Source organism: Paenibacillus sp. GCM10027630 (genome assembly GCF_042676305.1).
Taxonomy (GTDB): Bacteria; Bacillota; Bacilli; order Paenibacillales; family NBRC-103111; genus Paenibacillus_S.
The window spans coordinates 230687-288357 of sequence record NZ_JBHTGY010000060.1 but is presented as its reverse complement, the minus strand read 5'-3'; the positions used below and the strand labels follow the sequence as shown (position 1 = coordinate 288357).

The window sequence follows — 57671 nt, the reverse complement described above, 5'->3', positions numbered from 1 at the left end:
GTATTTGGCCAATAACAGCTCCACATTTTCAGGAAGAATGGGCTTTTGAATGAAATCGTCAGCCCCCGCTTTAATCGCTTTTCTTAAATTGCCTTCCGTACCAACCGAAGAAGCCATAATAACAATGATGGACGGATTCATTTGTTTGATCTCGATGAGCGCTTCAATTCCATCTTGCTCAGGCATGACTATGTCCAGAAACACAACGGACGGGCCCTTGTCTCTGCAAACTAGGACAGCCTCTCTACCGTTAACAGCTTCCAGAACCTCAATCCCGTCCATCCCCTCCAAAAGCTGTCTTAGCTTTTTACGAATCAGCATGGAATCATCACATACAAGTACTTGATAGCTTGTTTTATTCATGCGCGTCTCACCCCTGTTCGAATTATTCGTTGCATCTTCATTATACTTATTGAAATAATTACCTTTTTTAAGGGGATGATAAGATTTCATGAAAATTTTGTCGAATATTGTAAATTGATTTTGAAAAAGCTAAATCCGAGAGGATATAAGGTGGATTCATCGTCAATAGCTAGGGCGCATCCATAAAAGCGGTTGAGACTACTAGTGAAATTATTTGTTGATAACCGCAGCTCTCCGCAATCAAACGCTCGCGATTCCCAGGTGCGCGTTGCGGCATTGCATGGCGGTCGGTCGAATCCCGCACGATTCCTGCCTCCCGTCAACTTTTGCTACTCCGCCGACCACCACAAAGGGCTGTAACGTTCTCTCGGTCCCGCAAGCTGTAGAAGTAACTGGAAAAACTCCCTCTAATTTAATCGTTTTTTTCCGTTGGTCGCATATAACTGGAATTTCTGGAGCTAAATCAGAACATTTCTCTAAATATAGGATATTTCAGGGATATTAGAGGTATAATTTCCAGCTAAATGCTCTATTTCAGTACTGAAGGCAAAATTAGCGGGATTTTTTCCAGTTAGTGCTCGGCCATGCCGTAGAGGACAGGCGATCAGGTGACCTCGTAAATAGCAGGGCGGCATTCAAGAAACCGAAGCGGAGACCAAAAGAGGAAGTGTTTGTTACTCTATTTACTCGGAAAGCATAATAAACAGAGAGTTAAAGGAACAGCTTACTTGTTCCTTTAACTCTCTGTTTATGTGCTTCGTTTTCATATTCGCCCAACATAACGGCATTTCAAATTCCGATATCATTTTAAATTGTAGGCTGCAGATGGGGAATAGAGAAGCCTTCCTTCCCTCCAACTCTTTCAATTCAACGTGCGCGAATCCCGAGCGGCGTTGCGACATGCATGGCGATCGGTCGAACCCCACTTGGCCGGAAATCCCCCTCCAGCTAACCGTGATGAATGCTCCCGACTTCACCTTGTTTCCAACGGGAATTATCGGACACAGGAGCCTGACCGGGTCTTGGCTGCAGGGTGCTCCATTGCGATTCGGATCTTATCATCTCCTGCCAAATTCCCTCCGTTTGCTCAAAAGAGAGCATCTGGTTTTCATTGACTGAAGGCAAATGCTCTGTAAGTCCAGTAATAATTGGGCCCAATTTATGCAAACATACCTCAATAATTCGCTGGCCAAACTCTTCCGAAGCATCCAACGCGTCATGCCCGAGCGCAAGCCTGCCCCCGCTGCCGGGGACTGTTTCCAATTTCTTTTTACTGACATCAATCAGCTCAGGCCGAAGATGCATTAACACGGAAATTTCGTACTTTCCCGCATGATCACCTTGATAATGGGATGCTGCTAAATCGAAGTCCGTCCCCATCCAGATACGCATTCCTGTATAACCGGTAAAATAGTTAATGACCCGGCGCAAATCCTCCGGATGGGCTCCTCCATGTCCGGAGAGCACAACCGCCGCTTGAAATCCTGCGTTATACAAGGCACGGAGCTGATACAAGAAAAAATGAAGAAAAATATAAGACGGTACCGATGTCATATGCGGATTGTTTTCTCCGACATGTTCCTCTAGAAATTTGGCCGAAGGTCCGATTTCGTGGATGTGATAGTTCATGGTCGGAGCCACAATGCCGCCCCAGCGTCTGGCAGCCTCATGGGTAAGATGTTCCGCCTTAAACGTATCCAGCCCGAAGGCGCTGATCTGCCCATGCGGCTCGCATAGCCCCAATGGAAGATACACCAAAGGGAGATTCCTTTGGCGTGTTTTGAATTCATCCGGAAACAGCTCCAACCAAGCCACTTTTTCTGTTGTCATAGGTCCAGATGCCTTCTCTCATGATAGAAATGGCGGAACCAACGATTGCGGACCTTCATGCTGTCAAAAAGGGGCTCCGGCAGCGCCCCCCTGCGGGCTGCGTCGATATTGGCTTCCGCATATTCCCGGACTTGCATCGAGGTCAACGCTATCGTCACTCCCGGATCACTTAGCACAAATCTCACAGCCAACTCCGCCAAGCTATCGGAATAGTCCGGAATGTATTCTTGCAGTCGATTTACTTTATTCATATATAACGAACGCGGAACACAATCGAAATATTGGTACCTGTAGTCTGACGGAGGAATCTCTGTGTTCTCCTTAAGCCATCCTGTAAGTCCCCCTTCGTCCATAATGACACGGGCAATGACAGCGACTCCATGATCCCGGCATACTGGGACAAGACCGTCAAACGCAGTGGAATCAAATATATTGATGATGGTCTGAATGGCATCAATATGACCGGACCTGGCCAGTCCGATGCCCAGATCGCTGCGATGGTCCGGAAGCGACACTCCAATGAAGCGGAGCTTCCCTTGTTCTCTCAAGCGGATCAGTTCCTCCATCCAATAATCGGAGTCATCCCACTGCGGCCAATACTGGTGCATCTGCACCAAATCGATGCAATCCATATCAAGCTGACGGAGCGACTCCTCTACACTTTCCGTTACGCTGCCTCGGGGGTATGCCGCCTCCACCGGAATAGCATAGTGAAATCCCGCTCCGGGCAAATATCCGGCCGGCGCCGGCCTTGCCTCCACTTTCGTAGCAACAAACGGCCGCGGACCGCCCCATCGCTTCAGCGCCTTTCCCACCAATTCCTCAGATCGACCGTATGCCCGAGCCGTATCGATGAAATTAACCCCCTGCTCTAAGCTGTATAGCAAGGATTCAATCATTGTTTCATCGTCCTGTACGCCGAAGCGACCATCTAATCCCATAGCTCCAAAGCCAAGACGAAATAAGGAATTCTCCTGACCCCTAAGTGATAAATTATGCACAGCAGCAGTCTGCCCCTCTCGCATCAATAGGTACCGTATTCCAGCGTGCTCGTATGGAAGCCGCAAAATGCCGGGAAATTTTGAGCCAGCTTGTCGATTTCATCCGGTTGGACAGTCTGAAGCTCCTCAAGCCGACGCTTCCTTGCCCTCTCCGCCATGATTTTAGGCGTCACCATATCTCCAACCTGCTTATACAGCTCGGGTCCCCATTGGGTGCCGAAATCGACATGAAGCCTTTCATCAACGATATCGAATTCGGTTTGGATAGCTGACATGCTATCTCCAAATTTCCAGAATGCTTCTACAGCCTTCCGCTTTTTCGCGAATGAACATGCCTCTGCGACCATGGTCAGCCATGCATACATATCCGCATAACGCGCATCATTCTCCTCACTAAGCGTCGAAGTCCGAAGCCATTTGAAATCGGTTGTCTTGAAGCCAAACTGCTGCAAGCGCCGCATCCCCATTTCGCTATGGCGAAACTCATCCCACATATGGCGCGCGAAGTCATAATAGAAGGTCAACGGCATGTTCTGCACCGAATAGTACAAGTAGGTCATTGTTTCCGCAGGCGAAATTTCCGTAGCGTTAATGTAGACCATTTGGCGTACCGAATTAAACAAAGGGGACATCCCATCGTCAGAATATGCTTGCGCTGTGCCGCCATGACTTTCAAGTGGAGGGAACCGTTCTTCATCCATTGCCGGCACTTCAGGAATCGGGCCAACAGGCTCATAGTTCGGAGCCGCCGGGTACAACGGACTCACACCGGACTGCGAGCTTTTCAGTGTGTTCCATAGCTTAGCCGCATAGTCAGTCCACTCCTCAACCATCTGCCCAGCTGTTTCATCCAACCCTACGAACCGAAGCTGTTCGTCCAACCAAGTCAGAATATCTTGACGGTCTAATAAAACGATTCGAATCTGGTCGATGCTCGGTGCATCCAGAACCGGATCGGTTTTAGTTAAAAACTCATCGTACTCCGCGAGCAGGTTGCGGTAAAACAAACGATAACCGGCCAAATATGCCTCTGAGGAAGGTGCCGAAGCCAGCCTTTCGTATACTTCGCGAATCCGTTGAGGAGATTTCTCCTCTCCCAAACCTCCGGGAAGCTCGATAATACGCTTCTGCAGACTTTCTGCATGGCGAATGTGCAGGTAAGTCAGACGTCCCAGCTTCAGCTTCACTTCATACGCTTTACTTACCGTCACCCACCCTGCTGCCGCACGAGAAAGCTCGAATTCATGCCATAAGAGCGGTTTCAAAAACTTCGCTGTATCCGTAGGACGTAAATAACGCGAGCTCTTCACTTCCCGGCCGGCTTTGTCCCGTTCCATATCTACAATACCTTTTACATGATGGTCGCTCATAAACATTTCCTCCTTGATTGTGGTACCTTCAATTTATCAGAAATTTCGATTCATATGTCACACCTCCTTGCTTGAAAATAACACAATATTGCGATTTCTATTCCAAGTGGTACAATAATTTATGAAGAAAGAATGGACTGGGGTGAAGCGAACAATGAAGCATATCGAGTTGTTTGATTTGAATAAATTCCCGTTATACTCCGTCGTACGGAGAACCTCTACTCAGCATGATTCATTTAAAGAAACGTTTCATGCCCATCAAGGTATGGAGCTTCAATACATTCATGAAGGAAAAGGCCAGCTGCTGATCGATCAGCAATCCTTGGACATCGGGTCCGGTACATTGTGCTTGTTTCAACCCTATCAACTTCACCGACTGCAGCCGGTCATTGATGAAAACAATCATTATGTTCGCAGCTTCGTGTTATTTGAGCCCTCTGTCTTTGAACCTTATCTTCGGAGCCTTCCACTGCTCCATTCGTTCTTTCAGCAGCTGTGTCAAGGCTCTCTGCAAAGTCCGGTCATTTATCCGCTCAGGGAAGAGCATGACCTTGTAAAGGTGCTCACCGGTTATGGAGAAAGCCAGGTTGATGCGAATTCAGAGCCGCACCGGGAAGATGCAGCATCCTTCCTTATTTCGCTGCTGCGTTACTTGCGTCCCCTGCTGTCCGATCCAGGGAGCATACCTGTGCTTAATCAGAGACCGGTACACCGTGCCGAACAAATGATGCAATGGATCGAGCGGCATTACACCGAAGTGTTCCGTCTGGAATCATTAGCTGCCGAGCTGCATATGTCGCCGTATTATGTTTCCCATCTGTTCCAGGAAACGACCGGAACTAGCCTGTCTGAATATTTAAAAGCCCGCCGAATTCGGCAGGCTTGTGTACTTTTAACAATTAGCGATAAATCCGTAACCGAGATCGGCGAATCCGTCGGACTTGGTAACACCTCTTACTTTTGTCGGACCTTCAAGGAAAGCAAGGGGCAAACTCCACACCAATACCGCCTTCAGTGGAAAAAGAAGTCCTAGGAGTCTTCTAACGAATACATATTCACGAAGATCAACTCGTCGGACAGACTCCTATCCTTTTTATGTGGACTTGTAGAAATCCTTAAATTCACTCGGTGTCATTCCCGTATGTTTTTTAAACAGCTCGCGAAAATATTTTTGATCATCATAGCCAAGCTTCTCCGAGACATTCTGAACGGTGACACCGGAAACCAACAGTTGTTGAGCTTCTTTGATGCGTTCAATGTTTACGAATTGAACGAAGGTCATACCGGTCATTTTTTTGAACAGGCTTGTAAAATGAGATGGGCTTAGATGGACATGCCTGGCGCAGTCCTGAATGGTCAGATTTTCATTCAACCGCTCCCTGACAAAGTCTGAAGCCATCTGGATGATGTCCTGGGCATCGCTTGTTTTCCTTGACTTAAAGCATGCAGCGATCTCACTTCCTAAATCCAATAACGACTGCTGCCAATCCTTTTGGGTATGAAGCGGATTAAATAAGGCTTGCAGCCGGCTTTCAATAGGCGCAAACGCAGCTTCGGTTAGTCTCGGCTTAACAGCATGAGCCATTTTTCTCGCCAGCTCCCAGTAAGTGTTGACCATATAATCCGGTGTCGGCCTAACTTCTTCATCATGAATTTGATGAAATACATCCATAAGCACGGAATGGACTTTCTCTATATTGCCCGACACCAGAGACAGAATGACCTTTTGCTCCAGATCAGAAGCGAAAACAGGTATATAAGGGCTGATTTTAAAATCGCCAAAACGAATGACACTGTTGCCCGTCGTATAGAAATGACAGGCGAGCGCTGTCAAAGCTTGTCTGTAAGACTGCGGCAATCCCGCAATAGACTTCGTCTCCAAGCCAAGACCAACGGAAATCGTCTGATTGGTATACAAGACTACATTGTGGCAGCATGCTTCTGCAATTTCAATGGGATCTTGACCGCCGCTTGCCCGGAAAAGGCAAACAAATCTGCCGATATTGTCGCGGAAGATGATATGAGAGGCTCTCCTGGAAACCGTTTCATCCAACACATTTTGAACAGCAAATAATATTAATTCTGCTTCGCCCGTCGGAAGCGGCTCCACCTTTTTGGCAAAATCATCAATCTCAATAACCATTAAAGTCAGCTCGGAGGGTTCCATCGCAATTTCCAAAAAAGACCATCTTTTGCGCGCCAAACCTTCATCAGCTTTATAACGGATTAATAGCTTCAAATACTCTTGCCGGAGCAAGGGCAAGCTCTCCTGCATCTTCCCTTCCAGCTCATGCAGCCGATCTGTTTGTTCAAGCTCCTTCTCCCTCTGAAGCTTCGCCCTCAGCACAACTTCCACCAGTTCGTTCGGACGGAACGGTTTGGTTAAATACTCAAACACTCCAAGCCGGACTGCTTGACGGGCGTATTCAAAATCGCTGTACCCGCTCAACAAAATGACCTTCGTTTGCCCGCGCCCCGAATCCAACTGCTCAAGCATGTTCAAGCCGTCCATAATAGGCATCCTGACATCGGTTATAATCAGATTAGGACGCTGCTCCAGAATGAGCTTCAACCCATCTTCCCCATTAGTAGCCGTTCCAACGATTCGAATTCCGTAACTCTCCCACGGTATATGTTTGGCAATGCCGTCAACAATCGTTTTGATGTCATCAATAACGCATAGCGTCATTTTACTATTCATTGATATCCTCCCATTCCAGTTCCTTGTGATTCGATGGAATTATGAGTGTTACTCTCGTACAGGAACCAGGATCGCTTGCGATTCTAAAATCGGCGGTCTCGCCGTAATAAAGCTTTAGTCTGCCGTAAATGTTGCGAAGCGCATAAGAAGAGGCATTCTCGGCCGGTATTTTCACCTTCTTCTCCACCTGAAGGGCATCCATCCCGCTTCCGTTATCCTCTACAGTGAAGTGAATTTCTTTGGAGAACGAATATACGGAAATAACGATGCGTCCGCCTCCTTTTCGGGCTTGAAAGCCATGAAGAATTGTGTTCTCTGCAAGCGGCTGGAGCAGCAGCTTGGGTATCCTGATGGCCCCCAGGCCATCCTCCACATGAATCTCGTATTCGAACCAATCATCATAGCATCTTTTTAAAATTTTCAAATATTCCGTAACATGAGTCATTTCTTTCTCCACGGTTGTCATATCCTGTCCGCTATTCAAGCCCAGCTGGAACAATTGAGACAAGGAGTAGGTCATCTCCTTCACATCCTCGTATTGAGCAAGCTCTGCTTTCCAATAGATGGTGTAGAGCGTATTGTATAAAAAGTGGGGATCTATTTGTGCTTGCAGCGCCTTCAATTCAGCAAGTCTTTTGCTTCGGTCCGCTTCCTTCATATCATAAATCAGCTGTCCGATCTGCTCGAGCATCCTGTTGAAGCGGTTGCCTACGAAAGCTAGCTCGTCCTGCCTCACGGATGTAAACCGGACAGCCAGATCGTTGGACTCCACCTTCTTCATTAGCTGGACCAGCTGAGATAAAGGCCGCAGTAGATACGAAGTTAACATTCCGGAGAACAGTAACGCCAAGAGAGCGCAGCCACCGATAACCGCCATAGTCGTCCATTTAATAGCCGCTACTTGCCCATATAAATCGCGAGTCGCCCTGACTCCGACCAGCATCCATTCATCCGTGAGCTGAATCCTCTGCACATCGACAAGATAGTCATCCTGATTATCGTTATAAGTAAAGTGCGGTTCGGCTTCAGAAACAAGCCTGTTTATAAATTCCGGCTTACTCAAGAACGGTTTAACGAGAGGCAGGGAAGTGAATACGTTCGTACCGCTTACCGTCAATAAATTTAAATTACTGGCAGGTTCTCCCCATTCATTAGCTAATGCTTCAATCAAAGTGTTTACATTCACATTAACAATGATATAAACACCTTCCATTCGCGTATGATCATCGATAAGCGGCTCCATGATTAAGGAGATGACGCTTCTTTTGCCGCTAAAAAAAACATCCGTATGCTCCGGAATCCAAACGTTATGGTTCTTCTCCTTAATAGCGCGATACATATCGCTTTGTTCAAATAAATTCCCGCGCTGCCTATATTCCGTTGTTGGATAAAAATCACCGATAGGCGTCGTAATTAGCACCGAGTCAATAGCAGGCTCATTAACCTTCATTTGCAGAAACCATCCTTGTAAATCCGCAAAATGACCATAATAAGAAGCCGTGTTGTTCAAGCGGATATCTTTCATCGTTCCTGTGAACGAATCATTAAGCATGCCCGACATGGCCGTTACAGTAATTTTTTTCAACCGTTCGTCCAGCAAAAGCGCAGATTTGCGAATAGCGCTCCGGTTTAAATCCTTAACGTTTTTTTCCAGAGCATGAGCTGCTATCATATGGGATAAAGCTCCAGAGGAAGAAACGGCAATCAGGAGTAAAATTAAATAGGATAACCAAATACGGTTTTTGAAAGACATCTGAGGGAATAACAATCGATGCACTGGAGGCCTCCTCTTGGCTTTCAGGAATTTGCTTATATTGTAGCTCTAATCCCGTCATAGGGTAAAGCGTTTTCACGAATACCGTTGTATTGTCCCCGGTATATCAGCGAATCCCCCCTCGTCAAGTCATCCAGCAAGGATATACAATGATTTCGTGGCCACAATAGGAAAAGTGATAACAATCAGGAGGATTCCCATGTCAAATAAACGTATCACCGCCTTGTCCTTAGGAATTATGCTAGCTTTCTTATCTTCCGCCTGTAGCAATAATACGCCTGAACCTAATCAAGCTGGTTCTAATGCCACCCCTACCGCATCCAATCAAAAGGTAAAACTGAAATATTGGACCCCGGATCGTGGTTTCTCCGAGCAAATTCGCGAAGAAGTGGATCGTTTCAATAAAACAAACAAAGACAATATAGAAGTCGAGTTATCCATTATGGCGGAAAACTACCCCCAATCGGTTGATATCGCCTTCTCCAGCAATCAAGCTCCGGACATCATACGTGTAAACAATGTTACCTTCATGCCGTTTCTAAAAAAAGGCTATCTGGACCCGCTTGATACTTACCTGCCGGCGGAGATGAAAAAGAAGTTTGAAGCCGTACTATCCGAAGAGATCAATATGAAGGATGGCAAAATTTATTCCCTTCCGAACTACGGCTATACTCACCGTCTCGTTTATAATAAGGAATTATTTGAAAAAGCGGGAATCAAGTCGCCTCCCCAAACGTTAGACGAGCTGGTTGCGAGTGCAAAGAAAATTACAGAATCCGGCAACGGAACCGCATTCGGCTTCTCCGCCAATCTAAAAAGCTCGCTTAATGCCATCGAGCGTTCCCCTCGTGCCATTGCCGAACTAAGCGGGTATCCCGGCTATGGTTATGATTTTAAAACGGGCAAATACGATTTCAGCGGGTTCAAGCCTATCATGGAAGCGTTCCGGCAAATGAAGAAAGACGGAAGCTTCTTCCCGGGCTCGGAATCTCTGGATATCGACCCGCTCCGCGCCCAGTTTGCGGAAGGGAAAATCGGCATGTACATCTCCATTTCTGCAGAGCCGAATGTATACAAGCAGCAGTTTCCCGCGAAAATCAAATGGGGAGCGGCCCTCCCACCATCTATTGACGGAAATATTCGCGGAGCTATCGGATTAACCCAAGCGGGTGCCTGGTTATCGATCAGCAGCAAATCGGCTCATAAAGCGGAGGCATGGAAGTTCCTGCAATTCCTTTATGGAGATGAAGTGCTTAATTCCTATTATGAAAAAGGCTTGGGAACCTCACTTGTTCCTTTCGTTCTAGCCAATGCTAAGAAACCTCAGCTTGAGGGAGTTGAAGGCTTTCTTCCAACCAAATACGATACGCTGCAGCCGGCTCCTCCAACCATTACTGTAGATGGTATGAACTATGGGGACGCCTTCCTTCGGTATATTCTCGATGGCGGAGACCTTAATGGCATCATCGCTGATTTGAATAAGAGATACAATCAAGCCTTAGACAAAGCACGCCAGTCGGGAGACGTTAAGCTGTCAGCCAATCCTGACTTTGATCCAGTGAAGCTTCAAGGCAAGCTTGTTAAATAGCGTTTGGGGAGGAAGCCTACCGGATGAAGAATGTGCGATATTACGCCGAAACCTATTCGTTTTTATTACCAAGCTTGGTTATTACGCTCATCTTTGCCGTATACCCCATTTTGTGGGCGATGCGATACATGGTTTACGACTATCCAGGTTATGGAAATGAATTGTTTGTAGGTCTCGGCAATTTTGAGAAGCTTCTAAACGACAAGCTGTACTGGCAGTCCGTCGTCAATACTTTCATTTACACCTTGGGCAAGCTTAGCGTGACTATCCCCACCGCATTAATACTAGCGGTCATATTGAATCAAAAGCTGCGGGGGAGGCAGTTTTTGAGAGCCGTATACTTCATGCCTACCGTCATAAGCACAGCGGTCATTTCCATTGTATTTTTCCTTATTTTCAATTCCTATAACGGTATTCTGAATCAGATGCTTCTTCGTCTCGGGATCATCAAAACCAATATCGATTGGCTTGGCAGTGACTATGGCATGATTACATTGATCATCGTCGCCATATGGGGAGCGGTCGGCAACTACATGCTGTTATTTATTGCCGGATTGCAAAGCATACCCCAGGATGTATACGAGAGCGCATCCATTGATGGAGCAAATCCGGCGCAGAAGCTATGGTACATCACCATTCCTATGCTTGGACAGGTACTGCAAATGATCGTTATGCTGGCCATTCTCGTTTCACTAAAGGGCTACGAAAGCATAATGTTAATTACAGAGGGTGGCCCTGCAGGTCGAACTGAGGTCATGTATTTATACGTTTACAAATTGTTTTTTCCCGTTTCCACAGGTTCAGCCGTCAACCAACAAATCGGCTACGGCAGCGCGGTCGGTTTCACATCCGCACTTATTGTCGGTATTGTCACGATGCTGTACTTTCAACTTTCACGTCGTCTGAACCAAACTTAAGGAAGGAAGGCGAGCTGCTTGCAAACCGTTCATAAACCGGTCGCTGAAACGGATAACAGAACCCATGCCGGTGCTTACCGTTTGTCTCGATTACCATCCCAGGTCTTCATCTGGCTGTTCCTCTTGGCCGTGCTCATTTTTACGTTGTTTCCAGTCCTTATTACCCTACTTGGCTCGTTGAAAACCAATGTCGAAGTAACCGCCGGGGGGACATTTTTCCCACAGCAATGGAAGTTTTCCAACTATATGGAAGCATGGAAGCAGGCGGATTTCGCCCGCTTCTCGTGGAATAGTCTTTTTATCAGCACCATGACGACAGTCATTGCACTGCTTATATCTTCCATGGCGGGATACGTCGTAAACCGCAGGGTGTTTCCGGGCAAACAGCTCTACAGCATGCTCCAAGCGTCCACCATGTTTATCTCGATTGGCGCTGTCGTTCTGCGTCCACAATTCGAATTGATTGTCGCGATGAATTTGAATTCCAGCTTGTGGGGGATTATTCTCATTCTGCTTGGCTCTCATGCCGCCGTCTTTTTCATGATTATCGGATTTTTCAACTCTATTCCGCGGGAGCTCGACGAAGCCGCAACCATGGACGGCTGCAGTTTCTACGGAGTTTTCTTCCGTATTATCCTTCCTTTGCTTCGCCCCGGATTAGCTGTCGGCGCCTTGTTCCAATTCCGAAATGCATGGAACGAGTACATCATACCGCTCGTTTTTACAATGACGAATCCCAAGCTTCAAACCTTGACAGTAGGTCTTGCTAATCTACGGTATGGCTATAATGCAGCTACTCAAACCCATCTGATGATGGCTGGAGCCTGTATTTCCTTAATGCCGATCTTAATTGTATATATTTTTGCAAACCGTTCCTTTATGCAGGTCACCGCCGGTTCTGTAAAAGGATAATACTAGAATACAAAGCTATAAGATAAGTCACCCCTGATATAAGAACAGGCTGTCCCAAAATTCATTTTGGGACAGCCCGTCCACCATTTGATCCTGAATAAGGCTGCAAAAGGACCCTCAATTCCATTTTGGTATTATAGGTTCTTTTGCACATTTTATGTGATGCCATTCACTCACTAGAGTTTACCCTTTGGAGATAGCCCTTCTTAGGTATTCTCAGCGTATAGCAGAGATGAGGTCGCTTTCCAATGCGTGCTAATCGCGGGGTTCCGGGTTCGTTTACAGCATGGCATGGCGGGGTTCCGCCCCACGCAATTAGCAGGAAAATGTCACGTTATTTTCTCCCAAAATAACGTTTAAAACCCTATAACTGGAATTTCTCATGCTAATTCTAAGGATTTGGGCTGATTTCAGCCCTATCACCTCTATTAGCAGGAGTTTTTCCAGTTAGATTGCTTTCAAACGAAATCGAGGCTGAATTACCGGGAGGATTTCCATCTATCGTCTTTTGTCGGCAGCCATAAGAGTATCCTGTGTCTCCTTTAACATAAGAAAAGGCATTTCAACTTTATCGCTGTAAAGCGCTTAAACACTCTTTTGTGTAAAAGAAAAACTTCGGATCGATGCCCATTCGATGAAGATGCATTCGTGTCTTAGTTGTTGCTTTTCTTACAGCCGCTGTTGAAATCGTGATCCTTTAAATGGAAGGATTACAGTGGGGGAACACAAGCTTTTTCAAAGGCAGGTTGCATACCGAGCATTCACCAGAGGTGACGATTAGGGCGGACGCTCACGCTCATCGATCCCACATCCCTGCCCTCTTTTGTTCTACTCTCTGCGGCGCCACTTCCTTATCCCCCCAAGCTGGTCTTCGAGCCGATATTCATAACAATGAATACTTTTGCTTTGTTCCATGTACACTTAGCCCCATCTCCTTTTAGAGGAGAAATCACCTACCCGCCAGTACTGCATCCATGAGAGTGAAGGGCAATAGAGGAAGCAATTGTTCCTCAATCACCTGAAAAGTCCAAAAAACAGAGTGATAAGGGAACATCTCCTTCTGTTATCACTCCGTTTTTGTGCATTAATGCTCCAATTGGGCCAACATTACGGAATTTCGACTTCAGATATCGCCTTAGATTAGTGGTGGCTGATGAAATAAAGGAACTTTCCGTTCCGCACAAAATCCTCCAGAGCTCATCGTTGCACAGCTTCGCCGCTTACCCTTTAAAAATCTCCCTTGATCATGGAGTACTTTAAATACCTTAAGCTCTAATGCAACTTTATTCTAAGTTAAGATAGGGTAAGCAGCTAAGCTCCTTCTTCAATCCCCAGAAAGCGCGGGGAGGCAGCTGGAGCTGACCTTGTCAGGTAGCTACTGAAGTCGTTTAAGACGAATTCGAAATTATTATATAAAGGATTATCGTGGATAATGTCGAAATAAACCGAAAAGACATACCAACTATAACTATCTTAAAGGATAGGGGATGATTATTATGAAATACACCGGTAGGGTCGGGCTACCTATACTGGCATTCTTTAGCTGGATGTTCCTAATCTTCTATTCTAAACTGTTTTATGGGAATTTGGACTATATCTACATTCTTTGTGCAATCATGTACATCGTATATGGTTGGTTTCTGGGCAAGAACTACGATACTGCGAAGTTTTATTCAGAGAAAGACTATCTCACCCAGACATATAATCGGAGATATGCTTTTAATGCATTGCCTAAACTCTTAACAAAGATGAGTCAGAGGAAAAAGGAATTAAGTTTGTTTGTAGTCTACGTGGATAAATTCATGCGGTGGAAATGGCGGAATTAATAAGTTTGGCAGACAAAAACATGTATACTGCTAAATCGGAAAAATCGCATGGATCAAACCCCAATAGGGTGAACACTGCTCATGTCCTATAAAGATCTTGTACACTTATACTAGTGCAAAAAAGTTAATTGTCAGAAAGTTCAGAATATATTGACTTTTAAAGTGTAACCGCTTACAATATAAAAACATCATACAAAAAGGAGTGATTTAAATACAGAAAATAGAGTGTGTAGCGATGCTGCTGGCGGGTGGTGAAGGCAAAAGATTACGCCATTTGACCACTAAGCTGGCAAAACCCGCCGTCCCCTTTGGCGGCAAATACCGAATCATTGATTTTACTTTGAGCAATTGCTGCAATTCAGGTTTTCACACAGTAGGAGTTCTGACCCAATATCAACCGCTGGTATTAAATTCCTACATTGGAATTGGGAGCTCGTGGGATTTGGATCGAAAAAACGGAGGTGTTACTGTCCTCCCCCCTTATGTCGAACAAAATGGAGGCAGGTGGTATAAAGGAACGGCGAATGCCATTTACCAAAACATAAGCTATTTGGAACAGTATGATCCATCTTATGTACTTGTCATTTCCGGTGATCACATTTATAAAATGAATTACGCTTCCATGCTTCAAAAACATAAAGAAGCTGACGCGGACGCCACGATTGCGGTTATTGAAGTTCCGATCGAAGAGGCCAGTCGCTTTGGCATCATGAATGTTGACAATGAGGACCGGATTATTGACTTTGAGGAAAAACCAACAATACCAAAGCATAACCTGGCCTCCATGGGGGTTTATATCTTTAACTGGAAATCGTTAAAAAAACATTTAATTACCGATGAACAAAATCCCGATTCAAGCAACGACTTCGGCAAAGATATCATTCCTGCCATGCTTGAAAGCAGCGAACATCTGCTAGCCTACCGATTCAACGACTACTGGAAAGATGTCGGAACCATTGACAGCCTCTGGGAAGCGCATATGGATTTGCTTTCAGACGATCCACCCTTTACTCTGCACGATTCCAAATGGCGGATTTATACAAAGAATCCTCATCAGCCCCCACAATATATCGCAAAAACCGCAAAAACTTCCCAATCACTAATAAATGAAGGCTGTCAGGTGTTCGGGGAAGTCGATCATTCCGTTCTATTTTACGGTGTTCATGTCGGTGAAAGAAGTCTGATAAAAGACTCCATTATTATGCCGCATGTCCAAATCGGAAGAAATGTGACCATCTACAGAGCCATAATTAGTCCGGGTACGATTATTGATGACGGAGTGCAGATCGGCAATCCGGATGAATCATCCGAAATCACATTAGTCGGGGAAAACCAGATTATTTCCTCAAATATTGAAGGAGCACTTGTATGAACAACGTATTAGGGATAATTAATCTGAGTATTAACCAGCCGCTCTTGCATGAACTTACATATTCCCGGGCAACCGCTACTGTCCCATTCGGAGGCAGGTACCGACTAATTGATTTTGTGCTTTCCAACATGGTGAATTCAGGGATCAATAACGTAGGTGTCCTTACTCATAATAACTATCGTTCTATCATCGACCATTTGGGTTCCGGCAAAGAGTGGGATTTGGATCATAAACAAAGAGGACTGTTCATTTTGCCTCCCCCCAATATGAACTCTTCCGGATTTAACGGCGATTTGCAAAACTTTTATGGACATCTCGAATATTTCGAACGTAGTACAGAGGAAATCGCGATAGTTTCCAGCAGCCACATGATCTGCAACATCAACTACACCGAAGCGGTCGAGTTTCACAAAAAGAGAAATGCGGACATCACGGTTATTTACAAGGAGTTGGATACTGCCCAGGAAAACTTATCCAACCTCATCATGCTGGAATTGAACGAAAACGGCCGTGTCGTCAGTATGACAGAAAACCACCTGAAGCCTGATAGCAATAAAGTGTATATGCGTATGATTATTCTAAGAAAAGAACTGCTGGTTGATCTGGTCAAAAAAAGCGTGGCGCAAAATTACTACGACCTGGTGCGTCATGTAATCATGCGAAACCTGGATCAATTAAACGTGTATGCCTACGAGTACAAAGGATATCTGGCTATTATCAATTCCATTCATAATTATTACAAATGCAGCATGGATTTATTAAAACCGGAAGTATGGAAAGCTCTCTTTATCCAGCGGGGTTTGATTTACACCAAAATTAAGGACGCACCACCAGCACTATATGCGAAAGATGCTCCTGTAACAAACTCGCTGGTAGCCAATGGCTGCATCATTGAGGGGACCGTAGAAAATAGCATTTTGTTCCGGGGAGTTAAAATCAAAAAAGGCGCGGTTATTAAAAACAGCATTCTGATGCAAAATTGCGTGGTAGAAGGTGACTCCGTTTTGGATCGCGTTATTTTGGATAAAGAAGTTTTTGTAACACCCGGAAACCAACTTATTGGAGAGCAAGCTACCCCTACCGTCTTTACTAAGAAAAGCAGCATTTAAACAATAGTACATAAGCATTATCCGTTTGTGGGGGAGCTCAGCCATGCCGAAGGAATTTGGCGATAAAGAAGACGGACCACTCGACGGCAGCTCAATCACCCAGGAATCGGTTTATAGTACCGTCTCCTCCCGCCTGTTCCTTCAGCTGGGTCTGATAACCGGGAGCCTTGTTTGGTATCCAGCCGTTACATTTCTCCGATGCATCCACATTAGGCTACCTTCTTGCATCCTCCTGTTCAATCTGCCCGATAACAACCCTACGCACCGTCTCGTGAAGAAGTTCCCTCATTTCAAACGAAATGCCATCATCAGTAACTAGGGTATGAATGCGCTGAAGCTCCATCCCATATAAAAAGCCAGTGCGGTTCGCTTTAGAGGAGTCTGCCATCAGAATGATTTGACTGCTTTGTTCTACCAGCATCTGAGCTATCTGAAGCGGATCCGGCTTGGAATAATACAAGCCTGTTGGCCCGAAGCCCATGCAGGAAAACAAAGCTTTATCAAAGCGGTACTGGCGCAGCTCGCATGATAGCCTGTATCCGAACGTTTTACCCTCTTCGTCCAATTCACCCCCAACCAAATACACCTTGAGTTTGCCTTTTTTTTGAATTAAATTCAATGCTACCATCGCCGAATTCGTTACAATCGTCAGGAATTTATCGGCAGGAACATACCTGGAGAGGGCAAGCCCTGAAGTATTCCCGTCAATGAATACACTATCCCCTTCCTCCAGCAGCAAAACGGCCTCACGCGCGATTGCAGTCTTGCGCTCCTGATTCAAATTCATTCGTTCATAAAAAGGCAGATCCCACGTGGTTTGCTCCTTCTTCACCGCACCCCCGTAGGTTCGGCGAAGATACCCTCTTTCGTCCAAAATACGAAGGTCCCGGCGGATAGTTTCCACCGAGACGTTGTAAGCTGCCACTAATTCCTCCACCGAGACGCTGCCTGTACGGCGAACTGCTTGAATAATCTCATTTCTGCGATGTACGGAACTCAAACTCAATTCCCTCCCGGGATGTTTATTTATATTCTTTTAACGCTTTTGCCGCATCATCCTGTGCTTTCTTCATAGCATCCGCAGGAGTCATCTTACCTGCCATCATGCCTTGGAGCGCTTCCCCTACAGATGTGTCCATCTTGCTTCGAGCCGCCGTTGATACGTCAATTCGAGCGTAAGGGAATACTTCTTCAAATGCCTGCTTTTTCTGTGGATTGTCTAAATAGTTTTTCTTAAGCAGATCTGTATTTTGAGCGGATTTGGTTGCTGGGAAGTATCCCGTTTTGGCCGCATAAATGGACTGTGCTTTGGAAGCGGCAAAATATTTAAGGAAAATCCATCCTGCCAACTGCTTTTCCGGTGTCGTTTTAAATAGCACCTGGTTGCCACCATAGAGCTCTGTAACTTTTTCCTTGGAGCCGCCTTGCGGAATCAATGTAATGCCCCACTTGAACTTATCCTTAACCAATTCGAGCTTAGAGCTGGTTCTTGCCGTCGTTCCTATCTCCATCGCAGCCCGGCCGTTTGTGAATTCCTGCTCGGTGTCTTGAGCCAGGACAATAGCCTTTTTGTCCGACAGGTTTTTGATCATAGAGGCCAGCTCGATGGCTTGCGGATTATTATAGTTCACTCCGCTTTGATCAAGCGCGATAGGGTCGATTCCGTAAGTCCGGAGCCATGAACGGAAAGATCCGCCGTTGTTGCCGTTGCTCATGACGAGAGCGGGAACGTTAGCTTTTTGGGTGATTTCCAGCGCCATCGTTTCGAATTCCTTCCAAGTGGCCGGCGGTTTATCGAAGCCTGCTTTCTTAAGCAGATCCATATTGTAGTAAACGCCCATCGAGCTGTTGCCATGCGGCCAACTCATCGTTTTGCCGCTATACTCAGGTATACGCTGACGCGCAAGCACACCAGGCATGATATCGTCCAGATCCTGCTTGCTTACACCGTAGGTCGGATCGTTAATGTACTCGTCAAGCGGCACAATGCGGCCAGCTTTCATATACTCAAGCGTATCGCTCTCATACGCCATAGATACAGCCGGAAGTCCCCCGCCCTGCAAAGCCGCCCGAACCTTTTTGTTCAAGTCGTCATAGCTTCCCTGAAACACTTCTTTAACGATGATTTTATCTTCATACTCCTTGTTGAATTCGCTAACCATCTCTTTAATAGCATCTCCGTAAATGGAAGCCTGAATGTGCCAAAAGTCGATGGTAATCGGACCGTTGCTGCCAAGCTTTATGCCTTGAGACGGTTGACTTTCTGTTTTACCGGTCTGAGGAGTTGACGTACCTCCCGAAGCCGGGCTGGCACCCTGCCCGACCGTACCGCAACCGACAACAGTCAACAATAGGGTTGCTGCCATAGCTGCTTTCCAACGATAACCTGCTTGGTTTTTATTCACTTGTAACACTCCCTTTTTTTTAAATGTCAGAATGTATAAGTTTTCAGCGGAGCTGAACCATTCTGATATTGCAAGAAAAGCTACCGCTAAGACACGAATGTATCTTCATCGAATGGCTTCGAATAGAAGCTTTACTTTTAATGTTTGCTTCAAACAGATGTGACCTGTCCAACAAGCTGATCCAACGTGATGCTCTCACCTGGGGTTGGATAATAGCGTTTCACGCCCCGGCTATCCAACAATGTCGGATGTACGCTGTGCAGCGGAATCAAGATGCGGGGATCAATCGCTTCCGCCATATCAGCGATTTCCTGAGGAGCCGCGTGGCCGCCTGTCGCACAGTAGCGGTAATCTACACCAAATTCCTTAAGCCAGCGGTGCAGTGTTTCGTCTGTCGGTGTTAGCGGATTGCCGTCTGCATGCACGTAAATCGGTGCTGTACAGCCCTGCTCGCCCATAGATTCAAGCTCAGCTAGCAGAGGAGTATGAGGATATATCAAGTAAACGGCATATTGACGGCGGTTTGTCGTAATTTCGGAAATAGTAATTGTCTTATAAGGCAGTTCTACGGACTCCTTGGGCTGAGGCCCTTTTGACCATTCAGGATTTTTCAGCACGCGGATGATATCACGGTCAATCTCAAGGGCAGGGTGGTTTCTCAATACCTCCACATTCGGTCCCGCCTCATGCCATAGAACTGCAGTGCTCTCATCCATTACAAGCGTCCGGCCCGCTTCCCGGGTCCGAACAATCAAATCCGCCACTCGTTCCACATTTCTGGCAAGGATGTTCACATACACAAGACCGTTGGTATCTTCCATTGCACGCCTGCACTCCACAGCTATATTTTGCTCGAATCGGTCCTTTGGTTTCCTGAACAGCGTATCCGGGCGAAGTCTCGTTCCCTCCGTGATAAGCACATCCACCTTTGCCGAACGACAGCGCTCTATAAAGCCATCGATTCGGTACGGATGGCGACCATGACGTCTCCAATCGGCCGTAAAAGCAATTTTGTACTTGGGGCCATGAATAATGAATCCGGTCACACCCGGTGTATCGTGGTCTACTTCTATAAACTCGACCGAAAATGCACCGAAATTCACGATCTCCCGATCTTGTACCGTATGGATGTCAGCCTGCGTATCACCATATTCTCCTGCGGCAATGACTGCGCGATACACGGCTTGTGCATCCCGATGCATCCATACAGGAATACCGGGACGAAGTGCAGGCAGAAGCGCCATATGATCTTGATGGATATGGCTTACAAAGCCATGCAGCTTATCGAAGGAAGGCAGACTTTCTTTCCCCCATACCCCTTTAAGCTCAGCCTCTCCAACATCCCCCAGGTAATCCGGATGGTAGAGTCCCGTTACCGGAGGGGCCATCCTCGTCAGCAGGTAGTTGCGAATTCCATGCTCAGGCTGGATGCGGGTTTCTCCTGCATACAGCCCCCATGTCATCCCCAGATCAAACACCAGCCCTGTGTCTCCACAGCCGTAGACAATATGCACGCCTCCGATTGTTGTCAAACCGCCATAAAATGTTAAGCTTTCCGTCATACGCTTCATCCTCCTTCTATTTAAGAAGCAGCTACTGCTTTAGCCTGCTGCAGTTGCTTTAAGAACTCTGTTAACTCATCAAGACCTGGTAAGTTCACATCCCACTTCTCTGTTTCGGAGGATGCGACAGGAGAGATCCATACCGTGCGGCCCCCAAGGCTACGAATAGGGTATAGGTCGTTCCATGCATGATCTCCTATGGATAATAGTTGATGGGGCTGTACATTCATTTTCTGCATGAGCTCCCGGGAGAAGCTTTCCAAACCGGCAGGTTTTCCCGTTGAGTAATGAATTTCATCAAACGAATTTATGCAGCCTAGAGCATGAATAAACTCCTGAGCCGTTTCTGACGGTGAATTGGTCAGCAGTATTTTCGCCTGTACGCCAGTTAAGCTGTCAATGGTCTCGAACAGCTCGTTATGCTTCGTAAAACCGCTTGCTCCAGCAAGCATTTCTTTTCTAACCTGGAAAAAGGCTGCACGACGCTTTTCTTCTGAAATCCCGTACCGATGAGCTGTTACACTAACAAGACTCCACGCATCTCCTGCATAGATCAGTCCGCTTCGGGATCCTTCCAATGCATCATCGTCGGACTCCACCGGCTCACCTTTCCAATCGAACGCCATAACCCGGTCATTAAACAGCCTCATCCATATGTCCCGGCCCGGGTGATACCAATCCCCAATTCGGCAAAGATTCTGCCCTTCCAGCATACGGGTCAACTCTTCCGTTACATCCTGCAAAGTGGCCTCATGCTCGGTTTCCATCAGCAAAATTTCCAAATATCGTTTATAAAACATGTCATCCCGATACAGCGTACCGTCCAAATCAAACAAAACCACTTCAATCTGACCAAGCCAATCCATTTGGGGCCCTCCCTTTTTTTCGATTCATGCAAAGCATCGTTCTATCCCTTTAATCCAGTAGACGCTATGCCTTGATGGAACCACCTTTGTGCAAAGACATACAGAAGCAAAATAGGAGCTATTGTAAATGTTGCAGCCGCCATCAAATGGTGATAGTTAGGCCCTTCTTCACTGACGAAATAGAGCAAACCAACCTGGATCGGGCGAAGTGATTCGCTTGAAGTGATCAGAAGCGGCCACATAACGCCGTTCCACTTGCCGATGAAAGCCAACAAAGCAGTAGTTACAATAGCAGGCAACGCCAAAGGGAGCAGCACGGTCCATAAATAACGCCAATGTGACATCCCGTCGGTCTGTGCAGCTTCCCAATATTCTCTCGGGATCGAAAGGAACGCCTGCCTCAGCAGAAAAATGGAGAATGCATCCGCTAAAAAGGGCAATATCATCCCCATATAGCTATCATAAAAGCCTTGCCCCCCCGTGCCTAACCAATCGTTCCCGCCCGCCCATGGAATATGCCGCAGTGTCACGAAATTCGGGACGATCGTCACGTCATACGGAATCATCATGGTAGTGACGACAAGCAGGAAAATAAATGATTTACTGCGATAGGAAAAGTGAGTGACTGAGTAAGCAATAGGTACGCAAATCAGCAGTTGAAGAGCGGTACCCAAGCCCGCAACGATTATTGTATTTACAAAATATTGGCCGAATGTGGACTCCGGCTTATTCCAAGCGTCCGTATAATTCCGAAAGTTCCACAGTTCCGGTATTAGCGTAGGGGGCATTCGATTGATTTCCTCCGCGGTCTTCAACGAAGTCAGCAGCATCCAGACGAAGGGAAACATCGCCGCAATAGCTAAGATAGCAATAACCCCTGTGATCAGCGCCCACACCGCTTTGGAGGACCAATGCGCCCCAATCCAACCCTGCATGTAATTCAAGCCTCCTTATCGATCCGCCTATTCCTAATGCAAGTAATGAACCTTCTTTTCACCGAAGCGTATCTGCAGCCATGTCAGTGCCAGCAGAATAACAAAAAGCAGCATCGATACCGCTGAAGCATAGCCTACTTGACCGAATACATAGAAGCTGCGGAAAATGTATAAGGGCAGAGACATCGTTGATCCGAGCGGCCCGCCTTCACCGCCTGAGAACACATAGAACGCGTTAAATGATTCAAACGCTCCGATTACCGATATAATGAGCAGCATAAACCAAGTCGGAGACAGCAGCGGTAATGTAATTCGGCGGATAATCGTCCACGTCCCTGCTCCATCCATTCGCGCTGCCTCGTTCAAATCATTGGGAATCTGTGAGAGACCCACTAGAAAAACCACAATCTGAAAACCTAGACTGTTCCAGATCGAGAAAATAATGATGACACATAGCGCCAGTGTCGGACCACCGAATACCGTCGGCACCCAGCCAGGCCAACTTCCGCCTAAAGCGGTCATGATTTTTACGAGTATCGGATCTGGATCTGTCAGCCACTGCTGACGGGTGAGTCCGATCCCCTCCAGTATCCCATTGGCCAAACCAACGTTTGGATGGAAAATCCATTTAAATACAATGGCTGCGGCCACATGAGAGGTGATGTACGGAAGAAAGAAAATAATCCTTAACACGGTTTTCCCTTTGCTCAAATAGAAAAGTACATAAGCTATACCGAATGAAATAAACAGTGTTGCCGGAATTGTACCTATAGCGTAATAGACCGTGATCAGTAAGCTTTGTCCGATATCCCCGGGCTGCCACCCTGTTCCGGGAACGTTCACCCATAGCTCCTCGGTGAAGATACGCGTATAGTTGTCCAGCCCGACAAACCGCTCGGGTACATATCCCCATTTCCAAAAGCTCATCCAAAACCCGAACAAGAGCGGCCAATACCGAAACAAAATCAATAGCGCCAAAGCCGGTAGTGCATAGGCTAACCCAATCCACCCCTCCCTTCGCTTTCGACGGCTTAACGGCTTCATGGCTGTTTTCTCCCGGGTTATCATCGCTTTCTCCGACTTCTTCCCCATCAGAGCCGTTTCTGTAGACATTCCTTTGTACCCCCTCTCACTCTATCAACTCTGAGACCTGAACTCTAAACTCCTTTTCCAACTCCGTTCTTATATTTCTAATTGTATAAACCTAATGTCAGTAGAAAATTAACGAGATTTTAAGATAATGTTTAAACCTTACCGTTCTTTACACTTTTCAGCATGAATATGTGTCTAAACGGTCATATCGCTACAAAACCGGTAAGATAAGCGAGGAAAAGGGCTCAAAACCGAAATCAGCGCTTGACGAAGTCATTCGATTTCGTCTCCTTGTCCAGCCTAGCCCTGGAAAAAAACTTAAGAACGGTAATGACAGCGTACACGACTTTATTCGAATTTATTCGACTTGAAGCCACTGCCTGCTCGCTCTGCTCCCAAAAAACTGCATTTATACATCCTTTAGCCGGTATTTCCGAAGTCTCATAGAATTCATGCAAATGTGCATTTATTTTTTCATTCTTAGCTGAATCGGAGCGTTTTCCATGAAAATGGATGTACTTTTGCAGGTTTGTTCTCACTACAACAATTCCGGCAGGAAAATAACTGCATGTTTGCAGGATTTTGCGAGGACTAGTCGTCGTGGAGGGTCAAGTACTGATTTTGAGGTTGAGCCAGAAAAAGACCATACTTTTCTACAATCGTAGAACGCATGGTGCGCGTGAGCGCAACAATTACTTTTCAGCAATCCTGCACACATAATCTAAAAATGCCACACCCAGGCTTATTAGCCATCTGGTTTCCGGAAGTTCCCGGGAATAATAGTTCTATTAGGCGGTTCCATCTATATGAAATATATGGTAATATTAATGCGAACGGTTGTTCTGTTGATTATGTGAAAGGTGAAATCATAACGATGAAAGGATGGTGTAGGAACGGTGACCGACCGGTATTCAGAAATAGACGGGGTGATCGAATATATTCACCAACGTATCTATGAACCGCTTTTGCTTGCCCGATTGGCCAAATATGCAGGCTATAGTCCGTACCATTTCACACGCATTTTTAAGGAAAGAATCGGCCTCTCGCCACTCTACTATGTCTCTTCCCTCCGACTACAAAAGGCAAAAGACTTGTTGCTGCGTACAAATCTTACTGTTCGCGATATCGGGCTAGAGATCGGACAACAGAGTCTCGGAACCTTCACCACCCGATTTACCGAACGGGTAGGCGTGACACCTTCGGACTTTCGTAACTCTACGCTGCAAGCCGGCGACCACTTGCGTACGTTACAGAAGCTTAGTGATTGGCGTAAAGCACATCCTGCTTCACATCACTATTCAAGAGTAGAGGGGACAATCGAAGCCGAGATCCCTTTTGAGGGTGTCATTCTGATCGGGTTGTTTGCCAAGCCTATCCCTGAAGGACTCCCCCTATATGGAACGCTGCTTTCTTCATTAGGGGATTTTTGCTTTACGGGAGTTAAGCCGGGCACCTATTATTTGATGGGCACATCAGTCTCGTGGGGAATGCAGGCTGTAGATTTTTTGCTTCCGCACACAACTCTGCGCACCCGATCGAAGGAGCCTATTATAGTCGAATCCTATTCCTCCGTCCTGCATCGGCAAGTTATGCTCCACGTCCCTCGCTTGGACGACCCTCCAATCCTGATTTCCCTGCCCGTACTTATGAAGAAGTTTCTGAGTGAGATTGCCTTAACTAGCAATCGATAAGAAACCATAGCCAATGCTGCATGCTAGAATAGGAGGAATATGAAAATCATTCATTAAAGTGGAAACCAAGCTGACAAAGAAAGGAGAATTCATTAAGAACATAGACCTATGATACCCAACCACAAGCAGGGCCTATTGCTCGATCAGCAATTTATTAATAAAGGAGTCACCCCTATGGGAAACGTTCTGTTAGATCTAGTAATGTTATCCATTAGAAAGAACGGAGGGATCAGATGATGAGCACGGGAGGATTGTCCAAAGAGTGCCTCGGTCGCATGCACAACGTTATGGCCGGCTATGTCGAGCGCGGCGAAGTTCCCGGCCTTGTTACGCTAGTCAGCCGACGTGGCGAGGTTCATGTCGATGCAATCGGAATGAAAGCAATCGGCGGCAGCGACCCGATGCAGCGGGATACCATCTTCCGCATCACTTCGATGACCAAGCCTATCACCGCCGCGGCGGCGATGATTCTGGTCGAAGAATGCACGCTGCGGCTGGATGAGCCGGTCGATCGGCTGCTGCCCGAATTGTCCAACCGCAGGGTTCTAAGACGGCTCGATGGGCCGCTCGACGACACTGTGCCCGCGAATCGGCAGATCACCTTGCGCGATCTGCTGACCTTTCGCTTGGGAATCGGAGCTGTAATGGCTCCCCCCAACCAGTACCCGATTCAGAAGGCGATAGCTGAAGCAGGGCTAGCCCCTGGTCCGAACCCTCCAGCACATCCGCCCGATGAATGGATGAAGCGCCTCGGCAATCTGCCGCTGATTCATCAGCCGGGCGAGAGCTGGATGTACCATACCGGTTCCGACGTTCTCGGCGTACTGATCGCACGCGCCGCCGATCAGCAGCTGGAGGAGTTCCTCAGCGAACGAATCTTCCAGCCGCTCGGAATGAAGGACACCGGGTTTCACGTACCGGCTGCCAAGCTGAAAAGACTTCCGCCAAGCTACATGACCCACCGCGAAACCGGAACACTCACGGTTCATGACGATCCCAGCTGCAGTCGATGGGGTCAGCCGCCCGCGTTTCCATCCGGCGGAGGCGGGCTCGTATCGACCATAGACGACTATCTGGCGTTTTGTCAGATGATGCTGAACAAAGGCCGGTACGGTCGCGAACGCATCTTGTCCAGGCCGTCGGTCGAGCTCATGACCTCCGACCAACTGACGCCGGAGCAGAAAGCGGAGGCAAGTATATTCTTCGATGACAAAAGCAGCTGGGGGTTCGGCGTTGGCATCACTACTCGGCGCGACAGTCTGGCCACGGTTCCCGGACGATTCGGCTGGGACGGTGCTGTGGGCACGTCCGGGTATTCCGATCCCAAAGAAGACATGATCGGGATCCTGATGACCCAGCACCTTATGGATTCGCCTGCTCCTCCCAATGTCTTCGTCGATTTCTGGACTTCTGCTTACCAATCCATCGATGATTGAGGTAGCACACCTAACATACAACGCCACACCGCGTGCGCGGGGCTGCGCTCGATCACCACGCTCTCGGATTTCGAGTACTTCCTCATGCGCCAGGACTGCGACCCGAAGCACTACGCTTGCAGCACAAGAGGCTGTCCCAAAAAGGTATCAGTGAATGAATCAGTCCCAGATTATGAACAAATACGCCTCCAAAACCACTATGTAAGCGGAAATGGAAGCGTCTTTTTTGTAGGGGAATTCCCATCAGAGTGGGGGTTCGAAAATCCAAAAATGAATCCGGCCGCTTTTTGGATGTTACTTAAGTGATGGGGCGAGAAGCGATGTTCAAAAGCTGCTTTCAATCTAAAGGAGACCATGATTTGTAGGGGCCGCTGCGGAAGGAAAGAAAATAGATGTAAATCCTCACGCTAATCCAGCGTGGATATCGCCTGAAATCAATCTAACTGGAAAAACTAACTCTAATAGAGGTGAAATGGTGGATATCAGCCAAAATACGTAGAATTAGCAGGAGGAATTCCAGCTATAAGACTTGGAACGCTATTTTCGGAGTAACTAACTTGACATTTTCCTGATAATTGCACAGAGTGCACAAGACTGCCATGCAATGCCGTAACCGAACCATGAACCACGAACCCGATACCCGTGATTAGCAAGTGTTGAAAAGCTACCTCATCTTATGCGTCACTGAATACACAAGAATGTGTAAAAGAGCCTTCAACTATTAAAGTGGAATTGAAGGCTCTTTTGCAACCATCTATTCAGGATAAAATGGTGGAAGGGTTGTCTCAAAATGTCTTTTGGGACAGCCCCTTTGCTTTCCTTATAGTTACTACTTTAGTTTCCTTACAGCTTATGCATTAGTTTCATTTCAGTTGCTACTTCCTTACAGCTGCTATCTTACTCTTTACATCAGATGCCGCTTCCTTCAGCACATCCTCTACTCGTAAGGCTACAGCGTTGTTGCAGGCAAGCAATATTTCTGGATCACTTCTGCAACAGCATCCTCAAGATGTGATTTGGCAACATATTGTGCATGTGCTTTGAGCTCAGGATGGGCGTTCCCGACAGCTACTCCCAAGCCAGCCGTGCGAATCATTTCTAGATCGTTTAAATTATCACCGATAGCTATCACTTCCTGCATATCGATTCCGAGCCGGTTAGCCAGCATTTCTAGAGCCTGTCCTTTGGACACCGACCGGGGCAGCACCTCCAAATACGTCGGCTCCGAGCGTACCAGTTCACAGAGCACTCCTACCACCGGCTCTAAAATTTCCATCAATTGGCAAAAATCACCATCTTCTTTTATTACCAATATTTTATTGACTTCACTTTGCTTCAAAAATTCAGGAGACTCCCAGCTAAGACATTGCACCCTATCCTTCTTCATATACTCCTCGATAGGCTGCGTAATTTCTTTCACCCATATTTTCCTGTCGGCATAAAAAATCATATCATGCGGGTAATTCTCTATCAATCGAAGACATCTGTCAATTACATCCTGCCTAAGAATGGCTTCAAAATGACATTGCTCTGTATCGAAATCGACGATTTTACCGCCGTTGTATAAGATGACCGGATGACGAATATCCAACTCCATCGCATAGGGGTACGCAGCCTCTTCTACCCGGCCGGTTGCAAGCGTAACGATCCCGCCCTGCTGTTGAAAAGCGTTGATCATTTCCTTGTTCCGCTCACTGATCTTTTGCTGCAAATCCACCAGCGTCCCGTCAATATCGGTGACGACCATGCGGTAGCGTTGTTCGGATGGCATTATTTCAATTCAATCCTTTCCGGAGCGAGCGGTAAGCTGGATGCAAGATAAAGCGTGTCCGGCTGTGAGCCTGTAACATATAACATGCTTTCCGAGGCTTGCGCAATCCGGTTCCAATCATCCCGAAACCGTTCGTATTCCGTGTTATTATTTGTTATTAATACCCAATCTGGCGATAGCAGCCTGAGCAGATGTTCGTTCCATCCATCCGCCATACCATGATGGCCAACCTTAAACCCGCTTGGCCGCAGCTGCTCGTTTTCCATAATCCGCTCCCAGTTCGACAGCAGCGCATCGCCGCTGAATAAAAACAGCTGCTGGCCATCTGTCTGTTCAAGAAGCCAGACGCTGCTGTCCCGATTCGATGATGAATCGAAGGCGACCAGCAGCTTCTCTTGTATTTCCGTCTCCAGATGAGAAGAACATAGCTGTTGAAGATTGCTGTAGGCTGGCAAATCACTTATATGCAGAGGATCAAGATGCCGCAGCATAAATGGCCCGAACGTCCATGAAGCCGTCTCACCAAAAGGCTGACGCAAAGTAACGGCTGTTTTTTGCTGGCGAAGCAGCTCCCATAATTGATTGTAATCATTTAACATTCGAGCGGTTTGAACGGCTTTCGGATGCCGCATTTCACCCAAACCAAGCATCAGCTCCGGATAAGGCAGAACCGCCTCCACTATCGGAATATGCTCCGCCACCTCAAGCAAGCCTGTCAGATGATCAGGATGAAGATGAGTTAGAATCATCAAGTCGATCTGCTTCCAGCCTCTTTCCTGCACGAAACGATATGGCCTGACGGACTCATGGAAGAAATGATCCCCTCCGTCGATTAGGATGACAGCGACTCCGTTATCCGTCGGGATTTCGAGAAAAAAGGCATCACCCCGCCCAACATTCAGCGCATATAATACAGGTTTCATGATTACTCTCCAATTAACATATGTATTTTCTTTTTGTCCAGAACAAGATCGATTTGGCCTTCCAGATATCCGCGAACGCTAGGACTGGAATCATCTATAATCCACTGCATAGATCCAGCCTCCGCCCAATATCTGATCATTCGTCCAAGAAAGCTGCTTCTTGTTATGTACCCGCTCCATACATTATCGCTGCCTCCATAGCTGCCTTCCCTTGGTAAGACAGAGATGCATTCCGGTCTTATAACCAGTGTCACCTTGTCGCCCAGTTTTGCAGAATACCCGGTTTTATCCACTTTGATCACTGTATCGGCACATTTGACCATATAGTCCTGCGACTCAACTCCAACTACTTCACCGTCCACAAAGTTGGCTACCCCTACGAAATCGGCTACAAACTTATTGTTAGGTTTGAAATAAACTTCCCATGGAGTACCGACTTGATAGATGGTTCCTTTGTTAAACACAGCGATCCGGTCAGATAATGACAGAGCCTCATCCTGGTCGTGGGTTACGAAAATAGCGGTTATACCGGCGCGCTGCTGCATTTCCCTGATATCGTTCCTCACTTCGACGCGCATTTTGGCATCCAGATTGCTTAAAGGCTCATCCATCAGCAAAATGTTTTGTCCAATGATCAACGCCCTTGCGAACGCAACCCGCTGCTGTTGTCCCCCGCTCATCTGCTTCGGATACCTGTGCTCCATTCCCTGCAATCCGAACATATCAAGCATCGTTCCGACTTTTTCCTTGATCTCATTTGAGGGTATCCGTTTTAGCTTCAAGCCATAGGCAATATTCTCAAAAACAGTCATATGGGGAAAAAGCGCATATTCTTGAAAAACGAGCGGGGTGTTTCTTTTGTACACCGGCGTGCCGTTCACTTTATTCCCTTCAATATAAATGCTTCCTGAATCGGGCTCGTGAAAACCGGCGATCAGCCTCATCAGCGTCGTTTTGCCGCAGCCGCTTGGCCCAAGCAGCGTGGTAAAGCTGCCTCTCTGTATGTCCAGCGATACATTATTGATAGCTTTGAAAGCTCCGAACTGCTTCGTCACGCTTTCAATTTTGATAATCGAATTCTGTGCGCTCATCATCTGCCTCCGTTATAACCCAATGGATTTACCCTGTTCTTTCATAAAAAGCCGGGCTATGGCCAGTACAGCGAATGCGATGGAAATAAGCACAACCGTAAACGCCGATGCGCTGCCCCAAGCGCCATTTTGCACAAGGCCTAGAATCGATACAGTCCCGACCGAAGTTCCCGCCGAATAAATAAAAATAATAACGCTTAAGCAAGTCACTGATCGTAAAAAGGAAAGGACAAGTCCGGAAAGAAAAGGTCCTCTGAGCAGGGGAAGCAGGATGTTCTTGAAGGTTCTAAAATTGCCGGCCCCCATATTAAGCGATGCCTCCTCCAGAGAGCTTCCAATCTGCTGCAGACCCGCAAGACTCGCGCTATAGCAGGTCGGTAAATTCCAGAACATTAATGCAAGTATCATAATGGTGGAAGTTCCCGTGAGCACAAGCGGCCCTTCGTTAAAAGCAATCGCAAAACCGAGTCCCAGAAATACGCCGGGAACAGCTCCAGGCAAAATAGCCAGAAAATCCAGTAGACGGTTGATCCCGATCTGCCTTCTTTGCACGATATACGCAAGCGGTAGCGAAAACAATGCTGCTGCAACCGAGGAAATAAGCGCAAACTTGATGCTGTTGAACATTTCCTTTCCTTTAGCAAGCACATAGTTCATATTGTTCAGAGTGAACGACCAGTCATATCCCCATGTTTTCGTAAAAGCACCGTAAAACAGCACCCCATAGACGGCTAAAATAACAATCGTAACGAACAAACAGAAGGAGAACAAACCCCATTTTATATAAAAAGGGACAGGATACGGCTCTAAGGATGTTTCTTTACCGGTGACGGTTACATAGGAGCGTTGTCCTACCCAATTTCTGTTCAGTATAAACAACCCAAGCGCTGGAACGAGTAAAGCGGTCGACAGCATCGCCGCCGAAGGCAGGTCGAACAATCCAGCCATCTGCATATAAGCCTCTGTCGGAAGAAGAGTGTAGTTTCCTCCGATAATCATCGGGTTGCCGAAATCAGCCAGCACATTCATGGCGGCAATTAACGCCCCTCCTGCAATTCCCGGTCTGCATAGCGGAAAAAATACATCCTTAAATACTTGCCAGCGCGTTGCTCCCAAGTTATAGGCGGCATACTCCAGGTTCGTTGGACCTGCTTTGAGAACCCCGTTAATGACAGCATACGCATAGGGGAAAAATGTAATGGTCTGAACAAGCCATAACCCGTGCCAGCCATAAATATCGATATTAATGTGCAGCACATGCTTGGAAATGATCCCCTGCCTGCCGAATAGCAGAATGTAAGACAGTGCTACGATAAAAGGAGGTGAGACAACCGGCAAAAGGGTAATAAAGCGGAACAGCCCTTTGAGCGGAATATTCAGCCTTGTAATGGCGTAGGCGAACAGAAAAGCGACTACGGTGCAGGAAATGGTAGAAATCAGCGTCATGAATAAGCTGTTTAACGCTGCATGATACCAACGTGAATTGGTAAACAGGTTTAAGTAATCGTTCCATTGCGGGAAGCTTATCACTTTGATAATCGGCCAGCATACAAAATAAACGGTGATGATAATAATCGCTACTATAAGAATAGCCAGAAGCGGCTCGTGCTTTAATCGCTTCATATCGGCCCATGCTTCTTTAACAGCACGTGAGGTCAAGGCAGGTCACACCTTTCCATTGCTAAATTTGCCTGTGCGGCAAGAGAGATGCCGTCCCCGCACAGACAAGTCAGCAATTAGCTTTCTTTGGCGGTAGGTCTTGCTATTGTTTTTTGCCTGTCATTTCAGTAAACTTCTTCACAACGTCAGCCTTCATTTGGGAAGCCTTTTCCCGATCATATTTCACAAGCTTAACATCCTCGATTTTGATCATACCTTCTGGAGGAGCAACATCTTTTCTAACGGAATAGCGGTTTGATAATTTCGTATTCATCTCTCCAACCGGTTTGGTTAACAGCCAGTCAATGAACTTCTTGGCATTTTCAGTGTTAGCTCCACCTTTGACAATACCTGCTCCACCAATTTCAAAGGCAGTTTGATCTGGAACGATAACTTGGATCGGATAGCCCTGTTTAGCGGATTTAACGATATCATGTGCCCAAGACATTCCAGCCACAAACTCTCCTGTAGCCGTAAGGTTAATGCCGTCTCCAGCAGCAGGGGTGTAATGATGAACGTTGTCATTGAGCTTTTTCAAGTAATCCCAGCCTTTTTCCTCGCCCAATCTGAACAGCTGATCCGCAACAAATATGTATCCACCGCCAGCCGTTGCCGGATTGGATGTTATGAACAAGCCCTTATAAGCCGGATCAAGCAGATCATCCCATGTTTTCGGCTCCTTGATGCCCTTCGGCTCAAGCTCTTTTTTGAATCTGTCTTTATTCAGCACGATGCCAAGCACACCCATGTACCAGCCTTGCCAGAAGCCTTTAGGATCATTAAACTGGGCATCCAGCTCTTTGGCGTTCGGTGAAGAATATTTCTCAAGTAAGCCTTGGGATGCAAGGGGTTCATAAAATTCAACAGAACCGCCAACAAAGATATCCGCTTTGGGAGAAGCCTTCTCAGCCTGAATTCGTGTGCTTGCTTCTCCAGCTCCGCTCAAACGCAAATATTCGATTTCAATTCCGGTGTCTTCTTTGAACTTTTTTTGAATTTGCACAATATCATCTTCATTCAGGGCTGCGTACACGGTCAGCTTTTTGGATGCTGCGGGAGTATCCTTTGGGGTTTCTTTAGGCGCTTCCTTGGTATCCGCCGCTTTCGGCGCAGAAGCTGGTGTCTGACTTCCACCATTTGTTCCATTAGTTCCACATCCGGTCAGCATTACAGTAGTGAGAAGCGTAAAGGCAGTTAATGACCCCATCCATTTTTTAAACACGTTCGTTCCTCCTTGTTTTTTTGCCCAAAGGGCCTTTTAGTTGAAAGATGCCGCATAGCTTAATTCATATGGATAATGTTGTCTGCAGCGCCTTGCAGGATTGCCTTACGATCAGTCTGGCTTTGATCAACTCGGACTCCGGCGTCATTTCTTTATCAGAGATCATTTGCAGCAGCAGATCGGCCGCTTTGGCCCCCATTTCCGCACGAGGCTGCTCCATTGTCGTTAATTGGATCCAGTGCAGCTCCGCGTATTCCAAGTTATCGAAGCCGATAACAGATATTTGATCCGGAACCTTAATGTTCTGCTGAGCCAGCCATTCAAGAGCCCCGATGCCGAGCAAGTCATTCCCTGCGAATACAGCAGTTACGTTTGGATTTCTCTCATACAACTTGCTCATGGCCCTCCGGCCGCAGTCTATATTTCTTCCTCCGCTCATAACGATGTTGCTATCATCAGAAAGAAGGCCGTGCTTCCACATGGTATCCCTGTAACCAAGCAATCTTTGAATTCCGGTAAAAGAGCTCTCCGGCATCCCGATAAAACCAATTTGCCTGTGACCCAGCTCGATTAAATATTTGACCGCCTCAGTTGCCGCCTCATAATGATCAACATCAACATAGGGAGCCGATATTCCCGGGGGCGTTCTTCTCCGTAAAAATACGACCGGCATATCCAGACCTGAAATCAGCTCCTTGAATGTGTCGTCCAGAAAATCAGGAGTAATGATAAGCCCATCAAACTGTCGTTCAATAGCGTTGGAAAGGAACTGCTTCTCCTTTACAGGGTCGCGGTTCGTATTCCCGTAAACAACTTGATACCCCTGCTTGGAAAAGGTCTCCTCCACAGCATTGGCCAGGCCGGCAAAAAACGGATCCGATATTTCCGGTATCATTAAACCGATCGTATACGTCTTTTTGTTGATCAAACCTCTCGCAATCGCATTAGGCCGATAATTTAAAGCTCGGATCGCCTCCATCACCTGCAGTTTTGTTTCTTCGCGAACATCGGGATGATTATTCATCGCCCTTGAAACTGTAGATACAGATACTCCTAAATGCTTAGCCACGTCTTTTATATTTGCCACATGCACACCTCTTCACAAACGTTTCCGGAAACGTTCCCTATGTTACAATACGATGTTTCAAGTTTCAATTAGTTTTGCCCATATTTACATAATCTCAAGAAATCAGCCATTTTAGCGCTAAAATCTTAATAATAACTTTAAAATTCACCCCTTATTTGGCTCAAAAACGCATTTCAAATATCAAACGTTACCGGAAACGTTTGATATTCATCCCGCACATACAATCCAATTATTTACAAAAGGGCTTGCTTGACAGTCATTTTCGGATTTTTAAGTCCTCATTAAGGACTCTGCCTCCAACTATTTTCCAACCTTTTTTCTCTTAAAAAAAATGTCGAAACTATAAACCTTTTATCGAGTCTATTCGTCAAATTTGGTATAATAAATACTACAGATGAATGTTTGAAAGAAGGTTCCTTAGGATGGCAACGCGAATATTGACAGAAAAAAAACAGCAGTGGATCATCGGTGTTACTTTTTGCGGCATGGTTAGTATGGCAATTACCAATCTTATAGTTACGGGAAGCGTCCTGCCACTGCCTGGCAATCAACCCTTGAAGAGCCCACCGGAAGTACAAGCAGAGCTCAAGTCTTCAACAGCACCCGAACAAACTGCTTCACCAGAAATTCATTCATCTCCTCTCTCGGCTCAGCCGAAGCCTGTCTCGGAAGTCAAGCCAGCTCGGACAAATACGCCGGCCTCAGCTGCCAAACGGGTGTCGCTTACTTTTGATGATGGACCGGATAACATTTATACCCCCAAGATTTTGGATATTCTTAAGAAAAATGATATTAAAGCCACCTTCTTTGTAGTGGGAAATCAAGTCAGTCTGCACCCTGATGTTCTTAAAAGAATCAATGAAGAAGGACATACCATCGGTAATCATACATGGGATCATGCGAATTTAACCAAGCTCTCTGCCAAAAAGATTAATCAGGAAATTAAAGATACGGATGACATTATTGAAAAAACGATTGGTGTAATGCCGACCTTAATTCGTGCCCCTTATGGCGCTGCCACCGCCACGTTGAAGAAGGAGCTGGAGCAATCCGGACGCCCTTTAATCGATTGGAACATCGATCCCCGCGATTGGGCGGGTACTTCCTCATCCGGCATTCTAGATAATATTAAACTGCATACAAAGCCTGGCCATATTATTTTGCTGCACAGCTTTGGCGGCAAGAATGGAAACCTGGACAACACAGTTGAAGCTCTTCCGAACATCATTGCCTTTTTAAAGGCTGAAGGCTATCAACTGGTCACTGTACCGGAGCTAAAAGGCCCACGCTGAAAATTTGTTATATATTCCCATAAAATTCACCTTATTCCTTTTCAAGTAACGCACAAAAAGGTAAGCTAGGTATAGAAGAGTGCAGGTCGAGACGCCTCATTATGGAAATTGAACCTTTAATGAGAGCCGATCGTCAAATAATTGAGGTGGCAGTGTTGGAATCCAAGGTGAATTTTGATTACTTGAAATATTTGTCAAAAAGCTCCGACAAGAAAGCTATCTTGGAAGAGCTAATGACAGCTTATGGTAAGGATGTGTGGAATTACGCCTTCAGTATTACCCGCAAATGGGATCAGGCGGACGATATAACACAGGAAGTTTTTATTAAGGTGTACCGCAATTTATATACATTTCGTAACGAATCGTCTGTGAAAACATGGATTTTGACCATTACTCGCAATATGACTTTGGACTATCGCCGCTCCGCCTTCTACCGTAAGGTAAGCTTGATGAGCTTTATAGCGCCTTCAGGTGTGCAACCCTCGACCGAGCAAGCCGTTATTGATAAACTGGCGGTAAACGACCTATGGAAGCTGGTGCTGCAGCTGCCTGTCAAATACCGGGAGATCCTGCTGCTGTACGCGCATTACCAGCTTTCAATGAAAGAGATCGCACAAATATTAGGCGTCACTGAGGGAACCGTAAAATCGAGATTATTCCATGCCCGCAAAAAAATTTCGAAATTAAAGGAGAATCAAAGCAATGGATCCGACTAACGACGAGTTGCTAAAAGGCTTGGCCGATGGACCGCTTAGCCAGCATGGGTTCTCCGATAAATTGAAGAAACGTATTGGAGCCAATGTGGAAAAACAAGTCGATAAACAAAAGAAATGGATGCCTTGGATCAGTGGCATTTGTACCTCTCTTGCGTTGGCAGCCTTGTTCTTGACAGTCGATTGGCATGAACCATTCAACCAAGATTCTGCCGGAATACCAGGTGATAAAATCACTTTACGCGAAACGCCGGCATCAACATTGCATTCTACCGATATTAATGCATTCCGGGTTCATTCCGCGATGCTGATAGGCTTGCGCAAGGATCATCCTCCGGCAGGCGATAGCCCTGAATACAGCACTTACCGGACTTTACTGCTTGCCGAGGAGCAAGGGAAGCTGAGCAAAGTCGCCGAGGGCGAAGGAATATTAATGCCCTATAAAACAGACTTTACGAAGATCACCACTCAGAGCCAGGTTAGCTCTAATGAGGAGTATCGAATGCTCAAGGCTTCCTTGTCAGCAGATGGAAACACCTCTCCTGCATTGGCATTGAAACCATCCAAGCCCTTGAAAGTTTCGGAAAAGCTGCTCTTTGCAGGCAACAGATACTTGTCCATTTCACAAACCGTTAACCAAAAGGAGCAAGGTAAAGAGGTGCAGTCTGAATATGTTTGGGTTAAGGAACTGCCGGATTTAGCCCAGGCTAAACCTCAAAATGCGCTGGCTCCTGTACGAGACCCGCATGTTTCCTTGAGCAAGCTGTACGCTGACTCCGCACAACCAGCCTGGAAGGCAGATAATAGCCAAGATACACAATTATCTGGCTCCAATGCCTCCAAATCACGCCAATTGTTTCCAGATGGAGAAAGCTGGGCAATTGTTCGGAATCAGGGGGAATGGGTACCCAAGATAGCGTCTTACAGCAGTCCTGCTGAACAGGACGTGAACCAATATGAGCTTCGGGAAGTGCGGCTAAAACTGCCCACCTCGGTAGTTTCCTATGACCGGCTAACTGTAGGCTGGAAAGATATTCTGCAAGTACGCCCGGACGCCAGAGACGCCTTTACTTCGCCCAATGATGAAATGGTAGGTGTCGTGACAGACCGGGATATCGTTGTCTATCCAATGGAAGGCCAGTTGATTCCTATGCCGCTATTGTCTGTAGGCTTAACCCCTGACGAGTCCGTAGTTATGGTCCAATGGGCTGTTGACGAGCCGTTTATTGAGACGTGGAAGAAAAAAAGCAGAATGCTGCTTGGGAAGTAAAAGTAACGGATCAAGTATTATTGAAATAACCTTCAATCCCGCTTCGATAGCGAGATTGAAGGTTATTTTAACGTTAGGTGCCTGCTCCTTCCTGCTGCTTTAGCGCTCTATTGAAACACTTGGATTTTTTGTTCGGAACTGCATGCGGTAGAACAACAGAATCCCCACATGCATAGCGGCAAGAACAAGATAAATATTGCTGAACACGTAACTCCCCGGCTCGACATTTAACGGATTCCAACTAGCGGATGAACCATGTGCCGCTACAATACCGTAAACACCGGCAGCTATTCCTTGGGATATAAAACTGATCATCGAAAACAGCCCCATGCCTACTCCAACCTGATCTTTGGGCAATGATTTTGAAATGGAATTGGACATCGCAATCTGCAGGAAAGATTGGCCTACATTACCGAATATTAAAAAGAATGAAATCCAAAGCGGAGAAATTCCTGTGAAAATGGACAACAAGGCAAAGCAAGTAATTAAAGAACCGGAAGCAACAGAGATCAGATAGGAGTTTCCTTTCAAATCCGCCAATTTGCCGCCTTTACGTCCCAGAATGGCAGAGGCTACCGCAGCAGGAACCATGGCGAAGCCGATCCAATTGGAGCCTAGGCGGTACACTTCCGAGAATAGGATCGGAGTTAACAAATATAAGGAAATGCCTATACCCGCGATGAGAAATGCAAGTGCCAGCCCGCTGGCATACTTTTTATTTCGAAACAATCGAGGCTCAATAAAAGCATCTTTAGTCGTACAAATTCGTACAATGAAGAGGATTAAAGAGGCTACTCCGAAAACCAAATACGACCAGGTTAGATTCGTCACCCCAAGCAGAAGCAGCGTAATGGAGGCAGCGAGTAAGCTTCCACCGAGCCAATCGAAGGTCCGAGGGGCTTCTTTCGATTCATGCTCCAAATATTTACGATAAAGTGGCAGCAACAGCAATATTAACAAGGAAGGTAAAAATAGCCAGCGCCAATTCACAAAGCTCACAACGATCGCTGAAATGACAGGTGCAAGAGCGCTTCCGAGCGCAATCCCAACGGCAGACATGCTTAATGCGGAGCCTCTCTTCTCAGGCGAAAAATACCGCACAGGGATAATTAGTGCAATTGCCGGTATAGCTGCGGCCCCCGCAGATTGCAGGCATCTTCCGAGAAGCGCTAACCAGAAGGTTTGGGAAACAAGCCCTATTAGAGAACCAGCCGCGAACAACGTAAGACCGAAGGTCAATAGGCTCTTAAGCTGAAATCTGTCCGCAAGCTTCCCGTAAGTCACAGTGCCAAACGCATAGATTAGCGTATAGGCGGATGACAGCCAGCTCACCTGAGCAAGGGTCAGATGAAACTCCTCACCGATTTGCGGAAGCACAATGTTAAACATAAGGGAGCTCATGGATGACATCATAACGGTAAACATCATTAAGCGCATTAGAATCGGACCTTTGTGCTGTTTTGAATCAAAATTCATAATTAATTACTCTCCTTTTTGATGGATTTGTATGCAAGCACATACTTGCATACTGTTTTATAAAAAAGCTAGGGGGTTAATGCCCTAGCGAATAGCCGCACGCTTTCCTCGATAAATTCGTCCAGCGAGTCATCTGAGACAGCCTCTTTTGCATTCAGGTTACTGATAAATGCGCCATAATTCATCCACATGAAAGACAGTGCATTCAGCTCAGGATTCGAAGTCACAACCTTACCTTGTTCAGACATGGTCGTCAAATATTTCGTTAAAAGGCTTTTCAAATATTTCGGATTGCGCGAGGCCTCCTGAAGAACCTCATCAGGGAGATTGCTGCTCCCTTTTAGAGCGATTGATATTAGCTTCTTGTTCCGGCTCATAATCTTATGATACGTTCGGCTAAGCATAAGCAGATCCGAATGCAGCTCTCCTTGCAGGGCTTCATTAAAAAGCTTTCCCATCTCTTGACCATAATGATAGCGATTAAATGCGGCCTGAAGCAGCTTCTCTTTCGTTCCGAAATGGCGAAACAACGTGACTTCGTTCACTCCGGCAGCAAGGGCAATTTCCTTAGTGGTTGTGCCATCATACCCCTTATCTGCCATTAGATCGATTGCTGCCAACAAAAGCTTATCACTAGTACTTTGATTGCTGTTCATTTATCTACCCTTCCTAATGCAAGTACTTACTTACATTCTTATATTAATCGAGTATGATTAAAATGTAAAGAACAGGAAACCTAAATTTCGGAAATATTTTTTGAAATTATAAAAGCCCGCGTGTTTACGCGGACTTCATTCATTCGGACCCTATGTTTCATTGACCCACACTCTGATTGAGGGACAGCTAACCCTTTTTCATCTCAGCAGCTATTACTCCTCCGGTCTTTTTTCAATGGTTAATCCTTTCACATGCTTGCGATTCATCAATTTCCGCATTTTGCGGTTTTGTTTGGTTTCAAATACAATATCCAGATCGTAATTTTCAGGATACAAGTCCTTGCTTTCGATCTGAAGCACAAGTCGCTTTTTATTTATTTTCAATTTCTGCTTTTGGATCATCACACCTATGTGGCCCATGGAATCCTCGGTTTCACAAACAATGCCGCTGCGGCCTAAATAAGCTGCGAACACGCGGTCACCGAGCTGAAAGCTTGCAGCAACTGTCTCATGTTTCAGGGTACCTGCTTCAGCTTCCTCCTTATGAATAGGCTCGATGGGCCATGTACGGGTTTCCGGTTGCCGAACTCTGCTGCTCCCTGCGTTCACAAGTGGTTCCGGCTCAGCCATCGTAATTTCCTGTGGCACTTTAACCGAGATACCGCTTGCTGTAATTTCACGGGATCTGTGAATAATTTCGGCTGGTATTCCCAGCTTCAAGGCAATCTGGAAGGCATAGCTTTGACCCGCTTCCCCTATCCGCAGGCGGTAGAGGGGCTGGAGCGTTTGCGCATCGAATTCCATTCGCGCATTTTCAAAGCCCGGGGCTGCCGCGGCAAAATTTTTGATCTCCGTAAAATGGGTTGTCGCCACAACAGTAGCTTCCCTTCTATGCAGCTCTTCCAGAATGGCAACAGACAAGCCGACGCCCTCTCCAGGTTCCGTCCCGGAAGCCATTTCATCGATAAGCACAAGTGTGGAGCTGTCGGCTATTTGCAAAATGTCGATAACATTTCGAATATGTGCGGAAAACGTACTGAGCGCATGCTCAATGCTCTGCCCATCGCCTATATCCACAGCAACGTTTGTGTATACCGAAAACAAGCTTCCTTCCTGCACAGGGACAAGTAAACCCGACTGTACCATGACGGTTAGCAAACCGACCGTTTTTAAAGCCAGTGTTTTTCCCCCTGTATTCGGCCCTGTAATAATAAGTGATTTGTAGTTATTACCGATTGCAAAATGAAGGGGAACCATATGATTGCCCATCAAAGGATGTTTCGCTTCACGAAGTCCAATCATTCCTTCCTCGTTTAATTCAACATTGGAACCTCCGATAGCTAAAGCATATTTAGCTTTGGCAAACAGAAAATCGTAGGTGCCAACGGTTTCCACGTTAACTTGGAATTGTTGTGCGGATTCCTCTGCAAGAGCTGTCAAATCGCTCAGCACCTTCATTTCTTCCCGTGCTTCCTCGGCTCTGAGACTTGAAAGCTCAAACTGAAAGCTCATAATTTCATCCGGCTCGATAAATACCGTTTGACCGCTTGCCGATTCATCCAGCACCGTACCCTTTACCAGTCTTCGATGCTCTTTCTTGATTGGGAGCACATACCTTCCGCTTCGTGTACTGATTATATTCTCCTGCAGGATGGAACGATGTTTGCTCATGAGGGAATCCAGCTTACTTTTGAGCCGTTCTTCAAACACGGATATTCGCTTACGAGCTTTTAGCAGCTCCTTACTTGCTATGTCGGTCACCTGCCCGTTTCGAATGCACCGGTTGATTTCCGACTTCAGCTTAGCCATCTCGTACATGGAAGCCGCATAGCTGCTAACATGAGGGGCAACCTCCAATTTGGCCGCCATGTATTTCATTAACTGCGTGCAGCTGGTAAGGAATTGCTGGATATGCATGAAGTCTTTTTCACTAAATACATAACCCGTGCCGAGAAGCGTTATTATGTTTTCAATCCCTTCCAGCGAAGGAACCGGAACGCTTGCTCCATGCCGAATTAAAGACTTGGCTTCCGCCGTCTCATCCAGTTTTTTTCTTACTAGTTTACCCGAAGTCATCGGCAGCATCTGATCAATATGCCGTTTCCCCAAGTATGAAATCGCGTACCCCATCAAAATTTCTTTGACCTTGTTGTACTCTAGTCGCTGTAATGCTTTCTCGTTCATTTTTATCACTCCTTATAAAAAAATAAAAAAAGGGCGAAGAATGAACTTACGTCATTCTCCGCCCTTTTATCGACACCTAAATAAAGCCCCGGAAAATAAAAAAACCGCGCTGAACTCAGCACGGATCCGGGTGCAATGATAGGAATACACCTAAGGCATTGTATGATATCCGTTGTTCTTAACTAATTCCGAGGCTACCATTAGGCCATAACAAATAAACATTGCCAAATCAGCAAATTTGTTCATGGATTAGCGAAACCTCTTTATGGAATTTTTTAGTTAAGAACGGCCACCGACATCAAAATCTCTCCCTTAGTAAAAGATAATCCTACTATAGCTTATTTCTGAATATGAAGTCAATGTCTGTCATATGTATCCGACTAATTGAAATGCACATCCTTGCGAATCCCTTCGAGCTCCCTTACTTTCCATTTTCCCGGATTAATTCCCTCTGTTTCCTTGAACACTCTGCTGAAATGGTAAATCGTTTTGAACCCCACTGATTCTGCAATCTGCTTCAGGCTTAAGGCTGAATAGGAAATCAATTCCTTCGATCTCTCAATCCTTATTCTTCTCAAATAATTCGTAAAGGTGCAGCCGTAATTTATTTTAAAAATTTGACTCAAATAGTTACTGCTGTAGCATAACTGAGCCGAAATCGCTCCCAAAGACAGCTCCTCAGCATAATGCTCTTGTATATAATGCTCCAGCCGTTGCGCCGCTTCTATAGGCTCGTTTTTCAATTTATAAACAGCTTGTGTTACGTTTTTTTGCTTGGGAGGCTCGCCGTTCTGCCTGAATAAAGTATATAAGATTTGGATCAAGGACAGACAAGCCATCTCCCCGTAAAATAATCGTTTATTCAAACCTTCGAACCTTATTTTTTCAAGCAAATCTTTAATTACCATAGAATCATCCGTTTGATAGGCTTGTAAACCGCTCGCCATTTCCAAAATATCTTTGTCACTAATATCGAATTTCAGATCAAGTGTCTTGATTTTCGAATTCCCGTAAGGGATGAAGCCATGTTTCAGCATGGGGTTTATAAAAATAAACACACCCGGAGAAATGACATATTCAGCTTCTGCTAGAGTGAATGTACCTTTTCCATCAATAAAATAAATGATTTGAAAAAAATCATGTTCATGAGGATTTAGCCTTCCGCCCTGCTCGTAGTCATATCTGGAAGTCCATCGTATATCTACACCGTGCTTTCCCATAAGCGCCTCCTTCTTTCATTCATTCCAATATTTTTATATAACCTATGGACAAAAACATCTTTTCTGCGGATAAACATCTCTCTCTGAGCAGCGATTACAATGAAATTAAGATAAATGTGCAATTCAATAAAGGAGAGATCCCAGTTGATCATTAACGAGCAATTCCCACTCTACACCGAGTATGATCCGCTAGTCCCTGTGTGGTGCCTGACTCCGGAAAGCAAGGGCTCATTTCACCGTTTTTTCGATACTTCGCCAGTGAGCCCATCCGGAAGATATGTGGCCTTGCTTCGCATGCCTCAAGAAGACCGATTGCCACTGCCCGGCGAAGCCGCCGAAGTTGTCCTTATAGACCTGCATACGGCAGAAGAGCGCGTGGTAGCCGAAACCTTCGGCTGGGAGCCGCAGCTCGGAGCCAATATTAACTGGGGTACCGATGACGACTCCATCTATTACAACGATGTGGATACGGCAGCTTGGGAGCCCTATTGTGTGAAGCTGAACCCTCATAACGGTGAAAAGAGAAGGCTCGAAGGAAGCATCTACCGCATCTCACCTGACAGGAAGAGCATTATCTCTGCATGCATGAAGCGGATGAGACGTACCCAGTACGGCTATGGCGTCATGGTTCCCGATGACCTTGTTCCCCGCAACTTTGGCTTCCGTGATGACGACGGATTATACATCACCGATACGGAGAGCGGCAAGCGCAAGCTGCTTGTGTCGATCCAAGAGGTATTCGACCGCGCCCAGCCTGCCATCGACAAGAAGCTGTATGAGCATGGTGAATGTTACGGCTTTCATTGCAAATTCAATCCGCAAGGCGACAGATTGCTGTTTACAATGAGATGGTTCGATACGAATGAGGCACAGCCTTGGAATAAGCTTACGGATTACCCCCTTAAGTTCTGGGTCATCACAATGAAACCTGACGGCAGCGATATTCATGTAGCCGTAGGTCCAGAGCAATGGGATAAAGGCGGACACCATATCAACTGGTTCCCTGACGGACGGAAGCTTTCCATGAATCTGTGCCTGGATGGAGACAAGCAGCTGTACCTTGTTCAAGCGAACCTGGACGGCACAGGCTTTGAGAAAATCATTGAGGAATTTCCCGGCTCCGGTCATCCTACGGTTCATCCCAACGGGCGTCACATTCTGACCGATGCTTATGAGAAGGAGAAGGTCACCTTCGGAGACGGAACGGTTCCTTTACGTTTAATCGACCTTGTGAGCAAAACCGAAACGACTCTTGTGCGGATTAATGTCGGCAATCCAGGGACGAAGGTTACATCTACACTTCGGCTCGATCCGCATCCCGCATGGGCTCCGGACGATAAGCATGTTGTATTCAATGGATTCGTCAACGGAACAAGACGCATATTTATCGCCGACCTCAGTCGCGTCATCGAATAGCGCAAAGAATCCTCCGTCTGATTAGAGGAACGATCCTCTATGTTTCCGTTGGCAGGTTTCAGTGAGCAACATTGTGCGAGCAACTTTCTGTGAGCAACATTGTGCTGGCAACTTTCTGCAGGCAACATTGTGCGGGTAACTTTCTGTGAGCAACATTGTGCGGGTAACTTTCTGTGAACAACATTGTGAGGGTAACTTTCTGCGGGCAACATTGTGCAGGCAACTTTCTGCTAGCAACTTTCTGCAGGCAACATTGTTCGCTTCGCTGAAATGTAATTTTATTATCGGTCGATGCACCAGCTCTTGTTGTAAATAATCTTGCCCCCTGCCCCTGCCGCCAATTATCATCACTTGCTCGATCATATGTACTGCGCTTATAATAAAAAGCAAGTGATGAAGAACGTCCCTTCCCATTCTGATGAGTGGGAACGGGGCGTTTTTATTTTTTCCAGGGAGGATCAGAAAATGACTTTAAAAGAAGCACACGCCGCATTTATCCGTCATCATCTAGAAAGCAGAACAGGCGAACGACGGTCACGACTAGAGAGGGGACATCAACACGCTGAATCGCTGTTTCTAAAAAATGTCTGGTGGCCGCTCCGTGGAAACTTCGAGGAGCTCCATCCCGAATACGAAGTTCTCGATTGGCGGGGCCGGTCTTACTTTGCCGATTTGGCCTGGCTTCCGGGTAACGTGAAAGTATTATTTGAAATCAAAGGCTTTGCATCGCACGTAAGAGACATGGACCGGCACAAATATTGCAGCGAATTGAACCGCGAAACTTTTCTTCATGCGATGGGATACTCCGTTATCTCCTTCGCTTATGACGACATTGAGCAGCGTCCCGATCTATGCATCGCTTTGCTGCGCATGGTTCTGAGCAGATACCAGACGAGTCGGGGACCGATCTCTCGCGTGCTGCTCGTCGAGAAAGAAATCATCCTACTCGCAGCTCAATTGGCTCAGCCTATTCGGCCGAAGGATGTGGAGCTCCATTTTGAAATCGATCATAAGACGGCTGTTCAGATGCTGCAAAAGTTGTGTACCAAGGGCTGGCTGCTTCCCTCTTTGCGCGGCAAAGGAGAACGTGTAGTCCGATACGAATTGGCTCCTGGTATGCTAAACTTTCTCGTTTAACTGGAATTTATCATGCTAATTTTGACATTTATGGATTATTAATACATATAACTGGAAAATATCCTGTTAATTCTATTAATTTCAGCCAATTGCTACCCAAGTGCCCTAAATAGATGGAGGATTTCCAGTTAACTTCATCTTTTCGGGATTCTATGTCAAATTTACAGGAGGAATTCCAGTTAATTCAAATTCAATTAGCTTAGTCGTCCATTCCGGGGCAATTCGGGTGCATAGCAAAGGCAGATTATCCACAAAAGTAACGAAAAAGCACTGCTAAACCTTAGATTTCTTCACACAAGTTACCCTTAGTCAGCATATCTACCGTCACTCATACTTGTTGCCCTACTCAGCACATCTACCGTCACTCACAATATGTTACCCTAGTCAGCACGTAACCGGTCACTCGCACTTGTTACCTCTAGTTAGCACGTACCAGGTCACTCACTCTTGTTACCGTAATCAGCACATTCCCAGTCACTTACACATATTACTCTCGTCAGCACATCTATCGTCACTCATACTTGTTACTGTAATCAGCACATCTACCGTCACTCACACTTGTTACCTTAATCAGCACGTTCACCGTCACTCACACTTTTTACCCTAGTCAGCACATCTGCTGTCACTCACACTTGTTACCTTAATCAGCACATTCCCAGTCACTCACACTTGCTACTCTAGTCAGCACGTTCACCGTCACTCACACTTGTTACCGTAATCAGCACATTCCCAGTCAACTCACACTTGTTACTCTAGTCAGCACGTACCCGGTCACTCACACTTGTTACCCTAGTCAGCACATTCCCGATCACTCACACTTATTACCGTAGTCAGCACATCTTCGGCCAAATGGTCACTCACTGCTATTCAATCGTTACAACGCGCTCGGACCCGAGCGGGAGTTGTGGTGTTGCACAAGGGAGGCGTTGCCCCCCTAGCTTATTATGCCCCTCAAGCTGTAAGCTCCCAGCCTCCTCCAAAAATGAGGGGACTTGCCTAAGAGATTGATATGTACCGCATGGAAGTGAGAAGGTGGGGAGGATGGGGTTGAATCGTCAGGTAGCCATCCTACCTATCTACTGCTCCGGGAAGCACGAAAAAGAAAGAATTCGGCAGCAACCAAGTAAGCGGAGCTGGAGTATCTCCATGCTGCTTTCCAACGCGACCCGGAATTCACGCGCACCTCTCCCACCGACATATATGCAGTGGTAACCCTATTGAAATGAAAATAAGCCCCGTGGGGGACTTATTTCCAATTATTCACAAACACTCAAGTTGGTGTTTATTTAGGGCGCCTGGTAAGTCAGCGCTTATTTTTGGCAACCTGTAAGTTGGTGATTATTTTAGACAGCCTGATAAGCTAGTGCTTATTTTTTGGCAGCTTGGTAAGCTTGATTCATCTCTTCAATTGCCTTTGTGTAAGTCGCATCTGTTTTTAATTTGGCAACAAAGCTGTCCCACGCCTCAATCGGTTCTTGCCCCATAATGACCTTCGTTTTTAAATCACCGATTTTCTTCGTAAAATCCGGTCCTGCCTTAAGCCACGTTTCGGAAATCAAGCCTACGCTTGGATCATTGACGGTTACAGCTTCACGCTCATCCACAATCTTTTTGTTGCGTTCGAAAAGCTCCTTCGGCATGCCGGTCCGGTAAGCCCACAGGTATTTATCGTATCTTTCGAAAATTTTGCCGAATGAGCTCTGGGATACGCTATCCTTGAACGCTTGGTCCGTTGCTATTTTAAAGCCCTCTTTGTCAGTTGTGTAATGAATGTCCTTTAAGCCATAGCAGGCAAGCATAAAACCTTCCTCGGATGCACCATAATCCATCAAAGCGAGAATCTTCTTCATTTTATTCTCCGGTACAGACTTCGGAATCAAGTATACACCGCTAAAGCCCGGAGTGGATGGAGCATATTTACCCGCTGCTGAGCTCAAATAGCTCAGAGGCAAAAAGTTAGCTTCAGGGTTCGTCTTGATCAGCTCGGCTTGAACCCTCCAAATCGCTTCAATAGTGTTAGGATAGATTCCGGCAACTCCTGTTTTAACGAGATCCTCGGACTGTGTTTCCTTCATGATGGCATAGTCGGCAGGCATGAAGCCTTCTTTATAAATCTTATTTAACCACAGCAGCGCTTCACGTGTGCCTGGTTCAAATGTCGTATCGATCAGCTTGCCGTTCTGTTCCTTCCATTTCCCGTTACTGTGATTAAGTACCCCTTCCACCCAGCTAAGGTCATTTCTTGGAACCATCGGGATTGTATCCTTTTTGCCATTGCCATCCGGATCATTTTCGGCAAAAGCTTTCATCACATTGTACATATCATCCAACGTTTCAGGAACCTTCAGCTTTAGCTTATCCAGCCAATCCTTACGCACAATCGGTAATCCAGGTCCTCCATGCAGGGGACGTACGGATGGAATCAAATAATTTTTCCCGGAAATTTTGGTCTTTTCCCAAACTGTGCTCGGGTACTCCATTAAATGAGGATAGTTTTTGATATATGGGGTAAGATCCCAGAAAGCTCCCTGTTGAATCATTTGACGCATCAAAGAGCTGTTGAAATCCAGTACCTTCACCAAGTCAGGCATCTCACCGGAAGCTAGAACGAGATTGATTTTATCCGTGTAGCTGTTAGGCGACGTCCACATAATATTCAGCTTTGTATTCGTCCGTTTCTCGAATTCCTTCAATACCGGATTGTCGGGTCCCGGAGCCTCAGGTGTATTAAACTCAGTGATGATGCTGATAGTTTCCGGCTTTTCATCCACCTTGCCTGCTGTCGAATCGTTAGGTGCCGTAGTGTTATTGCTTGCGCAGGCTGATAGCATTGTAGTTGCGAGAATAGCTATCGCTGTTGTTTTTGCTGCTCTTTCCATTTTACTGGTTCTCATTGTGGTAAATCCTCCCCTGGTTTCATTTGGTTTTTCGTGCGCCTTCCTGCCTCTTATCTCTTTAAAAGTCCGGCTCACCCCTCTCAAAGTCATTGAAAATCCAGCTATACAGCCAATTTTTCCTATACCCTCCACCATCCACTATGTTCCCCGAACACTTCCTCTACTCCCACTCCGATCAAGTATCGTTACTGCAGCTACTCCTTGATGGAGCCCAGCATGACACCCTTGGCAAAATGCTTCTGAAGCAGCGGATAAACCAGCAAAATCGGTGTTGTTGCAACTACGACTGCAGCCATTTTCAACGTCTGGGCAGGCACCTGCTGTTCACTCATGATTTCAGCAGCCCCGGAACCCGAGGAGGATGTGGATGAATCGATTAGAATGTTCTGAAGCAAAATCTGCAAAGGCCATTTGGATGAGACATTGATATAAAGAACCGCATTAAAATACGTGTTCCAATACCCCACTGCATAAAATAAGCCAAACGCCGCAAGCGCCGGCAATGAAAGCGGAAGAATGATTTTGAAAAAAATTCCGAAGTCATTGTACCCGTCCATCATGGCTGCTTCCTCAAGACTAGGCGGGATGCTATCAAAAAAGCTCTTCATCAAGAACACATACCAACCACTGCTAAGTGCAGGGATAATTAACGACCAAATGCTGTTGATCAAGCCTAAATCACGGACCAGAATATAATGCGGAATGATACCCGGGCTGAATAAAATCGTAAACAAGATCATCATCATCAGATGCTTTCTTATCTTCAATCGTTTGCGGGATAAACCGTAAGCCAGTGAAGCTGTTACCATCAAGCTAAGTACGGTGCCTACCGTTGCCAAAAATACACTGACTCCTGTCGCATTCAGATAAGTAGAGGTGGACAAAATGTATTTGTAGGAAAGCAGCGACCATTTTTCTGGAAATAAAATGAAGCCCTGTTTTCGTATGTACTCAGCAGGATCGGTGAACGATACGACAAACACATAATAGAGAGGAAACAAAGTCAGAATGCCAACTATTCCCAGGAAGGCTCCATTCACTGCACCAAATAAGCGACTCTCTTTCATCTAGTACAACCCCTCCTCTCCAAAACGTTTAGCCAATTTATTGGAAATAATGACCAGAGCCAAGCCGATGACAGATTTAAACAAGCCTACCGCCGTGCTATAGCTGAATTGTCCCTGTTGAATGCCATTGCGGTAAACATAGGTTTCAAACACATCGGCCACTTCGGATACAGCACCATTCATCATAAGAAAAACTTGTTCAAAGCCAACATCCATAATATGACCCAGCCTTAAAATAAGAAGCGTGATAATAATGTTGCGGATACCAGGTATCGTCACATGCCAAATTTGCCGTAATCGATTAGCTCCATCCATTTTGGCAGCCTCATAAAGCTGTGGATCTACTCCTGCAATGGCAGCCAAATATATAATCGTTCCCCAACCCGTTTCCTTCCATATGCTCTGTGCGGTTAGCAGCCACCAGAATATGTCGGGATTGGTCAAGAAATTGAACGGCTTGTATCCGAAATAAGGAAGCAGCTTATTAATAATCCCTCCGCTCTGCGATAACATCAGGAACGTGATCCCTGAAATAATAACCCATGAAAGAAAATGCGGAAGATAGACGACAGATTGAATGACACGTTTGAACATGGCGGATTTCAGTTCATTCAGCAGCAAAGCGATTAATATAGGCATCGGAAAATAAAAGACTATACTCATCAAGCTGATAACCATCGTATTCCGGAATAAAATCATAAAATCGGGATTGTTAAATAAATCGATAAAATGCTTAAGCCCTACCCATGGACTTTTCCATACCCCCATATAAGGCGAGTAATCCTGAAAGGAGATAACGATTCCCCACATAGGGACATACTTGAAGATTAGAAAGTATAATACTCCCGGTAAAACGAGCAGGTAAAGAAAGGAGTCCTTTTTTATACCGGACAAAGCTTTCATGCGTTAGTTTCCTCCTCCAAATCATTTTCTGTATGCATGCTTTTCGCGGTATTGGCCTGGCGTTATATCCTCATGCTTTTTGAAGATACGATTGTAGTAGGTTGGCTGGTAGCCGACCTGCTCTGCAATATCATTTATTTTCAGATCGGTGCTGATAAGCAATTCTTTCGATTTCTCCAGCCTCAGATTGGTTAAATAATCGATAAAATTAACGCCCACCGTTTGCCGAAAGCTCGCGCTTAGCTTTTGAGGATAAGTACCGAACCTGTCTGCGCAAGCCTCCAGGGAAATATCCTGCATAAAATTCTCGTTAAGCATTGCTATGACTTTGTCAACGATTTGCTTGGTTTGTAAATCCTTGATCGATTGCATCTCTTCAATAAATGGATGGATAAGCTTCGATTTAAACCATTCCAGCATAGCGGCAGGCTCACGAATCAGGAGCAGCTGTTCGAATAGATTTACCCCGTTGTAAATATGCTGAGGGTTGCAGCCTATTTGCAGCATGGCGAATTGAACATTGCCAAGCAGCTGCAGCATGCCTTGTTGGATAACGAATTCTTTACTTGATTTCACCTGCAAAGCTTCTAAAAACTCCTCAACCAGCTGCATCGACTGATCTCTTAACCCCATTTGCATCGATTGAATCAGCATTTTTTCCTGAATAAAAGGATAATGGGTGGAATGCTCGCCTCTTAGCACTATATCCTCCGAATCAATGATCGAATTCTCCATCTCTATATCCCGGTACCGGACAGCCTGCCGAGTATCCTCCAATATGACAGGGATCTTCTTAAGTGAAGTCGTAATCCGGCTTAGGCCTATAACTACTTGAAGCTTCAAATAATCCCGCAAGGGCTCAATAAGCAAGCGCGCAAATTCAAAGAGCTCCGACTTGATCTGCTCTCTTGAATGATCTTCCGGCGAAATGAATAATACGCCTATGGTCAAATCCTGAAAGTTTATGATCTGAGTTTGTTTGGATAGCTGCCCAGCCATTTCATCCACAATATTAGCGGCTGCAAAAGTAATCAGCTGCTCATCCCCTTTGGCAAAATTACTATATGAATTCGTAAAACCATAGAGCTGGATGACAAGCAAGGAAAATTGTTGATCCTGGATTTGAATACCGAATTGCTCGAATTCCTCACGAATCCGCTGTTCCGAAAATGTGCTTAGATGGCCTTGAACGAGCTGGAGCATGAAGCCCTCCCGAAGAGCCGGAACCGCCTTTTCCATTTTGAATTGCAAATCTGTTCTCTCACGGATGAGATAGTTCCACTTGTTTTCGATAAAATCAACCTCGTTCTTTTCGCCCTGCGCTAAACTTTTATTATCTGACCCGAATACCCGCATTAAGTGCTGCAACGGACGATACAGCTGCTTGGAGGCGAACCAGGAAAGAAGCACGGATAGCAGCAGGCCAATTAGACTCGCGCCAAGGGGCAGCTTGGAAATTAATTCAACCGGCTTGGTCAGATGAGATAGTGGAGTAGCCGATACATAGAACCAACCAGTATTCTTAAGCTTTCCGTAGGAAACTACGTAGGTTTCTTTATCCGCTGAATAAAGAAAAGTTCCCGCTTCTGCCTCCTGATTATGCTTGATTACCTCGGTGCGTATAATCTCGTCCAATGAATTTGCGTCTAGAGTTGAGCTTGTTGTTGAGGCCATCCCATGCTTGCTGTCTGTCACTAAGTAGGAGCCGTTCTGCATTAAAAGAAAGGCTGTTCCTTGGCCTACCGGATTCAACTGCTGGAGCAGAGCATTGATTTCATCCTTCTTCAAATCAACTATCAGAATTCCATAAGAGGGCTCGGCCTCAATTGGAACCTTCTGTATTAAAGACATGGCAACGGAATTTTTCTCATTACTGCTATGAGGCAGCGCCTCATTCCAGAACATGAAGGATTTCTGCTGCAGCAGCGTAAGATAGCGGTTCTTCTCATCTGTGTTTCGTATCGTACGGCTGCCATTCTCTCCGTCAATCAGCAAGCTTCCTTCTTGATCCAAAAATAACGAGACCTGGTTGATCAAAGGATTCGAGCTTTTCATAACGATCAGCTGATTGTACAAGTCCAGAGTGAACCGCACATCCTTGGAAATGCTACGATTTTTCAGATCATTAAAAACCGGGTTGTAAGCCCATTGGTTCACCGTAAACTTTAAGTGGGCTAATTGCGCATCCATCCTTTCCGAAACTTGCTCATATTGAAGCTTTTGTGTCCGTCCCACTTCTCTCTCGATTTCACGAATCCCAATATAATAGGTGAGCATGGTCAGGAGCGCCATTGGAATACTGGATATGAGTAAGGTAATAATTAAGCTTTTGTGGAAGAAGCTGACGGTTCGTTGCGGTTTAGCTATTTTTTTCATCATTGCAATTCCCTTTCTCCCAGCTGCTTACGCTTACTATAGAGTGACCGCATATTGCACACAACTGGACATTTTTATTATGGCTCTAGTTTTCTATTGCACATTTATCGCGCCGGGCATTATACTTTCTCCGACAAAGGAATGAGCAATAACCTACACTTGTTAGCACTCAAACAAAAAAAAGCTGCTCATTATGGGCAGCTTTGGAATACTTGGAGATGTCTTTTCAGCTTACACATGTTCTTGCACATTTTCTTACACATTTTCTTACACATCATCCAATATATCTTCTCACACGTTCACCTGTACAAAACTGCTATACCTGCTCCCTTGCCGCTGCCCAGCGGGCACTGTTAAGAACCAGCTGTCGATAGGCTGCCGGTCTGAATGAAGCTGCGTTATGCCCGGGCTGCAAATAAATAACTTTGCCCAAACCATAGTCCTGTTCCCAGCCTGCCGGATAACGCTCCCCTTCATATTCATATTCCAAAAATACGGTTTTCTTCGTAAACGGATCGAATTCAAACATATAAGGCTCTTCATCAACGGTAAAATTGTCGACATCAACGAGCAATGGATGTCCCTCAGACGTTCCATAATAATTTAACGACTGATACTTGGGATGATGGGTGAATTTAGCCCCAACCATCTGCAGCAGCTCGTATCTGCCCTGTATAGAAATACCGCTGTGAAGGACGATCAAGCTGCCTCCCCCCGATACAAACTTCAACAGCCCTGCAGTTTGCCCGGAGGTCAGATCGCGCTTCCAGCAATCCGTATAAGAAATGCAAAGCTTGTATTCACTTGATTCCAAATCAACGAAAGCTTCATACTCCTCCGTGCTTATAAGCTCAAACTCATCCTTTAGAATCGCTTCCAACTCTAATCTAACCGGTTCCAAAGGATGATATATAGCTGCCTCCCCATCGCCTACCAATAGTATTTTTTCCGCCAATGTCAGCTCTCCTCTCATTCCGTCTACCAAGGAAGTTCTTTCCCGGTATCGGCCTCGATATAAATCGGCAGTTCGCGAATCTGATCTTTAAATTCATCGATTCTTTGCAAAATGTTAGAAGCTGCTTCTTCAGGAGTATAAGTGCCTTGGTCATTCCATGTACCTTGCATAAAGGTCTTGACCCAGCCCGGATGCAGCAGCATAACCCGCCCACCCTCTTTGCGAATTTTATTATGTATAATCGATGACCCCATATTCAACGCAGCTTTAGCCATACAGTACCCGAACCAGGCTTCCCGATAGCTGTTCCCGATGCTGCCTGCTTCTGACGAAATATTCACAATCAGCTTGCCGCCGTTCATAACAGGCCGAATCAATAAGTTCGATAAGCGGATGGCGCCAACTGCAGTGATATTATAAACGCGCTGGATGTCTTCGAAATCAATAGAATCTTCCACCGTTTGTTTCGTTTCGCCGAGAATGGCTGCATTATTGATCAGAAGATCCAGCTTGTCGGTCTTACTCTCGATGAAAGCGGCGAACTCCTTCACGCTTGCGTCACTGCCTACATCGAGAATGGAAGCGTGCAGCTGTCCTGGAAATTGCTCCGCAAGCTGACTGATGGATTCGTTGTCTTTGATAATGCCCCCTGCAAATACGATATATCCCTTTTTTAGAAGATGCTTCACTAGCTCCAAGCCTATTCCTCTGTCCGTACCGGATATGCAAGCCGTCAACCTATTTGCTGTCATTATTGTCACTCCTCCTTGATTAGAGTTTTTTAAACGACCATAATAAAGCTGAAGAAAGACCCTCTGTGATGGGATGGACCACGTCTGCGTTCCAGCCCTCTAATTACTTGCTTATAGAGCAAGTATAACGCAAGAAGGGGCATGGCTGCCCCTCTTTTTTAATAAAATCTTTAATTTATTTGCCGTTTTTTCCATTTTGCACGTTGAATTCCTCGATGACTTTGTCGCCGCCTGCTTTTCTCCATTGCTCTATCGCTTGCTTCCAGCCCGCCTCATCCAGTTTGCCAAGAATAAATTTAGTTCTGGCATCGTCGATAATAGGCTTCAGCTCGCTGCCTTTGGTCGTTTGCGTTTCGGAAACAAGCGGATTCGTCGGGTTGCCCACAGCGATAGACTCGTTATCCTTGATCATTTTTCCATACTTCTCCATAAGCGGTGTTTCTTTGCCTGTCGTTTTAGCCGTATACTTGGCGACTTGCAATTGAAGATAGCTGGAGCCAACCTCGGTATCCTGCAGCTTTTGATCGATAAATACAGGCTTGCCATCCTCCAGCTTGTAGTGTCTTCCCTCGATCCCCCAGCCCAGCAAATCCAGCATCTTCTGATCGGACATCTTATCGTAGAAGCCAAGAATTTGCTTCAATTCCGCCTCTGTTTTTACACTTGATTTAGGGAACATAAACACGCTGTTATAGCCTAATCCGCCTGGCGTACGTTCTCCTTTAGGCCCTGTTATACGGCTTACCACGTCCACATCCGCTCCCGGGAATGACTTGGTAAGCGAGGCTTGGTAGCTGGCTCCATCGATCATGTTCGAGATAACCGCTCCAGCTTTGCCCTGGTTAATATCATCCTTCTTCTGCTGCGTGTTCAGCACTGGGAAATCCTGTTTAATCAGCTTTTCATCGTATAGCTTTTTATAAAATTTCATCGCTTCAAAATATTCCGGAGACAAGAAATCCGGGCTCATCTTTCCATCTTTCACTTCAAAACCATTCGGAGCACCCATATAGGAAGCCACCACTAGGAAGCCAGGCATTTCTTTTTCTTCCGTTAAGCCTACCGTGTCCGCCTTTCCGTTCTTGTCAGGATCATTTAAAGTAAAGGCTTTAAGCATATTGTATAGATCATCAACAGTTTTCGGCTCGCTAAGACCTACATTTTTCAACCAATCGCTGCGGAAAATAATACCAGAGGTCGAAAGGTCGCGGGCGCGATACAAACCATAAATTTTGCCGTCCACTTTAATATTATCAAATACAGTCTTATTCATTTTTGCCAAATTCGGATAATCGTTCAAATACGGGCCAACTTCCCAAAATACACCCGCACGTACAGCGCTCAAAATATTGGAATCCTTATTGTTCTGTACGAGCAGCGCCCTAGGCAGCTCACCGGAAGCAATCGTCACATTGACCTTTTCCTTATAGGAGGAATTGGGTACCCAGGAGATGTCCAGCTTCGTGTTCGTATATTCTTCGATCTTCTTCTGAACTTCGCTATCCGCTTTAGGCGGCTCGGCATACATTAAGGTCATAATGCTAAGATTCAGCGGTCCTTTCGCTTCCGGCGCACTGCTGTTTCCCGTACCTCCCGCTGCCGGACTTTTATCATTGCCGCAGCCAGCCAGCAGTGCAGCAGCGCCTACCATAACACCCATCGTTGCAATTCCTGCTTTTCTCATTGCCTTTTTCCTGTTCATAGTCGTATTGCCTCCCCTTACTATTATATTATATGAATGCTTCCCAATCCTTCTTTTGGCGGGAGCTCCTTCAACCTTTTACAGATCCAAGCATGACCCCTTTGGCAAAATGCTTTTGCAAAAAAGGGTAGACGATCAAAATCGGTACCGTAGATATTACAATTACGGCCATCTTAATGATTTGCGACGGAGGAGCCACATAGTTCTGATCAAACTGGGTCGAATCGCCGATCCCGCCTTGGGATAAGATGACAATCTGCCTCAGCCAGACCTGAATAGGCCACATTTTCGAATCATTGATATACAAGATCGCGCTGAAAAAAGTATTCCAATGCCCCACTGCATAAAATAAGGCGAACGTTGCCAGCACAGGTGCGGATAAAGGCAGCACAATTCGAAAGAGCAGGCCCAAATCACTGCAGCCGTCAATTTTGGCGGCTTCCTCAAGCCCTTCCGGCAGCTGCCGGAAAAAGCTCACCACCACAATCAGATTGAAAGCGCTGATAGCATTAGGTATGAGCAGCGCCCAATAACTGTTAAGCATTCCCATTGCTTTTACAACAAGAAAGGTTGGAAGAATGCCTCCATGAAACAGCATGGTGAATACAATGAGCATCATAAACAGCTTTCTCCCGTCAAAATCCTGCCTCGATAATGGATAGGCCAACAGCGAGGTGAACAGAAGATTGATAAAGGTCCCCACTACGGTAATTCCTATAGTCACGAATAGGCTGTTTACAATTATGCTCGTAGAGAAAATGTATTGGTACCCCTCCAATGAGAAGGAGGTCGGGAATAATATAAAGCCGCGCCTGAGCACCTCTGCCGGTTCTGCAAAGGAGACCGAAACAATGTAGATAAACGGAATAAGCATGACCAAAGCGAATAATGTTAAAAATGTATAATTAAAGCCGTCAAAAATGCGGCTGCCTAAGCCCCTATTGACCATCAGTTACCATTCCTTTCGTAAGTAAGGCAGTTTTCAAGGCTAAACCCACCTTTAATACAGTCCGCTTTCGCCGAATTTTTTGGCCATCCGGTTAGCTCCAACCACCAGTATCAGTCCGATCACCGATTTGAACAATCCGACTGCCGTGCTGTAGCTGAATTGGCCTTGCTGAATACCGACGTTGTAAACGTAAGTATCGAATA

General features: G+C 46.1%; 44 protein-coding genes and 2 pseudogenes (2 of these 46 running past the window's edge). 13 read left to right on the top strand and 33 right to left on the bottom strand.

Going from position 1 to position 57671, the window contains the following annotated elements:
• The 5 genes from ACFQ0C_RS31275 to ACFQ0C_RS31255 form a co-directional block, all read right to left on the bottom strand.
• A protein-coding gene (locus ACFQ0C_RS31275; RefSeq protein WP_379372702.1) for a response regulator transcription factor crosses the window boundary here: on the bottom strand, window positions 1-363 show its 5' portion. It extends 30 nt beyond the left edge of the window; the window shows 363 of its 393 coding nt (coding positions 1-363); the start codon lies at window positions 361-363; the stop codon falls past the left edge of the window.
• Window positions 364-532: 169 nt separating this feature from the next.
• Window positions 533-667, bottom strand: coding sequence for a hypothetical protein (locus tag ACFQ0C_RS31270; RefSeq protein WP_379372700.1), 135 nt, complete (start codon window positions 665-667; stop codon window positions 533-535).
• A gap of 644 nt (window positions 668-1311) precedes the next feature.
• Window positions 1312-2193 (bottom strand): creatininase family protein, encoded by an 882-nt coding sequence (locus ACFQ0C_RS31265; RefSeq protein WP_379372698.1) that lies wholly within the window; start codon window positions 2191-2193, stop codon window positions 1312-1314.
• Window positions 2190-3194: an aldo/keto reductase gene (locus ACFQ0C_RS31260; protein WP_379372696.1), complete on the bottom strand. Its 1005-nt coding sequence runs from the start codon at window positions 3192-3194 to the stop codon at window positions 2190-2192. Before ACFQ0C_RS31260 ends, ACFQ0C_RS31265 begins: the two co-directional genes overlap by 4 nt.
• 23 nt (window positions 3195-3217) lie before the next feature.
• On the bottom strand, window positions 3218-4564 hold the full coding sequence (locus ACFQ0C_RS31255; RefSeq protein ID WP_379372694.1) for a DUF455 family protein: 1347 nt from the start codon (window positions 4562-4564) through the stop codon (window positions 3218-3220).
• Window positions 4565-4685: 121 nt separating this feature from the next.
• On the opposite strand from ACFQ0C_RS31255, the gene ACFQ0C_RS31250 reads away from it, so the two are divergent.
• Window positions 4686-5597, top strand: coding sequence for a helix-turn-helix domain-containing protein (locus tag ACFQ0C_RS31250; RefSeq protein WP_379372692.1), 912 nt, complete (start codon window positions 4686-4688; stop codon window positions 5595-5597).
• A 60-nt stretch (window positions 5598-5657) separates the two neighbouring features.
• Here the strand turns inward: ACFQ0C_RS31250 and ACFQ0C_RS31245 are convergent, their stop codons facing one another.
• Together ACFQ0C_RS31245 and ACFQ0C_RS31240 are read right to left on the bottom strand one after the other, a co-directional pair.
• Entirely contained in the window at window positions 5658-7265 is a 1608-nt protein-coding gene (locus tag ACFQ0C_RS31245; RefSeq protein ID WP_379372690.1) for a response regulator, read from the bottom strand.
• Entirely contained in the window at window positions 7258-9042 is a 1785-nt protein-coding gene (locus tag ACFQ0C_RS31240; protein WP_379372688.1) for a sensor histidine kinase, read from the bottom strand. Before ACFQ0C_RS31240 ends, ACFQ0C_RS31245 begins: the two co-directional genes overlap by 8 nt.
• 196 nt (window positions 9043-9238) lie before the next feature.
• On the opposite strand from ACFQ0C_RS31240, the gene ACFQ0C_RS31235 reads away from it, so the two are divergent.
• From ACFQ0C_RS31235 to glgD, 5 genes are all read left to right on the top strand, one after another.
• Window positions 9239-10627, top strand: a complete 1389-nt coding sequence (locus ACFQ0C_RS31235; protein ID WP_379372686.1) for an ABC transporter substrate-binding protein — start codon at window positions 9239-9241, stop codon at window positions 10625-10627.
• A 23-nt stretch (window positions 10628-10650) separates the two neighbouring features.
• Entirely contained in the window at window positions 10651-11544 is an 894-nt protein-coding gene (locus ACFQ0C_RS31230; protein ID WP_379372684.1) for a carbohydrate ABC transporter permease, read from the top strand.
• A gap of 81 nt (window positions 11545-11625) precedes the next feature.
• Window positions 11626-12456 carry a carbohydrate ABC transporter permease gene (locus ACFQ0C_RS31225; protein ID WP_379372851.1) on the top strand — a complete coding sequence of 277 codons (831 nt, stop codon included), beginning with the start codon at window positions 11626-11628 and terminating at the stop codon, window positions 12454-12456.
• Window positions 12457-14493: 2037 nt separating this feature from the next.
• Window positions 14494-15654: a glucose-1-phosphate adenylyltransferase gene (locus ACFQ0C_RS31220; protein ID WP_379372849.1), complete on the top strand. Its 1161-nt coding sequence runs from the start codon at window positions 14494-14496 to the stop codon at window positions 15652-15654.
• The gene (glgD, locus tag ACFQ0C_RS31215) at window positions 15651-16763 is read left to right on the top strand and encodes a glucose-1-phosphate adenylyltransferase subunit GlgD (RefSeq protein ID WP_379372682.1); all 1113 of its coding nucleotides are present in this window, start codon (window positions 15651-15653) and stop codon (window positions 16761-16763) included. Before ACFQ0C_RS31220 ends, glgD begins: the two co-directional genes overlap by 4 nt.
• Window positions 16764-16977: 214 nt before the next feature.
• On the opposite strand, the gene ACFQ0C_RS31210 is transcribed toward glgD, so the two are convergent.
• The 6 genes from ACFQ0C_RS31210 to ACFQ0C_RS31185 form a co-directional block, all read right to left on the bottom strand.
• Window positions 16978-17763 carry a DeoR/GlpR family DNA-binding transcription regulator gene (locus tag ACFQ0C_RS31210; RefSeq protein ID WP_379372680.1) on the bottom strand — a complete coding sequence of 262 codons (786 nt, stop codon included), beginning with the start codon at window positions 17761-17763 and terminating at the stop codon, window positions 16978-16980.
• 22 nt (window positions 17764-17785) lie between these two features.
• The gene (locus tag ACFQ0C_RS31205) at window positions 17786-19168 is read right to left on the bottom strand and encodes an ABC transporter substrate-binding protein (protein WP_379372678.1); all 1383 of its coding nucleotides are present in this window, start codon (window positions 19166-19168) and stop codon (window positions 17786-17788) included.
• Between the two features lie 149 nt (window positions 19169-19317).
• On the bottom strand, window positions 19318-20730 hold the full coding sequence (locus ACFQ0C_RS31200; RefSeq protein WP_379372676.1) for an MBL fold metallo-hydrolase: 1413 nt from the start codon (window positions 20728-20730) through the stop codon (window positions 19318-19320).
• Window positions 20731-20750: 20 nt separating this feature from the next.
• Window positions 20751-21596, bottom strand: coding sequence for an HAD family hydrolase (locus ACFQ0C_RS31195; protein ID WP_379372674.1), 846 nt, complete (start codon window positions 21594-21596; stop codon window positions 20751-20753).
• A 41-nt stretch (window positions 21597-21637) separates the two neighbouring features.
• Entirely contained in the window at window positions 21638-22531 is an 894-nt protein-coding gene (locus ACFQ0C_RS31190; RefSeq protein WP_379372672.1) for a carbohydrate ABC transporter permease, read from the bottom strand.
• 33 nt (window positions 22532-22564) lie between these two features.
• Entirely contained in the window at window positions 22565-23644 is a 1080-nt protein-coding gene (locus ACFQ0C_RS31185; RefSeq protein ID WP_379372670.1) for a carbohydrate ABC transporter permease, read from the bottom strand.
• Between the two features lie 875 nt (window positions 23645-24519).
• Here ACFQ0C_RS31185 and ACFQ0C_RS31180 point away from each other — a divergent pair.
• Together ACFQ0C_RS31180 and ACFQ0C_RS31175 are read left to right on the top strand one after the other, a co-directional pair.
• A complete protein-coding gene (locus tag ACFQ0C_RS31180; RefSeq protein WP_379372668.1) occupies window positions 24520-25314 on the top strand; it encodes a helix-turn-helix transcriptional regulator in 795 nt (264 codons plus the stop codon).
• 233 nt (window positions 25315-25547) lie between these two features.
• Window positions 25548-26750 carry a serine hydrolase domain-containing protein gene (locus ACFQ0C_RS31175; protein WP_379372666.1) on the top strand — a complete coding sequence of 401 codons (1203 nt, stop codon included), beginning with the start codon at window positions 25548-25550 and terminating at the stop codon, window positions 26748-26750.
• Between the two features lie 949 nt (window positions 26751-27699).
• Here the strand turns inward: ACFQ0C_RS31175 and ACFQ0C_RS31170 are convergent.
• The 6 genes from ACFQ0C_RS31170 to ACFQ0C_RS31145 all read right to left on the bottom strand — a co-directional run bounded on the left by ACFQ0C_RS31170 (window position 27700) and on the right by ACFQ0C_RS31145 (window position 34503).
• Window positions 27700-28521, bottom strand: coding sequence for a Cof-type HAD-IIB family hydrolase (locus tag ACFQ0C_RS31170; protein WP_379372664.1), 822 nt, complete (start codon window positions 28519-28521; stop codon window positions 27700-27702).
• Window positions 28521-29444, bottom strand: a complete 924-nt coding sequence (locus tag ACFQ0C_RS31165; protein ID WP_379372662.1) for a ComEC/Rec2 family competence protein — start codon at window positions 29442-29444, stop codon at window positions 28521-28523. Before ACFQ0C_RS31165 ends, ACFQ0C_RS31170 begins: the two co-directional genes overlap by 1 nt.
• A 2-nt stretch (window positions 29445-29446) precedes the next feature.
• Window positions 29447-30535 carry an ABC transporter ATP-binding protein gene (locus ACFQ0C_RS31160; protein WP_379372660.1) on the bottom strand — a complete coding sequence of 363 codons (1089 nt, stop codon included), beginning with the start codon at window positions 30533-30535 and terminating at the stop codon, window positions 29447-29449.
• A gap of 12 nt (window positions 30536-30547) precedes the next feature.
• Window positions 30548-32194 carry an ABC transporter permease gene (locus ACFQ0C_RS31155; RefSeq protein WP_258211670.1) on the bottom strand — a complete coding sequence of 549 codons (1647 nt, stop codon included), beginning with the start codon at window positions 32192-32194 and terminating at the stop codon, window positions 30548-30550.
• Between the two features lie 103 nt (window positions 32195-32297).
• On the bottom strand, window positions 32298-33416 hold the full coding sequence (locus ACFQ0C_RS31150; RefSeq protein ID WP_379372658.1) for an ABC transporter substrate-binding protein: 1119 nt from the start codon (window positions 33414-33416) through the stop codon (window positions 32298-32300).
• 64 nt (window positions 33417-33480) lie between these two features.
• Complete coding sequence (locus tag ACFQ0C_RS31145; protein WP_379372656.1) at window positions 33481-34503, bottom strand: LacI family DNA-binding transcriptional regulator; 1023 nt, start codon at window positions 34501-34503, stop codon at window positions 33481-33483.
• A 422-nt stretch (window positions 34504-34925) separates the two neighbouring features.
• Between ACFQ0C_RS31145 and ACFQ0C_RS31140 the strand changes: the two genes are divergently transcribed.
• From ACFQ0C_RS31140 to ACFQ0C_RS31130, 3 genes are all read left to right on the top strand, one after another.
• Window positions 34926-35795, top strand: coding sequence for a polysaccharide deacetylase family protein (locus ACFQ0C_RS31140; RefSeq protein ID WP_379372654.1), 870 nt, complete (start codon window positions 34926-34928; stop codon window positions 35793-35795).
• A 119-nt stretch (window positions 35796-35914) separates the two neighbouring features.
• Window positions 35915-36511: an RNA polymerase sigma factor gene (locus tag ACFQ0C_RS31135; RefSeq protein ID WP_379372847.1), complete on the top strand. Its 597-nt coding sequence runs from the start codon at window positions 35915-35917 to the stop codon at window positions 36509-36511.
• A complete protein-coding gene (locus tag ACFQ0C_RS31130; protein WP_379372652.1) occupies window positions 36498-37778 on the top strand; it encodes a hypothetical protein in 1281 nt (426 codons plus the stop codon). The genes ACFQ0C_RS31135 and ACFQ0C_RS31130 overlap by 14 nt, the downstream gene beginning before the upstream one ends.
• 99 nt (window positions 37779-37877) lie before the next feature.
• Here ACFQ0C_RS31130 and ACFQ0C_RS31125 read toward each other — a convergent pair whose 3' ends face one another.
• The 5 genes and pseudogenes from ACFQ0C_RS31125 to ACFQ0C_RS31110 form a co-directional block, all read right to left on the bottom strand.
• Window positions 37878-39254, bottom strand: coding sequence for an MFS transporter (locus ACFQ0C_RS31125; protein ID WP_379372650.1), 1377 nt, complete (start codon window positions 39252-39254; stop codon window positions 37878-37880).
• Between the two features lie 68 nt (window positions 39255-39322).
• Complete coding sequence (locus ACFQ0C_RS31120; RefSeq protein ID WP_258211676.1) at window positions 39323-39910, bottom strand: TetR/AcrR family transcriptional regulator; 588 nt, start codon at window positions 39908-39910, stop codon at window positions 39323-39325.
• Window positions 39911-40123: 213 nt separating this feature from the next.
• Window positions 40124-40402: pseudogene (locus ACFQ0C_RS39175) on the bottom strand (endonuclease MutS2); the annotation flags it as partial.
• Between the two features lie 167 nt (window positions 40403-40569).
• Window positions 40570-42094, bottom strand: a pseudogene (locus ACFQ0C_RS31115) (endonuclease MutS2); the annotation flags it as partial.
• Between the two features lie 380 nt (window positions 42095-42474).
• Window positions 42475-43314 (bottom strand): AraC family transcriptional regulator, encoded by an 840-nt coding sequence (locus ACFQ0C_RS31110; protein ID WP_379372645.1) that lies wholly within the window; start codon window positions 43312-43314, stop codon window positions 42475-42477.
• 144 nt (window positions 43315-43458) lie between these two features.
• Between ACFQ0C_RS31110 and ACFQ0C_RS31105 the strand changes: the two genes are divergently transcribed.
• A complete protein-coding gene (locus ACFQ0C_RS31105) occupies window positions 43459-44730 on the top strand; it encodes a TolB family protein (RefSeq protein ID WP_379372643.1) in 1272 nt (423 codons plus the stop codon).
• A 465-nt stretch (window positions 44731-45195) separates the two neighbouring features.
• Window positions 45196-45867 carry a hypothetical protein gene (locus tag ACFQ0C_RS31100; protein ID WP_379372641.1) on the top strand — a complete coding sequence of 224 codons (672 nt, stop codon included), beginning with the start codon at window positions 45196-45198 and terminating at the stop codon, window positions 45865-45867.
• 1367 nt (window positions 45868-47234) lie between these two features.
• On the opposite strand, the gene ACFQ0C_RS31095 is transcribed toward ACFQ0C_RS31100, so the two are convergent.
• The 9 genes from ACFQ0C_RS31095 to ACFQ0C_RS31055 form a co-directional block, all read right to left on the bottom strand.
• Window positions 47235-48761 (bottom strand): extracellular solute-binding protein, encoded by a 1527-nt coding sequence (locus ACFQ0C_RS31095; protein WP_379372639.1) that lies wholly within the window; start codon window positions 48759-48761, stop codon window positions 47235-47237.
• 197 nt (window positions 48762-48958) lie between these two features.
• Window positions 48959-49831 carry a carbohydrate ABC transporter permease gene (locus tag ACFQ0C_RS31090; protein WP_258211682.1) on the bottom strand — a complete coding sequence of 291 codons (873 nt, stop codon included), beginning with the start codon at window positions 49829-49831 and terminating at the stop codon, window positions 48959-48961.
• Window positions 49832-50734, bottom strand: a complete 903-nt coding sequence (locus ACFQ0C_RS31085) for an ABC transporter permease (protein ID WP_258211683.1) — start codon at window positions 50732-50734, stop codon at window positions 49832-49834.
• 21 nt (window positions 50735-50755) lie between these two features.
• Window positions 50756-53113 (bottom strand): helix-turn-helix domain-containing protein, encoded by a 2358-nt coding sequence (locus ACFQ0C_RS31080; RefSeq protein WP_379372636.1) that lies wholly within the window; start codon window positions 53111-53113, stop codon window positions 50756-50758.
• Window positions 53114-53426: 313 nt separating this feature from the next.
• Window positions 53427-54065: a ThuA domain-containing protein gene (locus ACFQ0C_RS31075; RefSeq protein ID WP_379372634.1), complete on the bottom strand. Its 639-nt coding sequence runs from the start codon at window positions 54063-54065 to the stop codon at window positions 53427-53429.
• 23 nt (window positions 54066-54088) lie between these two features.
• Window positions 54089-54817 (bottom strand): SDR family NAD(P)-dependent oxidoreductase, encoded by a 729-nt coding sequence (locus tag ACFQ0C_RS31070; RefSeq protein WP_379372632.1) that lies wholly within the window; start codon window positions 54815-54817, stop codon window positions 54089-54091.
• A gap of 175 nt (window positions 54818-54992) precedes the next feature.
• Entirely contained in the window at window positions 54993-56519 is a 1527-nt protein-coding gene (locus ACFQ0C_RS31065; RefSeq protein WP_379372630.1) for an extracellular solute-binding protein, read from the bottom strand.
• A 70-nt stretch (window positions 56520-56589) separates the two neighbouring features.
• Window positions 56590-57468: a carbohydrate ABC transporter permease gene (locus ACFQ0C_RS31060; RefSeq protein ID WP_379372628.1), complete on the bottom strand. Its 879-nt coding sequence runs from the start codon at window positions 57466-57468 to the stop codon at window positions 56590-56592.
• Window positions 57469-57519: 51 nt separating this feature from the next.
• Window positions 57520-57671, bottom strand: the final stretch of a protein-coding gene (locus tag ACFQ0C_RS31055; protein ID WP_379372845.1) for an ABC transporter permease. The gene runs 730 nt beyond the window's last position; only the last 152 of its 882 coding nucleotides appear in the window; its start codon lies beyond the right edge, outside the window; it ends in the stop codon at window positions 57520-57522.

Coding starts and splice junctions, on each gene's coding strand:
- ACFQ0C_RS31265 (WP_379372698.1), bottom strand. CDS start 2,193: ATGACAACAGAAAAAGTGGCTTGGTTGGAGCTGTTTCCGGATGAATTC.
- ACFQ0C_RS31255 (WP_379372694.1), bottom strand. CDS start 4,564: ATGAGCGACCATCATGTAAAAGGTATTGTAGATATGGAACGGGACAAA.
- ACFQ0C_RS31250 (WP_379372692.1), top strand. CDS start 4,686: ATGAAGAAAGAATGGACTGGGGTGAAGCGAACAATGAAGCATATCGAG.
- ACFQ0C_RS31245 (WP_379372690.1), bottom strand. CDS start 7,265: ATGAATAGTAAAATGACGCTATGCGTTATTGATGACATCAAAACGATT.
- ACFQ0C_RS31235 (WP_379372686.1), top strand. CDS start 9,239: ATGTCAAATAAACGTATCACCGCCTTGTCCTTAGGAATTATGCTAGCT.
- ACFQ0C_RS31230 (WP_379372684.1), top strand. CDS start 10,651: ATGAAGAATGTGCGATATTACGCCGAAACCTATTCGTTTTTATTACCA.
- glgD (WP_379372682.1), top strand. CDS start 15,651: ATGAACAACGTATTAGGGATAATTAATCTGAGTATTAACCAGCCGCTC.
- ACFQ0C_RS31200 (WP_379372676.1), bottom strand. CDS start 20,730: ATGACGGAAAGCTTAACATTTTATGGCGGTTTGACAACAATCGGAGGC.
- ACFQ0C_RS31195 (WP_379372674.1), bottom strand. CDS start 21,596: ATGGATTGGCTTGGTCAGATTGAAGTGGTTTTGTTTGATTTGGACGGT.
- ACFQ0C_RS31190 (WP_379372672.1), bottom strand. CDS start 22,531: ATGCAGGGTTGGATTGGGGCGCATTGGTCCTCCAAAGCGGTGTGGGCG.
- ACFQ0C_RS31185 (WP_379372670.1), bottom strand. CDS start 23,644: ATGTCTACAGAAACGGCTCTGATGGGGAAGAAGTCGGAGAAAGCGATG.
- ACFQ0C_RS31175 (WP_379372666.1), top strand. CDS start 25,548: ATGATGAGCACGGGAGGATTGTCCAAAGAGTGCCTCGGTCGCATGCAC.
- ACFQ0C_RS31170 (WP_379372664.1), bottom strand. CDS start 28,521: ATGCCATCCGAACAACGCTACCGCATGGTCGTCACCGATATTGACGGG.
- ACFQ0C_RS31165 (WP_379372662.1), bottom strand. CDS start 29,444: ATGAAACCTGTATTATATGCGCTGAATGTTGGGCGGGGTGATGCCTTT.
- ACFQ0C_RS31160 (WP_379372660.1), bottom strand. CDS start 30,535: ATGAGCGCACAGAATTCGATTATCAAAATTGAAAGCGTGACGAAGCAG.
- ACFQ0C_RS31140 (WP_379372654.1), top strand. CDS start 34,926: ATGGCAACGCGAATATTGACAGAAAAAAAACAGCAGTGGATCATCGGT.
- ACFQ0C_RS31135 (WP_379372847.1), top strand. CDS start 35,915: ATGAGAGCCGATCGTCAAATAATTGAGGTGGCAGTGTTGGAATCCAAG.
- ACFQ0C_RS31130 (WP_379372652.1), top strand. CDS start 36,498: ATGGATCCGACTAACGACGAGTTGCTAAAAGGCTTGGCCGATGGACCG.
- ACFQ0C_RS31125 (WP_379372650.1), bottom strand. CDS start 39,254: ATGAATTTTGATTCAAAACAGCACAAAGGTCCGATTCTAATGCGCTTA.
- ACFQ0C_RS31120 (WP_258211676.1), bottom strand. CDS start 39,910: ATGAACAGCAATCAAAGTACTAGTGATAAGCTTTTGTTGGCAGCAATC.
- ACFQ0C_RS31110 (WP_379372645.1), bottom strand. CDS start 43,314: ATGGGAAAGCACGGTGTAGATATACGATGGACTTCCAGATATGACTAC.
- ACFQ0C_RS31100 (WP_379372641.1), top strand. CDS start 45,196: ATGACTTTAAAAGAAGCACACGCCGCATTTATCCGTCATCATCTAGAA.
- ACFQ0C_RS31095 (WP_379372639.1), bottom strand. CDS start 48,761: ATGAGAACCAGTAAAATGGAAAGAGCAGCAAAAACAACAGCGATAGCT.
- ACFQ0C_RS31090 (WP_258211682.1), bottom strand. CDS start 49,831: ATGAAAGAGAGTCGCTTATTTGGTGCAGTGAATGGAGCCTTCCTGGGA.
- ACFQ0C_RS31085 (WP_258211683.1), bottom strand. CDS start 50,734: ATGAAAGCTTTGTCCGGTATAAAAAAGGACTCCTTTCTTTACCTGCTC.
- ACFQ0C_RS31080 (WP_379372636.1), bottom strand. CDS start 53,113: ATGATGAAAAAAATAGCTAAACCGCAACGAACCGTCAGCTTCTTCCAC.
- ACFQ0C_RS31070 (WP_379372632.1), bottom strand. CDS start 54,817: ATGACAGCAAATAGGTTGACGGCTTGCATATCCGGTACGGACAGAGGA.
- ACFQ0C_RS31065 (WP_379372630.1), bottom strand. CDS start 56,519: ATGAACAGGAAAAAGGCAATGAGAAAAGCAGGAATTGCAACGATGGGT.
- ACFQ0C_RS31060 (WP_379372628.1), bottom strand. CDS start 57,468: ATGGTCAATAGGGGCTTAGGCAGCCGCATTTTTGACGGCTTTAATTAT.